The organism is Dellaglioa algida DSM 15638 (assembly GCF_001434695.1).
In the GTDB taxonomy this organism is placed as follows: Bacteria; Bacillota; Bacilli; order Lactobacillales; family Lactobacillaceae; genus Dellaglioa; species Dellaglioa algida.
Map to the genome: position 1 here is coordinate 230,685 of NZ_AZDI01000002.1, position 57,671 is coordinate 288,355.

Consider the following 57,671-nt stretch of genomic DNA (forward strand, 5'->3'; position numbering starts at 1 on the left):
TTGACTGTGTTGCAATTGGTACAGGTGAATCATTGAAGAGTATTGACGTAATGAAGAAAAGATAGTTTTAAAAATCACATAAGCTAGAAAATAAAGAGGTTGGAGGTTATTCATCCAACCTCTTAATTTTTTAGTTAATCATAAGGTAAGTGGAGGATAGCGAACATGCAAAAATTTTTTTCAAATAGAAGACTAATAATCATTTTAATTGCCATTATTGTGAGCTTTAGTTTAATTTCATTTTCAGTTTCCGTTAGAAATAAAAAATCAACACCGCCGCTAATTCAAGAATTTGGCAATGATGTTGTTGGTCTATTTGATAGAGCAGTTAGTTATCCTGCAAATGGCTTAAAAAGTTCAGTTGTTGGCATATCTGATCTTTTAAATACATACCAAGAAAATCAGAAATTAAAAAAACAAGTTGATAAATTAGCACAGGTTCAAGTTGAATCGGATACTGTCAAAAATGAAAATAAACAATTAAAAAAAGAATTGAAGTTAAACAGTACATTGACTGATTATACGTCGATAAATGCTTCAGTCTTAACGCGGCTACCTTCGGGTTGGTTAAACCAACTTGTTATTAGCAAGGGTAGTGCATCAGGTGTTAAAAAGAATGCACCAGTAATGGCTGGCTCTGGATTGATTGGTCGAGTGATTGAGGTTAATAAAACCAATAGTAAGGTTGAATTAATATCAACTACAAATGATTCTGCTAATCGATTTGCCGTGCAGGTAACTAATTCTGATGGTGACATTGTTAACGGATTAATCACTGGTTATGATAAGACAGATAATTTATTAATTATGGGTCAAATTACTTCCAAAAAATCCTTGAAAAAGGGTGATGCAGTTGTGACCTCTGGTCTTGGTGGTACAACACCGAAAGGCTTAAATATTGGAGATGTATCTAAGATTGAAAAGGGTGATTACGGCCTTGCATCTAAAATATATATTAAACCTGCGGCAGATCTGAGCGATTTGACAGTAGTCACAATTGCTCAGACTCTAAATTAGAAGGTGAAAATAAATGAAAAATAAAAATAAGCGGTACCTTTTTCCGGCGGGAATGATTATTTCTTTCTTTTTGGATGGTACAATACAATTTATTTTTACACCACAATTACAATCGCAAACAACCATTATGGTTAGCCATCTGTTATTGCTATGGTTAATAATGGGTATCTTTTATTCAGATAATAAACACCTTGAACTATGGGCATTTGGGATTGGATTAGCCTTTGATAGTTACTACACTGGCATTCTAGGTGTCTATATGATTCTATTACCGCTAATTGTTTACTTGACTAAAATTGCCTATCAATATTTTGAACCGTCATTTTTCGTTTTATTACTTATTTATTTTATTGATTTAACGGTTTTAGAGGTCTCATACTATGCGATTAATGAGATGATAGGATTTGCTAATGAATCTGTAACGACGTTTATTAGTACATCATTTGGACCAACGTTAGCATTTAATTTAGTGTTATTCGTGATTTTGTACTATCCAATATCAAAATTAATGGAATCAGTGAATCGATATAATTAAGACTTAGGGGTGAATGTAAATGCAGAGTGTTATTTTAAAAGGATATAAGGATGGTTACGAAATTATCCTTAAGCAGGACTTTGGTCTCGATAAGATTTTAGTTGAGCTTAGAGAATTATTTGATAATTTGAGTGCTGAAAAGAAAAATGCCGACGATACAGTAATTTCGTTTGACATTAAAACAGAAAATCGATTATTTACGGCAGAAGAAAAGCAAAAAATCGAGAAAATTATTTCTGAGTACCATAATTTTAAAGTGCATAAAATTGAATCGGAAGTAATGACCATAGAAGACGCTAATATTTTAAAAGAAAATGACAATGTGCATCTTTCCTATCGAACAATTAGAAGTGGTCAAATAGTTGATTTAAAAGGTGACGTTTTATTTCTAGGTAAACTACACCAGGGTGGACAGTTACGGGCTACCGGTAATATTTTTGTTATGGGCGAGGTCCAAGGCGTCATCCATGCGGGATTTGAAAACGATACAGACAGTATTATTGTTGGTAATGTATCGGCGGCCTCGCAAGTTCGAATTGGTGAATTAGTTGATATTATTGATGATGAGAAAGTCACGAATAGTCAAGATACTGTTATTTATGTTAATGATTTACATATCATTGATTATGGTAACCGAGACGAATTGAAATCACTTCGACCAAAATTATTTAATCAAGCAGGAGGATATTAGAGATGGGAAAAGCAATCGTTGTAACATCTGGTAAGGGTGGGGTTGGTAAAACAACTTCATCTGCAAATATTGGAACTGCATTAGCACTTCTTGAGAAAAAAGTTGTATTAATGGATTTGGATATTGGTTTACGAAATTTGGACGTTGTTTTAGGTCTTGATAATCGTATTTTATTTGATATCGTGGATGTGGCAGAAGGCCGTGCTCGTTTGCACCAAGCCTTAATTAAAGATAAACGATTTAATGAATACTTGTACTTGTTACCAGCTGCACAGAATACGGATAAATCTGCATTGGTTCCTGAACAAGTTAAGGCTATCGTTGATGAGTTAAAAGAAGAATTTGATTATGTAATTATTGATTGTCCTGCTGGTATTGAACAAGGATTTATGAATGCTATTGCAGGAGCAGATATGGCAATTATTGTAACAACACCTGAAATTTCGGCAGTACGTGATGCAGATCGTGTAGTTGGTTTGTTAGAACAAAATCCACTACTTCAACAACCTAAATTAATCATCAACCGTATTCGTCGTCAAATGATGGAAGATGGCCAATCAATGGACGTTGACGAAATCACACGTCATTTATCGATTGATTTATTAGGTATTATTGTTGATGATGATGCCGTAATTAGTACATCCAATCATGGGGAACCCATCGTTTTGGATTCAAAAAATCCAGCCGGTTTGGGTTACCGCAATATAGCACGTCGATTGCTTGGTGAAACAGTGCCACTTATGACAATTAAACAACCACAAAAAGGGTTCTGGAAAAAAGTAGGATCATGGTTTAAAAAGGACTAATCCTTGACATTGTTAAGACCTATGTGCTAAATTATTATCAATTAAGAAAAACGTTGAACAGAAGATTAAGTCTTGGATAAACTTTTAAAGAGAGTATCGGTTGCTGCAAAGATACAAGTCTCCAAGTCTGAAACACATCTGCGAGTTGGGTTCCTCAACTAGTTTACTAGGGAATCCCGGGATAAGCCCGTTACAGCTGTAGTTTAATAAACTCGTTGAGATTAAATTCGTGAGAATTTAATGAAGCTTGAGGTGGTACCGCAACTTTTTGTTGCCCTCTATAGTCAATTTTTGACTATAGAGTTTTTTTATACCCATTTTTATTTATCTGCATAAGATATTTTTCGTGAGGAAAATATAAATTTGAGGTGGAACCACGGGTATCGTCCTCTTGAGTCAAATTTGGCTTGAGGGGATTTTTTTATTTAATTTAAAAGGAGATCATTTAATGACTTACATATTAGAAATTTTGCCATCGCTACTAGATGGTGCTAAGTTAACGTTAGAAATATTTTTTTGGACGATTATTGGTTCAATTCCACTCGGACTACTAGTTGGCCTAGGATTAATTTCAAAAATAAAACCAATCAAATATTTTTTAAATTTTTATGTTTGGTTAATGCGTGGCACACCATTACTGCTACAATTAATTTTTGTATTTTATGGACTTCCTACATTACAACAGTTCCATATTCATATCGTATTTGGTCGTTATGATGCTGCACTTTTTGCCTTTATTTTAAATTACGGTGCCTATTTTGCTGAAATATTCAGAGGAGGGTTACAATCCATCCCTAAGGGCCAATACGAAAGTGCAAAGGTACTACGTCTGTCATATTGGCAAACAATTCGAACAATTGTTATTCCACAAGTGTTTAAAATTGTGTTGCCATCAATTGGAAACGAAATTATTAATTTAGTTAAGGACTCAAGTTTGGTCTACGTTATTGGTTTGGGTGATTTATTACGCGCTGGAAATGTTGCAACGAGTCGAGATGTGACGCTTGTGCCACTGCTAATGGTTGGCGCAATTTATCTGCTATTGACCGCGATATTTACACTTATTTTAAAGAAAATTGAAAAACATTACAGTTACTACAAATAAGGGGTGATTCTATGCTAGAGTTAAAAAATCTGACAAAGTACTATGGTAAACGATTAATTTTAGATAATATTAATTTAACGGTTAACGACGGGGAAATTGTGAGTATCGTTGGTCCATCAGGTGGTGGAAAAACGACGCTATTACGTTGTATTAGTGGATTAGAATCAATTAGTTCTGGTGAAATTTTAATTGATGCTTCGCCATTTGATCCTTATCGGAATACAACTAATGAGAGTGTTATAGGCGTCGTTTTTCAAGAGTTTCAATTATTTCCACACTTATCGGTATTGGACAATATCACATTAGCGCCAAAAATGGTTTTGAAACATGGTAAGGCTAAAGCAGAAGAAGATGCACAAAAGTTGTTGGATCGGTTATCTTTAGGGAATAAAGGGCATCTTTATCCTTATCAATTATCCGGCGGGCAAAAACAACGAGTTGCTATCGCACGTGCACTGGCAATGAATCCTAAAATATTGTGTTATGATGAACCAACCTCGGCGCTCGATCCAGCTTTACGTCAAGAAGTAGAAGATTTAATATTATCGTTAAAGAGGGATGGTATGACGCAAATAGTAGTTACGCATGATGTTCCATTTGCTGAGAATATTGCGGATAAGATGTTGAAAGTTAAACCACTTGAGGATTAGAGGATAAAAATGACTCAATTAATAAAAAAAATTGTACTTCTAATGTTATTATTAGTGTTTTTTACTGGATTGACTGGATGCAGCAATGATAAAATGAAGGATGCAAACCAATCGATGAATTTAACGGACGATTGGAAGGCGATTCAACAAAAAGGCACAGTTGTTATTGGAATTGATGATAGTTTTGTCCCAATGACGTTTAGACAAAAAGATGGTAAATTAGTAGGATATGACGTCGATTTAGCGAAGAAAGTTTTTGAGAAATATGGAATTAAAGTTGATTTCCAAACCATTGACTGGTCTATGAAAGAAACCGAATTGAAGAATGGGACGATTGATTTAATTTGGAATGGCTACACAAAGACAACCGCACGCGCTAAAACTGTTGCATTTAGTCGAACATATTTAACGAATAAACAAGTAGTCGTTACAAAGAAATCGAGCGAAATTAATTCATTTTCTGAAATGAAAAATAAAATATTAGGTGTTCAGAGCGGATCTGCCGGATTTGATAGTTTGAATTTGTATCCTAATATTTTAAAAAATAAGATTCAAGATGAAGAACCGATACAATATGATTCATTCGATAATGCGTTCATCGATTTAAATGCCGATCGAATTCAAGGTTTGTTAATTGATGATGTTTATGCAAATTATTTCATTGAACATCAGACAAACTCAAATTCATATCGTGTAATTGATGGTAAGTTTAAGACTGAAGATTTCGCCGTGGGTTTAAGAAAATCTGATGTTACAATGAAGTTGAAGATTAATAAAGCAATAACTGAATTACAAAACGAAGGTTATCTTAAAAAGCTGAATCATAATTGGTTCGGTGAGGATACAACTGTTCGGAATAATTAAACCCGGAGGAACCAAATGACATACGTAAACATTGGTGTGCTACTTATTTTTGTATTAAACTTGCTAGCAGCAATTATGACTGTATTTAGAGAAAGACGGGATATTGCTGCAACATGGGCATGGCTTCTCGTTTTGATTGGTGTACCCATATTTGGATTTTTAATTTATCTTTTTTTTGGTAAGAAGATTTCTAGGGAAAAGATTTTTGATATTAAAACGCAAGATCGTATGGGCGTCGATCAATTAGTTAGTCAACAAAAAAAAGAATGGGCCAGAGGCGAGTTAACAACAAGTGGCGAGTTTACCGATGACGTAAATGAAATTATGCACATGTTTTTAGAAATAGAAAAATCGATTTTGACAAAAAAGAACGACGTGCAAATATTTACTGACGGACATGACAAATTTAAGTCCTTATTTGATGATATCCGAAAGGCCAAACATCATATTCATGTTGAATACTATACGTTTGAGGACGGACGAGTAGGCAACGAATTACTAACATTACTCGAAACTAAAGTTAGTGAAGGACTTGAAGTTAGAATTATTTACGATGCCCTAGGATCGAAGGGGACAACTAGAAAATTTTTTAGACGGTTCGAAAAATTGGGTGGTAAGGCGGAAGCGTTCTTTGGATCGCATTTTTCATTCTCAGATCTTCGATTAAACTTTAGAGACCATAGAAAAATCGTCGTTATTGATGGTGAAATTGGGTACATTGGTGGATTTAACGTAGGGGATCAATACTTAGGCGAGAGTGAAAAATTTGGTCACTGGCGAGATACACATATTCGTATCTTTGGAAACTCAGTTGGTTCACTACAAAGTCGATTTATTATGGATTGGAATGCAACTGCAGGAAATAATCAGATTAACTATCAGTCGGATTATTTCCCTCAGACGGAATCTAAGGGTAACGTCAATATGCAAATTGTATCGAGTGGTCCTGATTCGGAAATTGAACAAATAAAAAAGGGTTATATCAAATTAATTAATTCCGCAAAAAAATATATTTATATACAAACGCCATATCTTATTCCCGATGATTCTGTTATGGAAGCCTTAGATATAGCTGTATCGTCAGGTGTACAAGTGAGAATTATGATTCCGTCAATGCCAGATCATGCTTTTGTTTATCGCGCCACGCAATATTATGCGAAAGACTTAACTAATATTGGAGCAGAACTTTACCAATATAATGATGGGTTCTTACACGCTAAAACGGTTGTGATAGACGATATGGTTGCATCCGTTGGATCCGCTAATTTTGATTTTAGAAGCTTTAAGTTAAATTTTGAAGCAAATGCATTTATCTATGACGCGGCAGTTGCGGTATCACTCAAAAATATTTTTGAAACGGATATGAAACAAAGTAATTTATTAACGAAAAAGTATTTCCATGATCAATCTCATTGGTTAAAGTTTAAACAACAATTTTCAAGACTTCTTTCACCTATATTATAGCAATTGAAAACGCTTGACGTTTCTTTGATTGTATGCGATATTAGTCGGTGGAGACCAACACAAAGGGGAGCCGATATCTGGCTGAGAGTGAAGAAATTCAGACCCTTGGAACCTGTTTGTTAATGCAAACGTAGGAATTGTGTGTAGAAGATTAACACCTTCTTTGTGCTTGGTTTACTAAGTCAAAGGAGGTTTTTTTGTTGGAAAGAAAAAAATTATTAATTCTGTTAGAAGGGGTCGTTATGGCCGCTTTAGCAATGGCTCTATCATTTGTACCTAACCCACCGAACGTGGATATTGCATTGGGTATTTTGCCCATTGTCGTGTATAGCTTAAGACGTGGGTTGAAAATGGGGTTAATTATTGGATTGCTTTATGGTATCTTACCGATACTAATTGGACCGGCTTATGTGTTAACGCCGGTCCAAGCTATTCTAGAATATCCCGTTGCTAATGTTGTATTGGGCTTTTCTGGCCTGTTTTCTGGGCATTTTTTGAATCAGTTACGTTCTAAAAATACGAATGGTGCTATCCAATCATTGACGCTGGCGATTTTACTGGCCGTCTTCTTGAAATATCTTGCTCATTTCATGGCTGGTATCATATTTTGGTCGAAGTATGTTCAGTGGGGTCTTTCACCAGTCGTTTATTCCGCCGTCATTAATGGTGGTAGTATGCTTATCAATATGATTATTGCTACACTAATACTGAATATTATGCTTAAAAAAAATCCGGGAATTTTTCTCGCTGAATAAAATATATAAATTAAGACGGCTGATTCTAGCCGTTTTTTTGTATAAAAAAAGAGCCACACCCAGTTAGGATATGACTCTTTAAATTAAGCGATTGACATAACTGCGGTTAAAACAACGCCACCGATTGTTACGAGAATCATTAACCAAACAACAACCATTGTAATCTTTTGGAATGTAGATTTCTGTTTTTTCATATTTTATCCAACCTCTCAAATCTAATAGTGTAACTATAACTTTTTTAATAACGATATGTCAACTTAAAAGTAGTCATTTTTCTTTAAATAATAGGCAGTTAATAAACAGATAATTAAGGTTAATAACTGTAGCCACCAGAATGAAAAGGGCATATTTACCCCGGGAAGTGGAACGTTCATACCGTACATTCCGCCAATAATTGTTGGAATGGTTAAAATGATAGTCATAGATGTTAAAACCTTCATAATAATATTTAGATTATTTGAAATGACCGATGAAACCATTTCCCCATAATTATCTAAAATTTTAGTTTGAATCATTGTCATGGTCTCAGCTTGTTGATTTTCAATTAATACATCTGTTAATAAGTCGTCAATCTTTTTTTGTTTAAAATGCTCATTGGAATCAGCCATGGATTGTAAAACGGGGTTATTTTTTTTAAGTGCAGCATCAAAATAGACTAGACTTTTTTGCATGGACATCATTTGATAGTACTGCTCATTTTTAGTTGCCTTAGCAAGAGATTTTTCTAAATTTTCAGTTTCTTGAATGATTGTATTAAGGGCAAATACAAAATTTTGTGATAAATACCAAAGTAATTTTAATGTAAATTGATCGGGTGTAGTTGTTTTAATTTTATGAACTGGGCTATCTGAGATAAAGTCATTGATAAAGTCAGGAGTACTATTTGACACGGTAATAATCGCATCTCCTGCCAGAATGATTGAGAAGGGGAAAGTTTGGTATTCAAGGTAGCCCAATGAATTTCTAATTCGATGAGGGTATTGCATTAATACTAAATCAGGGACAGCGTTTTGAGATAGGCCTTCCGTTCGTGAGTTTTCTTGATCATCTAATACGGCAGTTATGTAATCCCTGGGGATAGCATATTTACCGACAAGTTCATCAACTTCATCTACAGAGGGTGCCGTGACGTTAATCCAACATAAATCACCATATTCAGTTATTTTTTCAATTTTTCCGGTTTCAGTTGACGCGTAATATTCTATCAAATTTTAAAACTCCTTTATTCATATATCGTGATACCCAGTATACCAAATTTTTTAAGCTTTCGTTAATTCAGACATCTAGTTGTTAAGATTAACTCAAATACGCTATAATGATAAACATAACTGTAAGCAAAATTGAAATTTGTTGTAGAAACATCTATAATATAAGACATTGATTTTATGAAAATGAGGGATGAAAATTATGTGTGGATTTGCAGGCGTATTGAGTAACAGACAAAAAAATACAGACAATGATTACGATAAAATTGTTCATAATATGACGAAGATGCTCGTTCATCGTGGACCTGATGATTCAGGATATTTTAATGATGATGATATCACAATGGGTTTTAGAAGATTAAGTATAATTGATTTGGAAGGTGGGCACCAACCCCTTTCATATGAAAATGGACGTTATTGGTTAACGTTTAATGGTGAAATTTATAATTACATCGAACTACGTGAATCGTTAATTGCTGATGGTTACGAATTTAAAACAGATTCTGATTCAGAAGTAATTCTTGGTATGTATGCTAAATATGGCGCAGAAGCGGTTAAGCAATTCCGAGGTATGTTCGGATTTGTTATTTGGGATACACAAGAAAAGACACTTTTTGCCGCACGTGATCAATTTGGAATCAAGCCTTTCTATTACGCTACAGCTGATGATCAATTCTATTATGGGTCTGAAAGTAAGGCAATCTATAAAGTTTTGAAGAATAAAACGTTTGATAAGGACGCGCTTCAAGATTATATGACATTCCAATTTGTGCCGGAACCAGAGACGTTAACTAAAGAAATTAATATGTTACAACCTGGACATTATTTAACTAAAAAAATGGGTGAAGAACCTGTTATCACACAATATTTTTCTGCTGAATTTCATCCAGTGGTTCGTCCTGAAGAAACGTACATTAAACGCATTAAGGATGTCTTAATTGACTCCGTTGAAAAACATATGCGTGCTGATGTTCCCGTGGGTTCATTCTTGTCAGGTGGGATTGATTCATCTATTATTGTGGCCATTGCCAGAGAATTGAATCCAAAATTGGAAACAATTTCGGTTGGATTTGAACGTGAAGGTTACAGCGAGCTAGACGTCGCTCAAGAAACTGCAGAAAAACTGAATGTTGCTAACTTTAGTTCCGTTATTACGGCTGAGGCATTCATGAAGGCATTCCCACATTTCATCTGGAATATGGACGATCCCTTGGCTGATCCGGCTGCCGTGCCTCAATATTTCCTTGCCAAAGAAGCTAGAACGCGAGTTAAAGTTGCTTTGACAGGAGAAGGCGCTGATGAATTATTTGGCGGGTATACAATTTATCATGAACCTGAATCATTAAAGGGATTCAAATATACGAAACCTATTAATGGCGCATTAAACAAGATTGCCCAGATGATGCCAAAAGGTATGCGTGGTCAAAGTTTCCTTCTTAGAGGAACAACACCAATGGAAGACCGCTATGTTGGTAATGCCTTTATCTTTAACGAAAAAGAGAAGCAAGCGTTCTTTAAAGATTATAATAAGGAACATCCATTCCAAAGTATTACGGGTCAATATTATGATGCATCAAAAGATTACAACAAAATTGATCAAATGCAGTTTATTGATATGCATACATGGCTAAATGGTGATTTATTGCATAATGCCGATCGAACAACAATGGCACATAGTATTGAATTAAGAACACCATTCTTGGATAAAGAAGTTTTTGCGGTTGCTTCTGAAGTACCTGCTAATCTAAGAATTGCGCATGGAACAACTAAATACATCTTACGTAAAGCAGCTGAAGGTATTGTTCCTGATCATGTTTTAAATCGTAAAAAATTAGGTTTTCCTGTGCCAATTCGTTTCTGGTTGAAAGATGAAATGTATGATTGGGCTAAACAAATCATTAATGATTCTCAAACCGAAGAATTCTTTAATAAGCAATATTTCTTAGATTTGTTAGATGAACATCGTGATGGTATTCGTGATAACTCTAGAAAAATATGGACGGTTCTTACATTTATGGTATGGCATCGCATTTATGTTGAAAGTGATATGCTAGTAGATAGTGAGACAGTGACAGCAAGAGCGAAATAATAAATAGTGGGAGTTCAAAATAATGACAATTATGGTCCAGAAATTTGGTGGCACCTCAGTTCAAGACGATGAGTCAAGACGAGCAGCCTTGAAACATGTAAAGTACTCAGTTGATAAGGGGTATCAGGTTGTTGTCGTTGTATCTGCGATTGGCCGACAAGGGGCTCCTTATGCAACTGATTCATTATTAGGACTTGTCGATGGGGAACAGTCATTACTTTCGAATAGGGAGTTGGATATGATTGTTTCAGTTGGCGAAACTATTTCTGCCGCAGTTTTTTCTGAATTGTTGAACAAAGAAGGAATTAATGCTGCCGCTCTAACTGGTCAAGATGCCGGTGTTGAAACGAATGATGAATTTCAAAATGCTAAAGTCGTTAATATTAATACCGACTTAATTTATGAAGCATTCAATACAGCCGACGTTTTAGTGGTAACGGGTTTTCAAGGTGCAACTAGTCAAGGACAAACGACGACTATTGGACGTGGTGGGAGCGATACAACTGCGGCATTACTTGGCGCGGCGCTGGATGCTGAACGTGTTGATATTTTTACCGATGTTTCGGGAATGATGACTGCTGATCCGAGATTAGTAACAAAAGCCAAATTTCTCGAGACAGTTAGCTATGAAGAAGTTGCAAATATGGCCCATGAGGGTGCGAAAGTTATCCATCCGCGTGCCGTAGAGATCGCCCAACAAGCGCATGTACCCGTTCGAATTCGGTCAACTTGGCAAGGACCCGAAGAGCTGGGCACCCTTGTAACGGATCGTAATTTAGGTGTGAAACATTATCGTAGCGTAACCGGTATTGCACACGTGACGGGTCTCACTCAATTCACAATTAAAACGAATAATCATACAGCCAAGGATGTTTTTAATTTGATGGCGGATAGTCAATTGAGCGTTGATTTTATTAATATTTCACCCGGTAAAGTTATTTTTAATTTACTCAGTGATGATGTGGATAAGGCAAAACGACTCTTATCGGAAGCAAAAATTGATGTCTCAATTCTTGCAAATTGTGCTAAAGTTTCAATTGTAGGTGCAGGTATGACAGGTACACCAGGCGTAACATCAAAAATTGTGACGGCATTGGCTGAAAATGATATTAATATTCTACAAACGACTGATAGTTATACAACAATTTGGATTTTAGTTCAGCAAGATGATTTGAAAACCGCCGTTAATGCACTGCATGAGGTCTTTTTAAACAATATCTAAAGGGAGTAGTTTATGAAACTCTTTACATTTTTCGGAACTTGGGTTGGGTCAATAATTTTGGTAGTTGGATTTGTTTTGATTTTAACGTTATTAAAACGAATTTTACGTAAACATTGGCCAAAGTGGCTACAAGTTGTTGATTTTCTACCACCATTACTACTCTTGTTAACGCATATTTTATCATTGCATGGCTTTGGATTAACCGTTGCGCCATTTTTAATATTGGCATGGTGCTTAATTGGAATTGCCAGTGCGCTTATGTACGCTTATCGAGATGGTGAATTAATTTACGCAAAGTTTTTCAAGACAATTTGGAAAATAACTGATATTTATATGATTATTTGGTATTTAATTATTTTAATTTTGTTATTATTTTAATTAAACGCTCATATATTCGAGTAATTACTTACGCAAAAATCACTTGACCCGAAAGGGTTAAGTGATTTTTTGTATTTAACGATATAAAAATATAAGATTGTGAAATTGAGTGGTGGAATGTGGGGCATTGTGGTAAAATTTAAATAGTTACTACGAAAGGGGGCGTACACTAATGTTTATGGGTGAATTTAAACATACTTTAGATACCAAGGGTAGATTGATTATTCCGGCTAAATTTCGTGAAGAATTAGGCGATAAATTTGTTATTACTCGTGGTATGGATGGATGTTTATTCGGCTACACGCAAACAGAGTGGGCGCTTCTAGAAGATAATTTAAAAACGCTTCCATTGACGAAAAAAGATTCTCGTGCTTTTGTCAGATTCTTATATTCAGCAGCTACAGAATGCGAATTTGATAAACAAGGGCGTATTAATATTCCAGCTTCTTTAAGGGAACATGCTGACTTAGAAAAAAAGTGTGTCCTAGTTGGTGTTTCGAATCGTTTTGAGGTCTGGAGTGAGGATCGTTGGAATAGTTTTACGGAAAATGCATCAGAGAATTTTGACGAAATTGCAGAAAATATGGTTGATTTTGGATTTTAAATAAAACGTATGAAGGGAGACAAAACCATGACAACATTTGAGCATGAAACAGTATTATTAAATGAGGCAGTGGACGGGTTAGCAATTAAACCGGATGGTGTATATGTTGACTGTACCTTGGGTGGTGGCGGCCATAGTGCCTTAATCCTGTCTCAATTAAGTGCGGAAGGGCATCTATATGCCTTTGATCAAGATCAAACCGCAATTACGTATAATGAAGAACATTTAAAAGAATACATAGAAAACGGACAAGTTACATTTATTAAACGTAACTTTAAAGATTTAAAAGTTGCCCTACTAGAACTTGGCGTAACAACAGTAGATGGCGTACTTTATGATTTAGGGGTATCATCCCCACAATTTGATGTCGCGGAACGGGGATTTAGTTATCAACATGATGCGCCTTTAGATATGCGAATGGATTTAAGTGCAGAATTAACGGCTAAAGAAATTGTAAATCAATGGACATATCAAGAATTGATTAGAATATTTTTCAGATATGGTGAAGAAAAATTTGCGAAATCTATTGCTCGTCAGATTGAAAATGCTAGAGAAACAGAAGAGATTGTGACGACTAGTCAATTAGTTGAACTCATTAAAATGGGTATCCCGGCACGTGCACGACGTACAGGTGGACATCCCGCAAAGAAAGTATTTCAGGCAATACGTATTGCGGTTAACGATGAGTTAGGTGTTTTGGAAGATTCATTAGAACAAGCGATTGAGTTAATTGATGTTACGGGACAAGTTAGTGTAATTACATTCCAGTCGTTAGAAGATAGATTAGTTAAAACAATGTTTAAAGAACGAACAAGTCTTCCAGAATTGCCACCAGGGTTGCCAGTTATACCAGATGATATCCAGCCAAATTATGCACTAGTCAATAAGAAGCCAATTTTGCCGTCAGAGCAAGAATTGGAGAATAATAGACGCGCGCATTCAGCAAAATTAAGAATTATAAAACGATTGAAAAAATAACGTACAATAATAAAGGGGTTACATACTATGGCACAAAATAGCACAGCAAGACAAATGCCAGCAGTACCAACAAGAGAATACAAAGGAAGTCCAAGACAACAAACAGTACATAAAACACAAGCTGACGCGCAACGGGTTGCATTTTCTAACATGGAAAAATCATTCTTTTGTTTTATTGGTGCTGTTTCTTTAGTGTTAATGATCATGCTGGTCTCATCACAAGTTGAATTATCTAATAGCAGCCAGTTTCTACAAAATATCAATAGTGAAATAACGGCTATTCAAACTAAAAGCTCTGATTTAACGCAAGAAGTGAACGAACTTGCAAGTAATGATCGATTAAACGGTATCGCAAAAAAGAATGGTCTTGACTTGAGCGAGAGTAGAATAAGGAATGTAACGAAATGAATAATCAAAAACAACGAATGATAAATGACATGAAAAAGAAACGTAGAAACAGGCAAAGGTTTGGTGTGCTACTAATCCTGACTGTTTTAGCGATTCTTTTAATGTTTATCATTCGTTTTTCTTATATTGTCATAGGTGGGAAAGTTTCAGATGTTAATTTGAGTAGTCAAACGCAGTCACTGTACGAAAATAGTCGTATTGATAAGGCGAGTCGCGGGACAATTTATGATGACTCAAATCAGCCGATTGCAGAAGATACAACCAATTATTCAGTGTACGCTGTTTTATCAAAAACATATGTCGGCGCTAACCATAAGCCTTTGTATGTAACCGATAAACGTAAGGCAGCTAAGGTTATTGGTGATGCAATTGGCATGAAAGAAAATAAAGTTTATGATACTCTGAATGCAAAAAAAGGTACTTTCCAGGTAGAGTTTGGGAACTCTGGAAAAAACTTGTCATTAGAAACTAAAAATAAAATTAATTCTGCCGGATTAAGTGGTATTTATTTCACAAAAACGCAGGCAAGGTTGTATCCAAACGGTGTCTTTGCATCTCATTTAATTGGTGTGACAAAAACGACAGAAAAAACAGGTGACTCAAAATTATCGGGTGTAATGGGTCTTGAATTAGCATTTAACAAGCAACTGAGTGGGACAGATGGATTAAAAGAGGTTCAAAAGGATAGCTATGGTTATCAATTACCTAACTCGAAAACAAAAACGAAAACTGTAGAAAATGGTAGCAACATTTACACAACGATTGATACGAAATTACAGACGTATCTTGAAACCACTTTGACACAGGTTCAAAAAAAATATAATCCAAAATCCATGAATGTTGTCGTTATGAATGCAAAAAATGGAAAAATCTTAGCGGGTAGTCAACGCCCAACATTTAATGCGGATACTAAAAGTGGTATTTCTAAAATGTGGCGTAATACTTTAATTGAAGACAGTTATGAACCCGGATCTACTATGAAGGTCTTTACGATGGCCGCTGCTATTGAAAATGGTGCGTACAACGAAAATGCAACATATAAATCAGGGGTTTTAAAAGTGGGAACTAAAATGGTACCCGATTGGAATACTTCTGGTTGGGGATTAATTACTTATCGTGAAGGTTTCGCTCGTTCAAGTAACGTTGGTATGGCTAAGTTAGAACAAATAATGGGACCTAACGCATGGCTTGAGTATATTAAAAAATTTGGATTCCTTAAAAGTACAAATTTAGGTTTGGCAAGTGAGGCAAACGGAAGTATTGAATTCCAATACCCAATTGAACAAGCGGATACCGCTTTTGGACAAGGAATTAATGTGACAACTATGCAAATGATGCAAGGTTTTACGGCGTTTGCTAACAATGGTAAAATGATAAAACCAACGCTTGTTGATAAGATTGTAGATCCTAATACGGGTAAAACGACCTACCAAGCAAAAACAACGAGCATGGGACAAGTCATTAAAAAATCGACTTCTCAAGAAGTCCTTAGTATGATGCAAGATGTTATTTATAAAGATTATGGAACTGGGAATGCATTTAAAATTGATGGCTATAAATTAGCTGCTAAAACAGGGACAGCTCAGATTGCTAATTCAGATGGAACGGGTTATCTGACAGGGGATGCGAACTATGTCTTTTCAGTTGTTGGAATGGCCCCAGCGAAAGATCCTAAATATGTCATTTATGTCACCATGAAACAACCACAAAATATGCAAGGTACGACCGGTAACGATATTCTAGCGCAAGTCTTTAATCCTTTGATGAAGAGGACTTTAGAAGAAGATAGCTCAACGGCCCTTTCATCGTCTAAAACTAATGTAATGGTTGCAGACGTTAAAGGTAGCAAAACTTCTTCGGCTAAATCAACATTGAATGAGCAGAATTTAGATGTCGCAGTTATTGGAAATGGAAGAACTATAGCAAACCAGTACCCGGCATCGGGAGCTACTGTATTGTCTGGTCGTAAGGTCCTGTTAGTAACTGATGGCGAAATGGTGATGCCTGATTTAACGGGATGGTCGAAGAGTGATGCCGTTAATGCCGCCGAAATAATGAAATTAAATATAACAACGACGGGTAGTGGCTACGTTTCAGAGCAGAGTATTAAAGCAAATACGGTTGTAAAGAAATCAACAACAGTTAAATTAACGTTAAAATAAAAAGGTGAATGTAGACTATGAGAGCAGACAAATTAATTCAAAGTTTAAAATTTAAAAAAGTATCTATGGCAATTGATTCAGAATTAGATATTAAATTACTGACGCAAGATACAAGAGAAGTTGTTGAAAATAGTATATTTGTTGCTGTTGAGGGTTATACAGTGGACGGCCACGATTTTGTTACTCAAGCAGTTGAAAAAGGGGCAAAAATTATTATAGCCCGCAAACCAATATCCGTATCAGTTCCTGTCGTATATGTGCAGGATACTAATCGTGCAATGGCAATTCTTGCCGATGTCTTTTATGGCGTTCCCAGTCAAAAAATGCGAATGATTGGCGTTACAGGTACTAATGGTAAAACAACTGTGACACATTTAATTGAACAAATTTATCGTGATTTGAATCAAAAAACGGGCTTAATAGGGACGATGTACCGAAAAATAAATGATACGGTTTATCCTTCAAATAATACAACGCCTGACGTTATTACATTACAACGGACTTTAGCACAAATGAAACAAGAAAAAGTTGACACCGTTGCAATGGAAGTTTCTTCACACGCATTAGTTTTAGGGCGTGTTTGGGGGATTGATTTTGATATTGCAGTCTTCACGAACTTAACGCAAGACCATTTAGATTTTCATAAAACAATGGACAATTATGCGCATTCGAAAAGTATGTTATTTGCGCAACTTGGTAATCACTACACGGAGTCTGGTGACGCAAAGGTAGCTGTCTTGAATTTTGATGACCCGGTTGCCAGAACGTTTACGCAATTTACTTCTGCTCAGGTATTATCATATGGTATTGAAAATGACGAAGCCATGATTCAAGCTAAAAATATTGAAATAAAAAGTCATGGAACTGAATTTGATTTAATTATTTTTGGGAAAACAACGCATATAACAATGCAACTCATTGGATTATTCAATGTATACAATATGTTGGCGGCATTTAGTGCTGCGTATGCTGCTGGACTAGATGAAAAGCAGATAATAAAATCACTTGAAAAAGTGACCGGAGTTAAAGGACGCTTCCAATTAGTGCCTTCTAAGACTGGTGTCAGCGTCATTGTTGACTATGCACATACGCCAGATGGATTGCTTAACGTTTTAGAAACGATTCAAGACTTTGCTCAGAAAAATGTGTATTGTATTGTGGGTTGTGGAGGAGATCGTGATAAAAGTAAACGACCTAAAATGGCTAAAATAGCTTCAAATTATAGTGATTATCCAGTATTTACGATGGATAATCCTAGAACTGAAGATCCTAATCAAATTATGGCAGATATGCTAACTGGTATTCCAGAAAACAGAGCAACAGTTATAATGGATAGACATGATGCGATTGCTGAAACAATCGGTAAGGCACAGCCTGGTGATATTGTTTTGATTGCAGGTAAAGGGCACGAAGATTATCAAATCCTTGGTCGAGAAAAAGTTCATTTTGATGATGTAGAAGAAGCAACAGTAGCGTTAAATAAAAAATAAGAATTAAGCGAGGATGAGACAATGACTAAGCCGGAAATGATTATACCGTTGGTGAGCGGATTTGCACTAACATTTATGTTTATGCCACTATTTATTGGTTATTTTAGAATGCGAAAACAAGGTCAAATGATTAGAGAAGAAGGACCAAAATGGCATGAAAAAAAATCAGGCACACCAACAATGGGCGGATTTGTCTTTAACATTGCAATTATTATCACAGCAATTTGGACGTCAATCTGGGCGAAAACTATGACGCCAGCAATGTTGATTCTAATTTTTATCCTGTTCTTATATGCTGTACTAGGTTTTTGGGATGATAGTATCAAATTATTTAAACGACAAAATGAAGGCCTGAAGGCTTGGCAAAAATTGTTAGGACAGATAGTAGGGGGATTAATCCTTACCGGAGTCTATATGCATGAACAATTACCACTTTCCATTAATATTTTAGGGTTCGGTGAAGTCTCAATAGGCATCCTTTATGCGGTCTTTATTATTATTTGGCTCGTTGGGTTCTCTAACGCGGTTAATTTAACTGATGGAATTGATGGTTTAGTTGCTGGACAAGCTATTATTGCTTTTGGCGCATATGCCGTCGTTGCACACGTACAACACCAAGACGACATACTTATTTTCTGTTTATCAGTCATAGGTGCTCTTATCGCGTTTATCTGGTTTAATCATAAACCCGCTAAAGTTTTTATGGGGGATATGGGTTCTTTAGCCTTGGGCGGTGCATTAGCAACCGTCTCAATCTTATTGCACCAAGAGTTATCACTTATTTTTATTGGTATCATATTCGTTTGCGAAACGGCAAGTGTTATTTTGCAAGTCGCTTCGTTTAAATTGACGGGTAAACGTATCTTTAAAATGAGCCCAATTCATCATCATTTTGAAATGAGCGGTTGGAATGAATGGAAAATTGATATTGTCTTTTGGACAATTGGATTAATTTTTGCAATATTGACATTGTTAGTTATTTTATAAAGGGAGATCTTATTGGAATGAAGAATATTACGAATTATCAAAATAAAAAGGTTCTAGTAGTTGGCTTAGCGAAGAGTGGCATGAACGCGGCTAAGCTTTTAAAAGAGTTAGGCGCATCTGTAACAGTAAATGACCGAAAAAACATTGATGATAATCTAGACGCCAAAGAATTATTGGACGAAGGTATTCAAGTGATTACGGGCGGGCACCCACTCTCTTTACTAGATGAAGGTTTTGAGTTAATCGTAAAAAATCCTGGAATTCCATATACGAATCCAATTATCGCAAAGGCAATGGAAAAAGGTCTACCAATTATTACAGAACCAGAATTGGCTTATGAAATATCTGAGGCACCAATGATTGGTGTTACAGGAACTAACGGTAAAACAACGACGACCACTTTAATTTCATTAATGTTAAATCAAGAAAGAAAACAAGGCCAGGCATTTGTGGCTGGTAATATTGGTGTTTCATCTGTTGCCGTTGCTAAAAAAGCAACCCAAAATGATGTCATTGTAACCGAATTATCAAGTTTCCAACTATGTGGTATTGATAAGTTAAAACCCGAAATTGCTGTAATTACTAATATTTATGAAGCGCATACGGATTACCATCAAACACGAGAAAACTACGTAAAAGCAAAAATGCGGATAACAGAAAATCAGGATTCAAATGATTTTTTTGTTATTAATTGGGATTTAGAAGAGCTTCGTGAGTTAGCCAAAACTAGTCATGCAAAGGTAATTCCTTTTTCTAGATTGGCTAAAATACAAACGGGTGCTTACGTCAAGGATGGTAATATTTGTTATCAAGATGAAGTTATAATGAAGACAGATGACGTTAATATTCCTGGCGAACATAATATTGAAAATATACTTGCAGCTATTGTAGTTGTTAAAATTAAGGGCGTAAAAAACTCAGCTATCAAAGATGTATTAACGACGTTTACCGGGGTACGACATCGTACACAATTCGTCAGTACATGGCATCATCGTAAATTCTATAATGATTCAAAAGCAACTAATATTGAAGCAACTGAGATGGCCGTTAAAGGCTTTTCGCAGCCAATTATTTTATTGGCGGGCGGATTAGATCGAGGGTTTACGTTTGAAAAATTAGTGCCTGTACTTAAACAACATGTTAAAGCAATGATTGTTTTTGGAGAAACGGCCGATTTAATGAAAGACGCTGGAGAAGCAGCGGGGATTACAGAAATTAAGCGGGTTACAGATGTTGTCGCTGCAGTTCCGGAAGCCTATAAGTTAAGCACGGATAATGATATTATTTTATTATCTCCGGCAGCGGCAAGTTGGGATCAGTACCCTTCATTTGAAGTCCGTGGGGATCAATATATTGATGCAGTGGAAAAACTAATGCAAGTAGAGGATAACTAAATATGAAAATTATAGTTTCTGGTGGTGGGACTGGTGGGCATATTTATCCCGCCTTAGCCCTTATTGAAGCATTAAAAATAAAAGACCCAACAACAGAATTTTTGTACGTTGGAACTGAAAAAGGACTTGAGAGTCGGATTGTACCTGATAATCACATCCCGTTTAAAACAATTAAAATTCAGGGATTTAAACGATCGTTGTCGATGGAAAATGTTAAAACAATTCAATTATTTTTAAAAAGTGTTAAAGATGCTAAAAAAATGATTAAAGCGTTTAAACCGGATATTGTTATTGGGACCGGGGGATATGTGTCTGGTGCAGTCGTATACGCCGCTGCGCGGTTACATATACCGACAATTGTTCATGAACAAAATAGCGTTGCGGGTATTACAAATAAATTTTTGAGTCATTTTGTTGATAAAGTGGCGATATCATTTGAATCCGTTGCGGACCAATTTCCAAAGAAAAAAGTTGTCTTTACGGGGAACCCAAGGGCACAACAAGTTGTAAATGAAACAAAAATAGACGCGTTATCGGAATATAATTTGTCAGATGACATCCCAACAATGCTCGTTTTTGGTGGCTCAAGGGGCGCTGAAAAAATTAATCAGGCAATGGTTACTGCAATTCCAGAATTGAATAAAAAACCATATCAAATATTATTTGTTACTGGTAATGTTCATTACGATAAAATTATGGCTAATCTAGATGGTGTTCAATTGAATGAAAATATTATTGTTAAACCATATCTGAACAATATGCCTAATTTATTAAGTAATATTTCTGTTATTCTGGGTCGTGCCGGTGCGACAAGTATCGCAGAAATTACGGCGCTTGGATTACCCTCTATCTTAGTGCCTAGCCCATACGTCACAAATAATCATCAAACGAAGAATGCAATGAGTTTAGTGAGTAACAATGCGGCAAAATTAATTACTGAGGACGCATTAACTGGTGAAAAACTGGTTGAAGTTGTTGATGAAATAATGCTTAACGATGACGTTAGAAAGCAGATGGCAGAGAACTCACGTAAGATGGGTGTGCCTGATGCTGCTGATAGATTAATTGTCGTTATGGAAGATTTAATTAAAGAAAAAAAATAAGCCAGGGAGGCCAAATAAGATGTCAAAAAATAAGTTCTTTAAAAAGAAAAAAACCGAATTGACACCTTGGGAGGCCTTACAAGGTAAAAAAGAAAAGAAAAGTAAACGATTTGATTTTTTTGGTAATCCCAAAATGATTAGTGATCGATTACCAAAATTAAAGAAGTATCAACATCATGTTCTTCGACAAAAATTGATTATTATTGTTGGCTCATTCTTGGTGATTGGGCTGGTTGCGTTATATTTTGTCTCACCGTTGAGTAAAGTTCAAACTATCAATGTTTCAGGTGAAAAGACAGTATCAAAGCAACAGGTTGAAAATGCAAGTAACTTGCATACCAATGATCCTTTATCGAGTGCACTTTTTAACAAAAAAAAGACTTTACGTGAGATAAAAAAAGAACTACCTCAAGTTAAATCTTTAACCATTAGTCATGATAAATGGAACGACGTTAAATTATCTATTGTTGAATACGATCTTGCCGGATATGTTTATAAAAACAAAGCATATTATCAATTATTCTTGAACGGTGCGGTGGGGGCAAGTACATTTAAACAACCAGTTGGTAATTATCCAACCTATTCAAAATTTGACCAACCTACTATATTACAGAGTATGGTTGCACAATATCGAAAAATTCCATTAAAAATTAGGAATGGTATCTCAGAAATTGATTATCAACCTTCAAAGGTAAATAATCAGAGAATTTATATTTATATGAATGATAGAAATAAAGTCATTGCGAATATTGATGATTTTGCAGACAAAATGGCCTTTTATCCAAGTATTTCATCAAAAATGAAGGAAAAAGGTGTCGTTGATTTAGAGGTTGGAGCATATTCTTATCCATATAATAAGAAAAGTTAACAAAATTGATATACGCTATGGGATATCCTTTCTAAATAGGGTCTCACTGTGGTAAAATGTGTGTATTATATCTTATAAAAAATAATATTAAAAGCATGCTGTAAGGAGGTTCTTTTTCAGATGGGTAATGCAGGTATATATGTTGGGTTGGATATTGGAACGACGTCAATTAAAGTTATCGTTTCTGAATACGTTAATGGCCAATTGAACGTTATTGGTATTGGTAATGAGCGTTCAGTGGGCTTAAACAGGGGAATTGTAGTTGATATTGACAAGGCAGTCGTTTCGGTGCAAAAAGCGATTAAACAGGCTGAAGAAAAAGCAAATATTCAGATAAATGAAGTACATGTGGGTATTCCCGCTAATTTACTACAGATTATCCCTTGTAATGGCATGATTGCCGTTTCGGATGAATCAAAAGAAATTACAAATGAAGATGTTGTTAACGTTGCAAGTGCGGCGTTAGTTCAAAACTTACCGCCAGAACGAGATATCATAGATATCATCGCTGATGAGTTTGTCGTCGATGGATTTGATGGTATTAAAGATCCAAGAGGTATGATTGGTGTGCGGTTAGAAATGCATGGTTCAGTTTATACGGGGCCTAAGACAATCATTCACAATTTAAAAAAATGTGTTGAAAACGCTGGACTAACTATCAGGGAAACCATTGTGAACCCATTGGCACTTGCGTCAGTTGCAATGTCTGATGGTGAAAGAGATTTTGGAACTGTACTTATTGATCTTGGAGGTGGACAAACAACTGCTTCCGTAATACATGATCACAAATTGAAATTTACATATGTGGACCAAGAAGGTGGCGATTTTGTCACTAAGGATATTTCTGTGGTCCTTAATACATCTGTTGAAAATGCCGAAAAATTAAAACGTAATTATGGATTTGCAAATTCTGACTTAGCTTCGGAGGATGATATTTTCCCCGTTGATGTTGTTGGGCAGAGTGAGCCACTTAATATTTCTGAAAAATACTTATCTGAGATTATTGAAGCAAGAATTTCTCAAATTTTAGATAAGATCAAGAATGCATTGGATGCTACAAAAGCACTAGACTTACCGGGTGGCGTTATACTAACCGGAGGACTTGCCGCATTACCTGGTATTTCAGAACTTGCATCTGAAATTTTGCAAGTTCAAGTTAAAACTTATGTTCCCGATCAGATGGGATTACGTTACCCATCTTTTGCTCAAGCTTTAGGCTTAATTAATTATGCGGTGAGACAAGATGAAGTCACATTACTAGTGAAAAGTGCAATGGGACTAGATGGTGATCAATTAAGTTATAGTGTTGTTGAAATGGATAACGATAAACCTAAGAAGCAGGCCGTAAAAGGTCAGGCTAAAAAAACTAAAAAACCAAAAACATCTAAAGATCCATTAAAATCAGTAAAAAACTTTTTTAATGAATTTTTCGACTAAACAGGAGGAAGTAAGTAATGGAATTTTCTTTGGACTCAAGTGAAGATAAAGGCGCAGTAATTAAAGTAATTGGTGTCGGTGGCGCTGGTGGTAATGCTGTTAACCGCATGATTGACGAAAATGTTTCTGGTGTTGAATTTATTGCATTGAATACGGATGTTCAAGCACTGGAAAGCTCAAAAGCAGAAATTAAAATTCAATTAGGACCTAAATTAACTCGTGGTTTAGGTGCTGGTGCAACACCAGATATTGGAAGCAAAGCTGCGCAAGAAAGCGAAGAAGCAATTATTGAAGCTATTGATGGCGCAGATATGATTTTTGTTACTGCAGGAATGGGTGGAGGTACTGGTACTGGTGCTGCTCCTGTTGTCGCTAAGATAGCTAAAGATCAAGGTATCTTAACAGTCGGAATAGTAACTCGTCCATTTACCTTTGAAGGACCAAAACGTAGTCGCTTTGCTGCTGAAGGAATTGCTAATCTTAGAGATCAAGTCGATACATTAGTCGTTATTGCTAATAATCGTTTACTTGAAATTATTGATAAGAAAACACCAATGCTTGAAGCATTCCAAGAAACGGATAATGTTTTACGTCAAGGTGTTCAAGGTATTTCTGAATTAATTACCTCACCCGGTCTAATTAACCTAGATTTTGCTGATGTTAAAACAGTGATGGCAGATCAAGGTACTGCTTTAATGGGTATCGGTTCAGCTACAGGTGAGAATAGAACTGCTGAAGCAACAAAGAAAGCTATTTCTTCACCATTACTAGAAGTTTCAATTGACGGTGCAAAACAAGTTCTGTTAAACATTACTGGTGGCGCTGATATGAGTCTTTTTGAAGCGCAAGAAGCTTCTGAAATTATTTCACAAGCTGCATCTGATGAAATTAACATTATCTTTGGGACGTCAATTAATGAAGACTTAGGCGATGAAATTGTCGTAACTGTTATTGCAACTGGTATTGACGATGTTAAAGAAGAAAAAAAATCAACAGCTCGTACAAGAACGTTGCCAAGAAATGAAGCACCTAAAGTAACACCAACTGAAAAACAAGAAGACCGTTTTGACGATTGGGATATCATGCACCCAACAAGTCAACCTGAAGAAAAAAAATCAACGGAATTTGATAATGTGGAAAAACCAAGTTTTGACGTATTTAAAAATGACGTTAATAAAGATGAAGAATCAACAAATAACGATGATGGATTAAGCACACCACCGTTCTTTAGAAGAAGACGTAAAGATTAACTAAATTGAATCAGTGGGGAGATTACTATTATGGCTTTTGAAAAAATTGGTCGTTTTTTTGGCTTAGCCGAGGATGACGATTTTGAAAATGATGGCTATCAAGCCGAAGGGGCTATGCAAAACGCGTCGTTGAATCAAAGTAATAAAGTTGTTTCAATTAACGGAAAGTATAGTCAGCCACAAAAAATTAATTTATTCGAACCTAGAATTTATTCTGACGTTAAAGATATTGCGACACATCTACTACAAAATCAGGCGATTGTCGTGAATTTTCAAAAGATGGATGAAGTTCAATCTAAAAGAATCGTTGATTTTTTGTCAGGAACGGTCTTTGCTATTAATGGAACCATTCAAAGAATTGGAGATAATATTTTCCTCTGTACACCAAATTCATTTACGGTTGAAGGTAATATGGCGGATAATATTTTTGAAAAATTCGAATAACAGAAAAATCGAGGTGTATACATGATTGAATTTATTCAATTACTAGCCAGAGTTATTAGCTGGGCTTTTGATGCTTATCAGCTGGCAATCATTATTTACGTATTAATGTCATGGTTCCCGGGTGCGTATAATACACCGGTCGGTCATTTTTTAAGTAGGATTTGTCAGCCGTATCTTGCATTTTTTGATCGTTTTATTCCGGCAATTGGAGGCATTAGTTTTTCACCGATTGTTGCAATAATCGCGTTAAGTTTCATTCAAAACGGAATTATGGGTATTTTAACGACCTTAATTCGTCTTTCTATTGGAGGATAATAATATGAATGATGCAATATATCAACATTTCAGACCTGATGAAAAAGAAATTATTGATACGCTATCAGATTATATTGAACAAGCTAAGTCGGAATACAGGGCCGTTTTAACTCATTTTTTGAATCCTAGGGAAGCTCACATTGCAACTTACCTGTTGGGTCAAAGTGATGAGATTAGCATGAAATTATTTGGTGGTACAAAAGATGCTGAGCGAAGAAGATTACTTTTTTATCCGGCTTATTTTGAAGTTCAGGATAGCGATTTCGATTTACAGCTAATTGAAATTAAATACCCCGTTAAATTTGCCACGTTAAAGCATGGGCAAATTTTAGGAACGCTAGCTAACGCAGGATTAGATAGAGAAGTTCTGGGAGATATTGTAACAGATGGCCAGCAATGGCAAGTTGTTGTTGAAAAAAAGATGGCTGATTACTTAATTAATCAAATTGATCGTATTGGTAAAATTAAGGTTTCTCTTGAAGAAGTTTCTTTTTCTCAGATAGTTTCTGTAACGGATGAATGGCAGTCCCAATCTGAGTTAGTTGCTTCATTACGAATTGATTCAGTTATTTCGGCCGTATATAATATGTCTCGTCAAAATGCTAAAAATCTAGTTAATTCTGAAAAAGTTAGTTTAAATTGGCAAGTAATTAGTAAACCTGATTACGAGTTGGCAGAGTTTGACGTGCTTTCTATTCGAGGCTTTGGTCGGATTAAATTAGATTTAGTGGCAGGTATGACAAGAAAAGATAAATATAAATTAGAGTTGTCTGTTTTAAAAAAATAAATTTTGAAGGACGTGCAAAATGACTTTAAGTCCATTGGATATTCATAATAAAGAGTTTAACGTAAAATTGAGAGGTTATGACCAAGATCAAGTTAATGATTTTCTTGATAAAATTATTAAAGATTACGAATTAACTTTAAAAGAGAATGAAAATTTAACTGATGAAGTTAAAACGAGTAATGAAAAATTGGAATACTTTAACGATTTAAAAGATTCGTTAAACCAATCAATCATTGTAGCCCAAGAAGCTGCTGATCGTGTTAAAGTTAATGCTAAACGTGAATCTGAAATTATTAATAAGGAATCACAAAAGCAGGGTCATGATATTATTGATGAGGCTAACGAAAAGGCTAAACATATTATTGATATGGCATCAGAAAAAGCTAAAAAGTTAGCTGTCGAAACTGACGACTTGAAGAAACAAGCACGTATCTTCCGTCAACGTCTTAAAGTTATGATGGAATCACAATTAGAAGTTGTTAAAAGTTCTGATTGGGATGAAATTTTAAAACAAGGTGAAACTAGCACATATTCTGAAATTCAAGACGTTTTAAAACGTGAAGAAGATAAGGAAAAACGTGAAGCTAAAGAGATGAAGGAAGCAGTTAATAATAATGATGATGGCATCGTCGTTACTGAAATTATTGCTGAATCAGATTCAAATGAAGTTTCTGAACAAAATGATCAAGATACAATGGTTATTTTTCCAGACAATAAATAAAAGTTGAGAACAACAATTATATAACATATTTTTAGCGAATCGATGATAGTGGGAAATCGATAATCACTGTTATGTAATTTATCCTCTCAATAAGTTAATTAAACTGAACTATTAAGTAAGTTTAATCGGAATCATCTCCGTTACCATGATGATTGAGTGATAGATAAAAGTAAAAGACTAGTGTCTGTCTAAATTTGGGTGGTAACGCGAAGACTTCGTCCCTTGTAACGGAGTCTTTTTGTGTATAATAAGATAAAATAACTTTTAAAAGGAGTTTATATTATGAAAATGAAAGAAACCTTAAACTTAGGTAAAACGGAATTTCCAATGCGTGGTAATTTACCCGTTAAGGAAGCCGAACGCCAAGATGGATGGAATCAAGATAGCGTTTATGAATTAAGACAAAAATTGAATGAAAACAAACCAAGCTTTATTTTGCATGATGGACCTCCATATGCCAATGGTAATATCCATATGGGTCATGCTTTAAATAAAATCACAAAAGATATCATTGTCCGTTCAAAATCAATGATGGGATTCAGAGCTCCTTACGTACCGGGCTGGGATACACATGGTCTACCAATTGAACAACAATTGGTTAAACAGGGCGTTGATCGTAAAAAAATGTCAAAAGCAGCTTTCCGTGAACTTTGTGAAAAGTATGCTTTAGAACAAGTTAACTTACAACGAGAAGATTTTAAACGTTTAGGAGTCGCAGCTGAATGGGACAACCCATACATGACACTACAACCTGAATTTGAGGCTGAAGAAGTTAGAATGTTTGGTGAAATGGCCGAAAAAGGGTATATCTATAAAGGTAAAAAACCAATTTACTGGTCACCATCATCTGAATCAGCATTGGCTGAAGCAGAAATCGAATATCAAGATATTAAATCACCTTCAATGTATATCACATTTGATGTTGTAGATGGAAAAGATATTTTAGATACAGATACAAAAATGATTATTTGGACAACAACACCATGGACGATTCCCGCTAATTATGGTGTAGCAGTGCATCCTGATTACAAATACATCCAAATTGATGCTGATGGCACAAAGTATGTAGTCGCAGAAGAACGTTTAAGCGTATTAAAAGAAGAATTTGATTGGGAAAATGTTGAAGTGCTAAAAGAGTTTTCTGGTCGTGATATGGAATATATGACGGTACAACATCCGTTATATGATCGTACATCATTAGTTATCCTTGGATACCATGTCACTTTAGATTCTGGTACAGGACTTGTTCATACAGCTCCAGGACATGGTGAAGATGATTTTATTGCGGGACAAAAATATAAATTACCTGTTGTTTCTGTTTTAGATGAAAAAGGTATCATGAATGAAGATGCTCCTGGTTTTGAAGGTATCTTTTATGATAAAGCAAACCCACTTGTAACTGATCAGTTGAAAGAAAATGGTCATTTACTTAAGTTATCATTCTTTACGCATAGTTATCCACATGATTGGCGTACAAAGAAACCAGTTGTATTCCGTGCAACAGCACAGTGGTTTGCATCAGTAGAGATGTTCCGTGATGATATTTTAAAAGAAATTGATAAAGTTGATTTTAAAAACGAATGGGGTAAAGTTCGCCTTTACAACATGATTAAAGATCGTGGTGATTGGGTAATCTCACGTCAACGCGCATGGGGTGTTCCGTTACCAATCTTCTATGCAGAAGATGGCACACCAATTATTACACCAGAAACAATTGAACATGTTGCGCAATTATTTGAAGAACATGGCTCAAATATCTGGTTTAAACACGATGCTAAAGCATTGCTTCCTGAAGGCTTCACGAGTGAACACAGTCCAAACGGCGGGTTCACAAAAGAAGAAGATATTATGGATGTTTGGTTTGATTCTGGTTCTTCTCACAGAGGCGTACTGGGCAAACGTGATAATTTAACGTATCCTGCAGATCTTTACATGGAAGGTTCAGATCAATATCGAGGATGGTTTAACTCAAGTATTATTACGTCCGTTGCGACTAATGGTATTGCGCCATACAAACAGTTGATGTCACAAGGATTTGTTCTAGATGATAAAGGTCATAAGATGAGTAAGTCACTTGGTAATATTATTTTACCAAGTAAGGTTATTAAACAGTCAGGTGCTGAAATTGTTCGATTATGGACTGCTTCGGCGGATACTTCATCTGATGTTGCTGTTTCAATGGACATCTTAAAACAAGTTTCAGAAACATATCGTAAAATTAGAAATACATTTAAATTTATTTTGGCTAATACAACTGATTTTGAACCAAGTAAAAATGCTGTTGCATTTGACGATTTGGCATCTGCAGATAAATATATGTTAATTAAATTAAATGCCTTTTCAAAAGAAGTATTAAATAACTATGCTGAATATGATTTCTTAGCAATTTACAAGAAAGTGATTACGTTCATTTCAAATGATTTGTCTGCATTCTACTTAGATATCGCAAAAGATATCGTCTACATTGAAGCTGAAGATAGCTTCGAGAGACGTTCAATGCAAACAGTTCTCTATCAGATTGTGACAACAATGGCTAAGTTATTAACGCCTATCTTGCCACATACAACTGAAGAGGTCTGGGACTATTTAAAAGAACCAGAAGAATATATTCAATTAAGTGAAATGCCAGAAGTTGCTCATTTTGACGGTGAAATTAAAATTGTCGAAAATTGGCAAGCATTTATGAAAATGCGTTCACACGTGTTAAAGGTGTTAGAAGATGCCCGCGATGCAAAATTAATTGGAAAGTCATTTGAAGCAAAAGTTAGTTTATATGTGAATGATTCTGACAAAGCTTTATTAGATGCGCTTAACACGGATGTACGTCAACAACTAATTGTTTCTGATTTAGAAATTTTATCAGTTGAAAACGCACCTGAAGATGCAACCAAATTTGATGATTTAGCTGTCAAGGTCGAAGTTGCCAGTGGCGAAGTTTGTCAAAGATGTCGTATGATTAAGACAGATGTGGGTGAAAATCCTGAATTACCAACTCTTTGTCATCGTTGTGCAACAATTGTTGAACGTAACTACCCTAAAGCAGTTACAGAAGGATTCGAAAATTAATCAAATTTCTGAAAAGGAGTAACATTATGTTATTCCTTTTTTTGAGCCAAAATGATTACAAAACTCAGATTATGAGGTAGTATGTGGGTTATACAATTACAGTGGAAGTGGGTGTTTAATGTGCAATTAATTAAGGTGCATGGATCAGAAAATGATTTCTTTCTTTTGGATCAGACAAAATTAGAAGTCGCGTTGTCCGATGAACAATTAAAAGAGTTAGCAATTAAAATGTGTAACCGTATAACTGGTTTACACGGTGGATCAGATGGTATTTTGGTTGTTGATCATTCCGAACATAGTGGTGTTTTGGGCCAGATGAGAGTTATTAATGCTGATGGTACGGAAGCCAGTATGTGCGGAAATGGCTTAAGAACAGTTGGACGTTATTTAGAAAAAGAATATGGACAAACGACATTTAAAGTTGAAACAATGCATGCTGATTTGAAGGTTGAAAAAGCGCCAGACCTTAAATCGAACGTCGCAGCATATAATGTTGAAATTTCGCCCGTTAGTTTTATGTCAGAGACGTTACCGATGTTTCTAGACCGAGAAACTCTGGTTGATGATTATGTTCCTGAATTTTCAAAAACGTTAAAATTTTCAGCAGTTTCGGTTCCTAACCCTCATCTAATAGCTTTTGTTGATCATGAGACGTTGGAAGGGCCAGAGCTTGAAAAAATTGCAACATATTTAAACGGTGAGAATCCTTACTTCCCTGACGGAGTCAACGTTAGTTTTGTTGAAAAATTAGACGGTCATTCGATTTTTGTTAGAACGTATGAACGTGGGGTCGGTTTTACCAATGCATGTGGGACAGCGATGTCTGCATCAAGTTTAATGTTTGTGATGTTAAGTAACAAACAGGTACCTTTTGAAACTGAGATTAACGTTAGAAATCCTGGTGGGATGGTTAAAACGATAGTACATCAAAATGATAATGGCGAATATTGGATGTCATTAATCGGTAATGCGACTAATGTTGCAAATGTAACAGTTGACTTAGCTGATGCCATGAATGGTGATTATTCTCATGCAAAATGGGTCCCAACAAATGAACAAGAAAATTATTTAGAATTTATCTCAAGTATCAGGTAATTTAATTAGGGTAAAAGACATAAATGACTGTCTTTTATCCTTTTTTTAATTTAAAATGAAAGGAAACACTTGAGGAAACAAATGAAAAAATGGATTGTTGGAATTTGTATAGTTTTTGTCATAATTGGGCTTATTATTTTTGGAATTAGCTATTATTTATTTAAATATGCGGAGACACCGACGAATAAAGGATTTATTAAATCCGAAACGGCGAGTGTTGAATTAAAAAGAGAAAATGAATGGTTAAATCGGATTAAAAAATTGAACTGGGAACTTACGTCTGATGATAACTTAAAACTTAAAGCAATCTATGTGCCGGCAGAAAAAAAGACTAATAAAACAATATTTGTTGCCCATGGGTTTATGGGTAAGAAAGAGTCGATGGTTCGATTTATTCATTTTTATCATGATCAGGGTTATAACGTTATTGCCCCGGACGCTAGAGCACATGGGCAAAGCCAAGGAAAGTATATCGGATACGGATGGTTAGAGAGAAATGATAATTTAAAATGGCTTAACAAGGTCATAGATTATCAAGGGACAGATTCAAAAATTACATTATTTGGGATCAGCATGGGCGGTGCTACGGTTATGATGTTAAGCGGTGAAAAACGATTGCCCGTACAAGTTAAAGTAATTATTGAGGATTGCGGTTATACCAGTGTGGCCGATGAGCTAACTTATCAGTTGAAACAAATGTATAAGTTACCTAAAATCCCATTTATACCGGTTGCCAGCGTGATATCTAAGTTTAAGGCGGGTTATTCATTTTATGAAGCGAGTTCAATTAAACAGTTGAGTAAGAATAAATTGCCTGTTTTGTTTATTCATGGTGGCACAGATAAGTTTGTTCCGACTGAAATGATTTATAAAAATTATGCAGCAACAAAAGGCCCTAAAGATATTTTTATAGTGTCGGGTGCAGAGCACGGGAACTCCTTTACTAAAGATAAGTCGGGTTATACAAAAAAAGTAACTCATTTCTTGGAACAATATTTTAATTAAAAAAGTAAAATTGCGAGGTTGATTGGATGAACTTAGAAGAAAAAGTATTATCTGAAGAAATATTTTTTAAAGGTCATGTTATAGAAGTTGCGAAGGAGACTGTTGAATTACCTAATGGTGAACAATCGACTAGAGAAATTGTCCATCATCACGGGGCTGTCGGTATATTTGCAGTGACGGATGAAGATAAGATTATTTTAGTTAATCAATGGCGTGCGCCAATTAGAAAAACGTCGTTAGAAATTCCGGCTGGTAAAATTAATGGCGAGGACCATGATTTAATGGAAACCGCAATGCGCGAACTTAATGAAGAAACGCGATATACACCAAAAAAAATAACGAAAATTTATGGGTTTCATTCTGCGGTTGGTTTCGCCGATGAATATCTAACTCTATATCATGCAACCGGGTTGGTAAATGTCGAGACCGAATTACCTCAAGATGCTGATGAATTTTTAAATTTGATGGAATTGACGTTTGATGAGGTTCAGGATAAGATTAAATCAGGCGAGATTACAGACGTTAAAACTATTTTAGCGGTCGCTTATTGGGAAATTCAACGATTAAAAGGTGAATTACATGGATGATGAAACAAAACTATCAAGAAGTGAGTATCAGAGATTACAAGAACTAGAGAATAATCCTGAATTGCGTCAAGAAGAGCGTCGACGAGTAGAGAAAGAATATCTGGAGGAGCATCCTACCAGAAGTTCCCTCACGGATGAACCAGAGAAAACGGGTAAAAAAAATAAATTAAATCGATTTTTAAATTGGACAATTGGTTTTTTGATTGTCGCAATCATAATCGTTTTTTTAGCTTTATTCCTATTACCCTAATTATTAATATAAAGTGGAGGTCACAACTATGATTTACGGTATTTTGTGTGCGATGGAAGAAGAAATTATTTCGCTTAGAAGTCATTTAGAAGATAGAACAGATAAAGAAATTGGTGGTATTTCATTCTATACTGGTCAAATTAATAAACATAAGGTTGTTCTAGTAAGGTCCGGTATTGGTAAAGTTCAGGCCGGGATGACAACTGGACTTCTGATTGCAGAATTTGGCGTAACAGCCGTTATCAATTCCGGATCTGCTGGCGGTATTGGGCAAGGACTTAAAATTGGTGATGTTGTTTTGGCTACAGAAGTTGCCTATCATGATGTCGATGCAACAGCATTTGGCTATGAAATTGGCCAATTACCACAGCAACCGGCGAAATATTCGGCAGATATAGATTTAAATGCTGCAATTACCAAGGCTGCTCAAGAGAATAACTTAAGTATAAAACCGGGACTTATTGTGACCGGGGACCAATTTATTGCGAGTCAAGAACAAACAGATGCAATTCTCAATCATTTTCCCACGGCACTTTGTAGTGAAATGGAAAGTGCAGCAGTTGGGCAGGCCGCATATCAATTTGGTGTTCCTTTTACAATTGTTAGAGCCATGTCAGATGTAGCGGACGAAGAAGCTGGTCAAACGTTTGATGAGTTTATTATTGAGGCTGGTCAAAAATCGGCAAAAATGATTCTTTCGTTACTAAAATAAAGTTTAAAGGAGACTAGAAAATTTTATGTCAGGAATATATTTAGATAATGCGGCAACAACACCAATGGCAAAAGAAGTCATTGAAGTCATGACAAATGCCATGCAGACTACTTTTGGAAATGCCTCTAGTACTCATCAATTTGGACGCTCAGCACGTATGGTACTTGATGATAGCCGAAAAGTTATTGCCGATAGTATTCATGCTAAGGAGTCAGAAATTATTTTTACAAGTGGTGGTACAGAAAGTGATAATATGGCCATCATGCAGACAGCAATTCAAAGAAAGTCGCTGGGTAAGCATTTAATTACTTCTGCGGTTGAGCATCAAGCGATTTTAAAATCAATGAAATATTTGGAATCAATTGGATTTGAAGTTACTTATTTGCCAGTTAATGAAGATGGCGTCATAGATATAACAGATTTTAAAAATGCACTGAAGGATGATACGATTTTAGTATCGATTATGATGGGTAATAACGAAACAGGAAGTCATATGCCTATCCATGAAATTGGTGATATCTTGAAAGATCATCAAGCTTGGTTTCATACGGATGCCGTTCAAGCATATGGTTTATTGGATATTGATGTTAATGTAGACCATATTGATATGCTATCAACCTCAGCCCATAAATTGAATGGACCTAAGTTTCTAGGCTTTTTATATAAGCGCGACACCATTTTTTCTCCACCATTTATTAAAGGCGGAGAACAGGAAGATAAAAGGCGTGCGGGAACAGAGAATGTGCCAGCAATTGCAGGCTTTGCGAAGGCCGTTTCTTTAGTCTCGGATGACGAAAAGAAAGCGCGTCAATTAAAATATCAAGGATTTAAAAAGCAAATCATTGCGGCATTAGAAGTGAATAAGATTGATTTTGAAATCAATGGAACGCTTTCAGATGATAATTTACAACACGTGTTTAACATTTGGATTAAGGGAGTACAGACGGAAGTTCTACAAACGCGTTTAGATTTGGCTGGTATTGCCGTTTCTGGTGGTTCAGCATGTACTGCCGGCAACTTGGAACCTTCACATGTTCTGATTGCCATGTATGGTGAGAATAGCCCTCGAGTGACCGAATCTATTCGATTAAGTTTCGGTAAGGACAATACGGATGAAGAGATTGCTGTTTTTGTTACGCAATTAGTTCGAATTGTTGGACGGTTAAAAAAATAGGAGGTAGTTAATTATGGCATTTGAAAAAAGTATTCAACTTTTGGGAGATATAGTGACTTATGAATTAAGTGCTGATGTAAAAAAATATACGCTAAGAGATTTAGGCTTTGCGGAAACTAAAGCAGGCAATTTTCAGTTAGAAAGATCGTTGGATCCTAATTCACCTTTTAATCAAGGTATTAAAGTTAAAATTGTTGTTGATAAAACGTTGAGTGGGTTTAAAATGTCAACGACGACTGCAAATGGACTTAAGGCAGTTAATATTTTTAAAGATGAGAATAAAAAAGCCGAAACTGAACAATTTGATTATGTTATTGGTCAGTTAGTTGACAGAGATGTCTTGAAGAAAATATAGTCTCGGAAATATAAATTGTGATGGTGCATGGTAAAATAGTAGGAATAATTTAAAGCATTCTCATGGAGGATTTTAATGAGAAGCTTTTTTATTTGATAAAAATTTTAATTTAACTTGAATTAGAACTATTTATGACACACTAGGATTGTATAAGTTCGTATTATTGGTATAATAGTATTTACTGAAATAGTGCGACCTTCAAATCGTAGATTTTTTCAGAATCTAATTGAAATGATGGTGATAGTATGCCAGATAATAGTAAAACTCGTGTTGTTGTTGGAATGAGTGGAGGTGTCGATTCATCAGTTGTTGCTTATTTATTGAAGCAACAAGGATATGATGTTGTTGGTGTCTTCATGAAAAACTGGGACGATACGGACGAAATGGGTGTTTGTACGGCAACGGAAGATTACAAAGATGTTGCTAAGGTAGCAAACAAAATTGGAATTCCTTATTATTCCGTTAATTTTGAAAAGGAATATTGGGACCGTGTGTTCACGTATTTCTTGGACGAATATAAGAAGGGTAGAACGCCAAACCCTGATGTGATGTGTAACAAAGAAATTAAGTTCAAAGCTTTTTTTGACTACGCTATGGAACTTGACGCTGATTACATTGCCATGGGACATTATGCACAAGTTGAACAAGATACCGACGGTATTATGCATATGTTACGTGGGGATGATAGCAATAAGGACCAAACTTATTTCTTGAGCCAGTTATCACAAGAGCAAATTCAAAAAGTAATGTTTCCAATTGGAAATATTGAAAAACCAGAAGTTAGAAGAATTGCTGAAGAAGCTGGTCTTTCAACTGCAAAGAAGAAAGATTCAACGGGTATTTGTTTCATTGGTGAACGTAACTTTACTAAATTCCTTGGTGAGTACTTACCAGCACAGACGGGTAATATGATGACCGTTGATGGTGTGAAGATGGGCGAGCATTACGGTCTTATGAATTACACAATTGGTCAACGTAAAGGTTTGGGTATTGGTGGTACAGGTGAAGGCAATGATCCTTGGTTTGTTGTTGGTAAGGATCTGTCAACAAACACGTTGATTGTCGGACAGGGTTACCATAACGACTTACTTTATGCGGATTATCTTGAAGCATCAGAGCTAAGCTTTATTGCACCCATTGATCGATTTGGTAATGATTTCCATATCACTGCTAAGTTTAGATATCGTCAAACTGATGTTGGTGTGACGGTTCATTTAAATGATGATCATACAGAGGCCACAGTAACATTCGATGCACCGGTACGTGCGATTACACCGGGACAAGCCGTTGTTTTTTATGATGGTACAGAATGTTTGGGCAGCGGTATCATTGATGCTGCATTTAAAAGCCTAGATAAGGGTTCAAAACAGTTACAATACGTTTAAATTGAATTTATGATATGAAAGGCACAAACAAAACAAATGTTTTGTTTGTGCCTTTTTATTTTTGTGGCATAATATAATAGAGATAAAAAAATGGAGGGTCCTACTGACAGATGACTAATATATATTTTATTCGACATGGTAAAACAGAATGGAATCTTGAAGGACGATATCAAGGTGCGAATGGGGATTCCCCTTTACTTAAACAAAGTTACACAGAGATTCAACAACTTATCAGCTCTCTGAAGGAAAAAAAGTTTGATGCCATTTATTCAAGCCCAATTAAACGCGCAAGAGACACTGCGGATTTAATTAGCGAGGGCCTTAATCAAAAATTAAACGTTATTTTAGATAAAAATTTAGAAGAATTTCATTTGGGAAAAATGGAAGGGATGAAATTTACCGATGTGGCAAGTGAGTTCCCTGATGAACTTGATGCATTCCGTAATCATCCAGATAAATATGAACCTCGTAAAATTGATGGCGAGACATTTCAAGAATTATTAAAACGTATGGTCCCAGCTGTTAAACGAATTGTGGCACAAAATAAATCGGATGCAAATATTATTGTTGTCAGTCACGGTGCAGCACTAGGCGCTTTAATTCAAAATTTATTAGGTGTACCACTGAAGGATCTTCGCAAACAAGGTGGACTATCAAATACGAGTACAACTATTTTAGAAACCAAAAATGGAACTGACTTTAATTTAATCAAATGGAATGATACCGACTATTTAGATAGAGCACGAGATGAAAGTGATGTCGTTTAAGGAGTAATAAAGTGAATAAAAGAGAAGAGCAGGAAGTAGAATCAAGTAAAATCATTCATGAGTTGGTCGAAAAAGTTGAACAACATCCTGACAATCAAGATGTTTATTACCAACTTGGGAGTTATTTAACCGAAGTAAAAGATTACGTTCATGCAGAAGAACTTTACAAAAAGGCAATTTCACATTTCGACGAAAAAAACATAAAAGCGGACTTATTAGTCTATGGACTGGGTAATGTATTTTATGAGGCGGAATTATATGTTGAAGCAATTCAAACATTTCAAAAGGTGACTAATCCAGAAATGAAAGAAAATGCATTTTTGATGCTTGCACAATCATACATGGAGCAAGAATCATACCAGCAGGCACTAGCGTTTGCGATTACAGCACAAGAAATAAATCCTGAAAATATTGATACTAATGAATTGATTGGAGATATTTTTTTAGCATTAGGACAATTTGAAAATGCGGCGAAGTACTATGACTTAGTACTTGAGAGTGATCAGAATCATGCAAAAGCGAATTTTCAACGTGGGTTGGTAAATATGGTTTTAGGACTTGAATTTGATACGTATTTCACGCGGTCTAGGTTAACAAATAAAAAATACTTTGATGCACAAAAAAAGCGATTAAGCGAGATAGAATCATTTATAAAATTACGTGATAATCGGTAGAAGGGATGTGGCATAATGGTTGCTCAGAAGGTAAGTTTATTTGATGATGGTTCTCAAAGTAATGAAACTCAAGCTTATTTAGTTGGGAAAGTTGCAACCATTTTTTTTCAAAGCCAAGATAGTTTTTATAAGGTGATTTTAATTCATAGTGTTGAGAGTAACTTAGAATGGCCTGAGGATGAAGTTGTCGTTACCGGAAATTTTGCCGATATTAAGGAAGAATCAACTTATCGTTTTTATGGACAACAGGTTGAGCATCCTAAGTATGGTAAACAATTTCAAGCCAGTAATTACCAAAATGAAACGCCTACTTCAAAGATGGGTCTCATTACTTATTTGTCGGGTGCCGAATTCAAAGGTATCGGGAAAAAAACGGCAGAGTCAATCGTTGATAAACTTGGAACTAAAACAATTGACAAGATATTAGCGGATGACACCGTACTGGATTCTTTAGAGTTATCGAATAAGCAAAAAATAACGGTATTAGAGACTGTACGTGTAAATAACGGAATGGAACAAATTATTATTGGATTAAACGGATTTGGATTTGGTAGCCAACTTGCGGCAACCATTTATCAAACCTATAAAGAAAAAACACTTGAGATTATCCAGGAAAATCCATATCAGTTAGTCAATGATATTGAAAACATTGGATTTAAAAAGGCCGATCAAATTGCGGAAGAGTTGGGATTCGCGGCCGATTCATCGGGTCGAATTCAGGCTGGTATTTTACAAAGTATTAATGATTTATGTCAACAAGATGGAGATACTTATGCGACAGCAGAGCCTTTGTTAACGGCTTCTTTACAATTGTTGGAAGGCAGTCGACGGGTTCGAATTAATCCTGAAGCGATTTCGAAAGAACTAGTCAATTTGGCCAAGTCAGGATTAATTGTTGGTGATGAACAACGGATTTATTTGAAAAATCTGTATCACGCAGAATATCAAATCGCTGAACATTTAAAAAGACTCCTTTCGTCAAATCAAGAAAAAAAGGGTTCATCAGATAAAGATCTTAATAAGGCAATTCGTAAAATAGAAAAGAAACTAGATATGAACTATGGTGAATCGCAAATAGATGCTATCAAAGAAGCAATGAACTCACAGGTGTTTTTATTAACTGGTGGTCCGGGAACTGGTAAGACAACTGTTATTAATGGCATTGTGGAGTTATTCGCGGAATTAAATGATTTCTCGCTTGATGTTAGCAGCTATGGAGAGGGCCAAATATTTCCGATTCTTCTAGCCGCGCCTACCGGTCGAGCCGCAAAAAGAATGACCGAAACAACCGGATTACCCGCTAGCACAATCCATAGGTTACTGGGATTGACTGGAAGAGAATCAAATAATGAAATTGAAACCAAAGATTTAGAAGGTGGACTACTAATTATCGATGAAATGTCGATGGTTGATACCTATTTATTAAATACATTGATGAATGCAATACCAACTAATATGAAAGTTATTTTGGTTGGTGATAAAGATCAATTACCATCCGTTGGTCCTGGACAAACGTTTTATGATTTATTAAAAAGTGATTATCTTGAACGAAAAGAGTTAACAGATATTTACCGACAGGGAGATGGGTCATCAATAATCTCACTTGCTCATTCAATTAAAAATGGGGAATTACCGGCCGATTTTACGAAAAATCAAAAGGATCGTTCTTTTTTTGCAAGTCGTGAATACCAAGTTGAATCAATCATTAAACAGGTCGTTGAACGTGCTAAGACAAAAGGATTTACGTCTAGTGATATTCAGGTTTTGGCTCCAATGTACCGTGGTGCGGCAGGAATTAACCGATTGAACGAAATGCTACAAGAAATTATGAATCCTCTTGAGAATAGTCGTCAAAAAGAAGTCCTTTTCAGAGACCAGAAATTTAGAATTGGCGATAAAGTATTGCACCTTGTTAATAGTCCTGAAAATAATGTTTTTAATGGGGATATTGGAAAAATTGTTGGTATTACGGTTGCCAAGGATAGTGAAGATAAAGTTGATGAAATTATTATTGCATTTGACCAAACGGAGGTAACTTATAGGCGAAACGAATGGCAAAAAATTACGTTAGCATATTGTACATCAATTCATAAGTCTCAAGGTAGCGAGTTTAAAATGGTTATTTTGCCAATGGTTTCGCAATATAAGCGTATGCTTAAACGTAACTTGCTGTATACGGCAATCACACGTGCTAGCCAATTGTTAATTTTGCTTGGGGAAGAGAAGTCGTTTGAAGAGTGTGTTGAAAATGAATCAGCGAATCGAAAAACAACGTTGTTATTGAGAATAGAACAGATCTTTGACGGTGATATAAAAAAAATAAATGATTCAAGTGGTAGTGGTCAAACAACTAAAGAATTAAAAAAAGAAACTCAGCTAGATCCTAGTCCCATTGAACAATTTATTTTAACGAATGACATGATTGCCAACGGAACGATTGACCCAATGATTGGAATGGCGAATACTCAGCCATAGAAAAAAACTAATTAACTCTGTTCAATGAGTTAATTAGTTTTTTAATTTAGCCAAAATGGGTATGATAATACAGAATATTCAATTTCAAAGAAACGCGTACCTAAATCCTCACCATCCATTTGTCCATATTCTAATGAATCAACAGATAATTTAATCTTATTAGATGTAAAATGGTGAACGCCTTTTTGCGTAATATGTTTACCGGATAACATTAAAATGGCCAGATAAAGCAGTTTTAAGATATTAGATTTTTCAATAATAATTAAATCTAAGTTGCTTTTAGCTGGATCTGCCATTGGTAGAATTGGAATACCGCCACCAAAGTAAGGATGGTTCGATGTTGTCAGCAGAAATGCATCTTGATAAAATTCACGCTGTCCGTTTACCTGAATAGTTACGGGAAATGCGGCTTGTTTTGATAAGGTGCCGAGTAGCGCACTCAAGTAGGTAAGTGAACCTAAATGAAGTTTATTCAATAGTTTTTTTGAACGAGATTGATTGGCAACACTGACGATTTGTGCATCAAACCCAACGCCTACATTATTAATGAAATATTTTTTTTCATTTCGTGAAAGTTCCTGCATTACACCTAAGTTTAACAATTTAGGAGAAGTTGTATTTAATATTTGTTCAAGCGCTACAAGCGGTGCTTTAGGAATACCGGCGCCTCTAGCAAAATCGTTTCCAGATCCTGCAGGAATATAGGCAACAGGGATATCGAATCTATCAGCATTTTTAACACCATTAATACATTCATTTAAAGTACCATCGCCACCGATAACTAAAATAATTTGGTTATCAGCAGTTTTGGAAGGTTGGAAATGTCTGGCATAATTTTCTGTTAAGAGGGAAGCGTGACCCATATATTTTGTTAAATGTGCATCGAAGTGAACTTCTTTTGTGATTAATGATTTTTTTATAGATTGCCAGATTTGTTTAGCATGTCCGCTGCCAGCCGATTCATTGACAACGATATAATAGTGATCCATGAGCTTCCCTCCTTAAATTAACACTAAATAATTATAACTAAAATTAAGTTAGATTTAAAGATAAATTTTAAACACATAAAAATAAGCCAAAATTCTTAATTGAATTTTGGCTTATTTTTATTAAACGATAACTAACATTGGTAAAATCATTGGTTTACGTTCAGTTTGTTCATATAAAAACTTCTGTAAGTCATCAACAATAGCATCATTGATCATGGCTTCTGTAATTTTATCATTTTTTAGTAGACGACTCATAACACGGAATAAACGACGACGGCCCTGGTTAATTAATTCACCTGACTCACGCATGTAAACAAAACCTCGTGATAGCAAATCTGGACCCGCTTGAATTTCATGTTTTTTCATATCGATGGTTGCGACGACGACGACAAGTCCTTCTTCAGAAAGAACTTGTCGATCGTTTAAGACAGCACTACCGATGTCACCAATACCCGATCCATCTACGTAGATATCATCGGCTTCAAAGTGACCAGCGATTCTGGCAGAATCACTCGTTAACGCTAGAACATCACCGTTCTCCATGATAAAGCTGTTTTCTTTTGGAACGCCAATTTGTTCAGCCAGTCCGGTATGAATTTTAAGCATTCTATATTCACCATGGACAGGAACGAAATACTTAGGTTTCATCAAGCTAAGCATTAATTTTTGCTCTTCTTGACCGCCATGACCAGAAGTATGAATATTATTAACTTTACCATGAACAACCGTTGCACCAGCTTCTGAAAGCTCATTGATTACGTGGTTAACACTGATTGTGTTACCAGGAATTGGTGAACTTGAGAATACAACGGTGTCACCGGGTTGTATGGATACCTGACGGTGAGTTCCATTAGCAATACGACTAAGTGCAGCCATCGGTTCTCCCTGCGAGCCAGTACATAAAATTAGGATCTCGTTAGCGGGTAACGAATTGATATCACGTGCGTCAATTAAGGCGTCATCCGGAATGTTTAAGTAACCTAATTCACGACCATTTACAATAGCGGCTTCCATGCTTCGACCAAAGACCGCAATTTTACGCCCCTTGGCAACGGCAGCTTCTGCAGCTTGTTGTACTCGAGAAATATTGGAAGCAAAAGTAGCGAATATAATACGACCTTCACCTTTTTCAAAAATTCGTCGAATTGATTTACCAACAAATCTTTCTGATTTTGTGAAATTAGGAATCTCAGCATTTGTACTATCTGATAGTAAACAGAGCACACCATCTGCACCCAGTTGAGCCATTCTTTGTAAATTAGGTGGCTGATTAGTAACAGGTGTCAGATCAAATTTGTAGTCCCCAGTGACTACAATATTACCAGAAGGTGTTTTGATTGCGACGCCTAAAGTATCTGGAATTGAATGAGTTGTTCGGAAGAAAGAGACGCTTGTTTTTCTAAATTTAAGAATTGTGTCTTCTTCAATTTCGTGCATTTCTGTTGTGGCAAGTAACCCGTGCTCTTCTAATTTTCCTTTGATTAAAGCTGAAGCCAGGGGCCCAGCGTAAATTGGAACATTAATTTGTTTTAATAAGTAGGGGATACCACCAATATGATCTTCATGACCATGGGTGATAACCAATGCTTTAATTTTCTGCTGGTTAGCAACCAGATACTGAAAGTCAGGAATAACATAGTCGATTCCTAATAACTCATCCTCTGGAAACTTAATTCCTGCATCGACGATGATGATTTCATCTTGGAATTGAATACCGTACATATTCTTACCAATTTCACCTAACCCGCCGACTGCAAAAACACCAGTCTCATTATTTTTAACATTTATCTTTTTCATTCAGAAAACTCCGTTATTTCGAAAGCCGGGTTTTCTTTTTCGTATGCTAAAGCTTTTTCTGATAGTGTTTCAATGAATTCAATATTGTGAGTTGTTTGTTGACCAACAATACTTTGAGCTTCAATTTCAGAACTTGCTTCGAGGAAAAGCGACTTTGTTTCTTCTCTTTGTGGATTTCTATCCTGTGTTTCTTGGTAATAGACTTTAAAAATCATTTGTAAAACTCCTTTAAATTAAATTGATATCATTTGGTTAAAATGATTTGGAATGGAAATTAGAAACCGAACTGGGGGTTGTTTGCACAACATATAATTTACATTTTATCATATATTATTATTTAAGTATAGAATAGCACGGGTTGAATGGGCCTATAAGGGATAAAAAATATAAAACATGTTATAATTATGTGGAATCTTGGCATAGGAAAGGGCGTGTTTCATGATGTGGACGATAGTTGTAATGACAATTATAATAGTTCTGATTATTATTATTATTATTTTGAATTATGGTCGATTAAAAAGGAACCGAAAAATTGCCGTTTTTAAAATTGAAAGCAGACGTATTACCGATTCTGCAGTTAAATTTGCTTTGGATCAGCTTCATGGTAATACGTATGGAATTGAATCTAATATTTTAAAAGTGACAGAGATTGTTTCAAAAATTTGGGGTAAAAAAGTTATGGTATTTGAATATCAATTTAAAATGCCAAATCCTTCAAAAGAAAACATCGAAAAAATAAGGAAAAAATTTTCAGGTTCATTTGAAGAATTTGAGATGATGGATCTTATAAAAAAAGACGTCGGGGCTGTGTCGGCGTTTGAAATTACAGATCTGTGGTATCTGGACGGCCTTTTACATTTAGACGTTGCCTATTTAGTTAATGATGAGACCGTTATGTACACTAAAGATTTAAAAAAAGTCTAGTTGATAATAGCGATACTAAAATGCAAATAAAAAAGTTTCATCAATAATTAAATCATTGATGAAACTTTTTAACTAATTATTCAAGCATAATTGCATCGTTTGGAATCGCAAAAGGTTTATCGTTATTAATATGGTCAAAGAATAAGATACCATTTAAATGATCAATTTCGTGTTGAACCACGATTGCTTCGTAATTCTTCAAGCGAATCTTATGCTGAACGCCCTCAATGTCGAAGTAACGTAGTGTAATACGATCAGCTCGTGGAACATATCCAGGGACATCTCTGTCGACGGATAAGCATCCTTCACCTTCCGATAGGGCTGCGACTTGAACTGATTGACTTAAAATAGTTGGGTTGATTAGCACCTGCTTAAGTGAGGGTTCTTCACCTTCTGGTCCAGGAATTAGTACAGCAGTCATTCGTTTTGAAATGGCAAGTTGTGGTGCAGCCAAACCTACTCCAGCACGTAAATGATATTTTTCAGCTATCTCTTCATCTTGGCTGTTTTCTAAAAACTCCATTAGATCGTGCGCTAGTTGTTTATCATCGTTTGAAAGCGGGAAAGTCATCTCGCTTGATCGGGCTCTTAAAATTGGATTGCCTTCACGAATGATGTTTTTCATTGTAATTTTAATCAAAATGCTACCTCCAAATTAATATTCTACCGTATATTGTAGCATAAAATAATGATATCTGTGATGCATTTGGAAATTAGAGATGTGTTTCGCTTCTTTTAGTTTTTTAAAGAATGTTGTAAAATGAAGGAAATATGAATCTTAAAAATAACCTAGCTAAATTATAAAGGAGTTTAAATATTTATGAATAATAAAATTAATTACCCATTAGAATCGCATTGGACAACTGACGAAATTATTTCTGTAAGTGAATTTTATAAATCGATAGAGTTGGCAAATTCTACTGGTATTGATCGTGAAGAGTTATTATATAATTATCGTGAGTTTAAAAAAATTGTCCCTTCTAAAATGGAAGAAAAACAAATCGGTAGAGCCTATGAGGATGAATCAGGATTTAGTATTTATCGTACAATTAAATTTGCGCGTGAAAATACGAGAGATACCATAAAGATAAACCAATAGGAGGTGGATAGTTTGAATATTGATGAAGTTAATTGCCAGGTTAAAGGTTGGTTAAAAGAAGCACGTGAAAATATCATTCATGCGTTTGGTAATCCATTATCCGTAGAAACAAAAAGTAGCCGAGTTGATCTTGTAACAAATATGGACAAACAAACTGAAAAATTTCTAGTCAATAAAATTCGCGAATTTGATCCAAATGCAAAAATCCTTGGTGAAGAAGGCTTTGGGGATAACATCACTAATCTGGATGGAACAGTTTGGATTGTTGACCCCATCGATGGCACAATGAATTTTGTTAAACAGAAGGATCATTTTGCAATTATGATTGGTATTTATGAAAACGGAATTGGAAAACTAGGGTTTATTATGGATGTCATGAATGATGTTTTATACTCCGGTGGCCCAGAAAATGGCGTTTTTGCTAATGAAAACAAACTTGATAAACCTGAAAACACCTCTTTAAAGGACGGGTTATTAGGTTGTAGCTCACCTATGTTAATGATGGACTACAATCACCTTCAGACAATTGTTAAGCATAGTTCTGGTGCTAGAGTGTATGGTAGCGCTGGAATTGAGTTCATACATATACTACGAGGACAAGAGATTGGATACATTTCGCACTTAAAGCCTTGGGATTTTGCTGCTGGCAAAATTTTGGCGGAAACTCTTGGTATCACTGTTAAAACAATTGACGGGTCAGAGCTTGATATGTTACAATCAGCAAATGTATTAATAGCAACGGAAAACGCACAAGAGGACATTTTAAAACTACTCAATAGTTTTTAGTAGAATCGCGTTGTGGCTGTGACTAACAAGTCGCAGTTTTTTTATGCGATTTATTTATGAAAAAGTATGAAAACTTTTAGTAAGTGTGTTAATTGTCTGCTATAATAGTGAACTGTAGTTATTATTCGTAAAAATATTAGGGATCCAACGAAAGGAAGAACAAACTTGAAAACAAGAGATGACATTCGCAACATCGCGATTATCGCCCATGTCGATCATGGTAAGACGACATTAGTTAATGAATTATTAAAACAATCAGATACATTGGACGGCCATTCAGAAATTAGCGACCGTGCTATGGATACCAATGATATTGAAAAAGAACGTGGTATTACAATTTTATCAAAAAATACTGCTGTTAGAGTTGGCGACAAACAAATTAACATTTTAGATACACCTGGACATGCCGATTTCGGTGGTGAAGTAGAACGTATCATGAAAATGGTTGATGGTGTTTTACTTGTTGTTGATGCTTTTGAAGGAACAATGCCACAAACACGTTTTGTTTTGAAAAAAGCCTTAGAACAACAATTAGTACCTATTGTTGTTATCAACAAAATTGACCGTATGGGCGCTCGTCCACAAGAAGTTGTTGATGAAGTACTTGATTTGTTTATCGAATTAGGTGCCGATGAAGCTCAACTTGATTTCCCTGTTATCTATGCTAGTGCATATAACGGTACATCAAGTATGGATCCAGATATTGAAACACAAAAACATTCTATGGACGACGTTTTTGAAACAATTATCAATACGATTCCTGCACCAATTGATAACAGTGACGAACCATTACAATTCCAAGTTTCAATGTTGGATTATAATGAATATGTTGGTCGTGTTGGTATTGGCCGTGTATTCCGTGGGAAAATTGCTGTTGGTGATCAAGTTTCTGTTATTAAACTTGATGGTTCAGTTCAAAATTTCCGTGTTTCAAAACTTTTCGGTTTCTTCGGTTTAGACCGTGTTGAAATCGAAGAAGCTAAAGCTGGTGATTTAATTGCCGTTTCAGGAATGGATGACATCTTCGTTGGGGAAACTGTAACACCAGTTGATCATCAAGAAGCCTTACCATTGATGCGTATTGATCCACCTACACTTCAAATGACATTCAGAACGAATGATTCACCATTTGTTGGACAAGATGGTAAAAATATTACTGCACGTAAAATGGAAGATCGTCTTAAATTACAATTGCATACTGATGTTTCATTAAAAATTGAAGATACTGACTCTCCTGATGCTTGGGTTGTTTCAGGTCGTGGGGAATTACATTTATCAATCTTAATCGAAACTTTACGTCGTGAAGATTATGAAATTCAAGTTTCACGTCCAGAAGTTATTTATCGTGAACTTGACGGTAAAATGCAAGAACCATTTGAAAGTGTCCAAATTGATACACCTGATGAATATTCTGGTGGTGTTATTGATACAATGGCACAACGTAAGGGTGAAATGATTAACATGGAGACTGGTAACAACGGTCAAACTCGTTTAACATTCTCAGCTCCTACACGTGGTTTAATTGGATATGATTCACAATTCCTTTCAATGACTCGTGGATATGGTATCTTAAATCATACATTCTCTGAATACAAACCTGTCATTCGTAATTGGGAACCTGGTCGTCGTAATGGCGCATTAGTTTCTATTAATTCTGGAAGTGCAACAACATATTCAATCATGAGTATCGAAGAACGTGGTACGATTTATGTAACACCAACTACTGATATTTATGAAGGAATGGTTGTCGGTCAAAGTAGCCGTGAACGTGATATTTCTGTAAATATTACTAAAGGTAAAGCAATGAGTAATGTTCGTTCTTCTAATAAAGATCAAACTGCCTCAATTAAAAAACCAACAATTCTTACACTTGAGGAATCATTAGAATTCTTGAATACTGATGAATTATTGGAAATCACACCAAATAACTTACGTTTACGTAAACGTATCTTAGATACAAATATGCGTGAAAAAGCTCAAAAACAACGTAAAACAGATTCAAAAAAAGGTTAATTTAAAGGGAGTTAAAAATGATTAAGTTCATTTTTAACTCCTTTTTTTATTCATGATAAATAGTAATATATGGTATACTGTTAGAAGTCACGGGAGGAGAAAATCGATGATAAACAACATTTCTAAAGAAGATGCAATGGCGATTCTAAAAGAAGATGCGGTTAAAATAAAAAACCTTGTCAATAAGCAACGAGACACATTGTGTTTGTTAAGTTGTCCTGCGTTTGAAGAAGTCGTTGATACTCAGTTGTTCGGTTTTTCTCGTGAAGTAAACTTTGTGGTGAGATGTGCGCTCATTGAGGAGAAGGCTGGCAAGAAGTTAATTGAAGATCTCGAGTCAGACCTTAATGGTCATTTTCACGCTGAATTTTAAAAATCAAGAAATAAGTTGGATTAAAAATGCAAATATTAAAAAGAATGACTCAAAAATTACAGTATCTCGATTACTATATCTTCATCCCATATCTTATCTTATCTGGAATTGGGGTAGTGATGGTATATTCCGCCAGTTCTTATAAGGTTCAAATGGCTGGTGGTGATCCAACAACATACCTAAAAAAACAATTACTTTTTGCAATTCTGGGTCTAATGGTTGTCTTTTTCATATACGCCATTAAAGTTAATTTTTTTAAAAGTTCCAAATTTATAATTACATTTGGTGCGGTGTCAATCTTGTCGCTTGTCTACGTAGTAGCAAGTGGAAAAACGGTTAATGGCGCCGCAGGGTGGATAAACCTTGGTATTTTTAATGTACAACCCGCGGAAATTAGTAAGATTTTTTTGGTTTTGTTTATGGCACAGCAAGTAGCATTTCGTGAAAATAAAGAGTTGAGTTACGATAGCAGGTATAAGCGTCGATTTATTTATGCAGTTGCGGTAGCCTTACCCTTATTTTTAATTTTGATTGAACCGGATGTTGGTGGATTTATTATTAATGCGAGTGCCGTCTTAATTATTATTTTAGCCAGCGGGTATTCTATCGGAATAACCACTTTAATTTCAGTCGGAGGAATGGGCGGATTGATGTTACTTTTGTCAAAGTTAAAATCTGTTTCCCCTGATTCCGGAGGTCCATTGGCATACATGGCAGGACGATTTGTTGGATTTAGTGATCCATTTAAATATCAACAGTCAAGTGGACAACAACTGGTTAATTCGTATTATGCGTTAAGTAATGGTGGTATTTTTGGAGCTGGTTTAGGGAATAGTATCCAAAAGCGTGGTTATTTACCCGAACCATACACTGATTTTATCTTAGCAATTACGGGAGAGGAACTAGGACTTTTGATGGTCTTGTTCATTTTAATCTTGATTTTTGGCATGATTGGACGAATCGTTTTTATCGGATCTAAAAGTAAAGAAACGTTCCACACTCTATGTTGTTATGGTATTGCAACGTTTATGACAGTACAAACTGTTTTTAACGTTGGTGGTATTTCAGGAATCTTACCCATCACGGGTGTAACATTCCCATTTCTTAGCTATGGTGGATCAAGTATGCTTATCTTAAGTTTTTGTGTAGGTTTAGTTTTAAGCATATCGGCTTTGAGAAAAAAAGATTTAGTAAATAGTAAATAAAAGGAGGTCATAACTAGATGCTTGATGAAGAAGATGAAACTAAATTAGTGATGCAGAAAAGGCAAGGCGTTATTGTTTTTTTATATCATATGAAACAAATTAAGCAATTGAAACGATTTGGAATTATTCAGTACATTTCGAAAAAAATGAAATATGTTGTCATTTATATGAATCAAGAAGACCTACCTGAAACGGTAAAAAAAATTCAAAATTTGAAATTTGTTAAGAAGACAGAAGTTTCCCATCGTCCAGACATCGATATGGATTTTGGGTCCCGTATGGGAGAAAAAGCGTTTAAGCTAACAGATGAAGATCAAGAAAAATTTAAAAATAAAAGTGAGTAAAAAATTATGAGAATAATTTCAGGCGAATATGGTGGTAGAAAGTTAAAAGCAGTTCCCGGTATGGCAACAAGACCAACAACGGATAAAGTCAAAGAATCAATGTTTAATATTATTGGTCCTTATTTTGATGGTGGAAAATCTTTAGACTTGTTTGCAGGTAGCGGTGGACTCAGTATTGAGGCTGTATCCCGAGGTATAGGGCACGCAACTCTAATTGACAAGCAATATCAAGCAATTAAAACAATCAACGATAACATTGCCATTACGAAAGAAGAAGATAAATTTACGGTTTATAAACAAGATGCTGATAAGGCTATTGGACTCTTAAAAGGACGGGAATCATTTGATTTGGTTTTTTTAGATCCGCCTTATAAAACACAAGAGATAATAGATACCATTCAGAAACTTGATAACAGTACACTTTTGAATGGTCAGGCTTTAATTATTTGTGAGACAGATCAGCACGCTAAACTACCTGATGATATTCCTGGATTTAGTTTATTTAGAAGACAAAATTATGGTATTACTCAAGTTACGATCTACCAAAAGGAGAACTAAAATGAATGCAGTTTTTCCGGGAAGTTTTGACCCATTAACGAATGGGCATTTAGATATTATTGTTCGTTCAAGCAAAGTTTTTGATAAAGTTGTTGTCGCGGTTATGACAAATACTAGCAAAAAAGCAATGTTTACGGCAAATGAAAAAGTTGATTTAATAAGTGAGGCTATTTTTGAGTTACCAAATGTAGAGGTAGTTGCTGTTGAATCAGATTTAACGATTAATTTAATGCATAAGTTAGATTCAAAAATAATTATTCGTAGTGTAAGAAATAATGCAGATTTTGGATACGAAAAAGATATTGCGTTAATGAACAAGGAACTCGATAACGCAGTTGAGACGGTTTTAATGTTGGCAAATCCCAAGTTCGCTCATGTTTCATCTAGTTTAATGAAAGAAATTTTTAAATTTGATGGTGATATATCAAGTATGGTGCCACTTCATGTAAAACAAGCTATGCTTGAAAAGCGTTATGAAAAATAATTTATTTTGGATTCGTTATAAACGTTCGATTCTCGTGGCTTTTGGCGTATGTGTGTTGACATTTGTCATGTTATTGCCCTTGCCTTATTACATTGAATCACCCGGAACCGCAGAATCTGTTGGTGACCATTTAGTTGTAAATCATAAAAAAGATAACAAAAATGGTGATTTCTTGCTGACAACAGTTTACGTCCAGAAGGCTAGTCCACTAACGCTGTTGTACAGTAAACTATTTGGTAAATACGATGAAATTCTGAACGAGAACGAAGTAACAGGTGGTAGTTCAAATCAAGAATATGATGTTTTACAAAGATATTATATGACTGATTCAATCAATCAAGCTAAATTTGTGGCTTTTAAGGCGGCTCATAAAAAAGTGTCCTTAGAGTTTCAAGGCGTTTATGTCATGTCCGTTTTGGAGAAATCTAAATTTTACCATGTTCTTAAACCAGGTGATGTGATAACTAGCATTGATAATAAAAAATTTGCCAGTGAAAAAGGTTTTATTTCGTATGTTAGTTCCCAAAAAAATGGTCAAAAGGTACGGGTTAAAGTTAAACGTAAAGGTGTTTCAAAAATAGTTGTAGGAAAATTGATGCCTTTAGATAAGACTAAAAAATCGGGATTAGGAATAACTCTAATCAATAAAACCAATGTTGAAACGGAAATACCGGTTAAGGCTAACGTTGCATCATTGGGTGGTCCATCAGGCGGATTAATGTTTACTTTACAAATTTATACCCAGTTGATGGATGTTGATATTAGACATGGACAAAAAATTGCTGGGACTGGAACGATGTCTTCTAACGGTGAAGTAGGGGACATTGGTGGGATAGATAAGAAAATTGTTGCAGCGGATAAAGAAAATGTCTCAATATTTTTTGCGCCTAATAATGAACTTTCAAGTGCTGAGTTAAAAAGTGACCCTAATGCGTTAAACAATTACCAATTAGCGAAAAAAACGGCAAAACAAATTGGATCTAACATGAAAGTTATTCCTGTTAAAAAATTTAGCGATGCACTAAACTATTTAGAAAATATAAAAAACAGTTCTCATTAATAAGTGAGAACTGTTTTTTTGCGTATTTAATAGTGAACGGGAGGTGAATGAAATGGATCGAATTAAAGAGTTTTGAACTGAACATCAGCGAGTAGTCATAGGTTGTGTTATTGCCGCAATTATAGGCACAATATTTTTACTTTTTACGCTACATGAAAATGGTACAAAAAATGAGTTAGCGGTATCTACCATCTCTAGTGTGACATCATCTAGTTCAGAAAAAAGAAGCAGTAATCATGAGGGATCTTCAGATGGCGCAAAAATTGTTGTTGATATTAAAGGAAATGTAAAGAGTCCGGGTATTTATACAATGAGAGTTGGAATGAGGATTAGTCAGGCAATTGATTCGGCGGGTGGATTTCTGTCTAGTGCGGACCAAAAACAGATTAATTTAGCTCAAAAGGTTACGGATGAGATGATTATTTATGTACCAGCAAAAGGAGAAATAAAATCAAGTCCAGCAGTAATGAATGCCGGGCAAAGTTCTTCTGGAGTAAACACGGAGTCTACCTCAAATAGTAATGAAAAATCGAATGGCGGACAAACGGTCAATCTAAATACGGCAACAAAAGAGCAACTGCAAGAATTGACGGGAATTGGGCCTAAAAAAGCAGAACAAATCTTACAATATAGAGAAGAACATCAATCATTTAAAACTACAGATGAAATAAAAGAAGTTGGCGGTATAGGAGACAAGACATTTGAAAGTCTAAAGGACTCGTTATCTGTCTAACTTCTTTTACTAACTTATTTTTGATATACTATAAAAAAATGAAAGAAGGAAATGCATAAATGGCTGATAACAGAATTCCTTGGGACCAATATTTCATGACGCAAGCAGCGTTATTATCACTAAGAAGCACCTGTGAACGATTATCTGTTGGTGCGATACTCGTTAGAGATAAACGCATTATTGCAGGCGGGTATAATGGAGCCGTTTCAGGCGATGTGCACTGCATAGACGAGGGATGTTATCTTGTTGACGGTCACTGCGTTCGAACAATCCATGCGGAAATGAACGCTGTTTTACAATGTGCGAAGTTTGGATCAGTAACTGATAATTCAGAAATTTATGTTACAGATTTTCCTTGTTTACAATGTACGAAGATGCTTCTCCAGTCGGGTGTTAAAAAGATTCATTATTTACGTAATTATCACAACGATGATTATGCTATTTCTTTACTGGAAAGAAATCATGTTAGTTTTGAACAAGTTAAGGTTGATAAAAATTATATTGAAGAAATCGTTCTGAATAAAATCTTTTCCGAATAAAGTCAATTGAAGCAGTTGATCTATTTTTTGTAACGATACTTGTGGGACTAGTTAGTGTGTGGATGGTTACTTTTAATCTAATTTGGATTATTCTTATTGTTATTATTTTTATCCGAATCATCGCATTGAAACGTGCACTTACTATCTATATTTGTTGCGCTTGTATGATTGGTTTTGGAATTTATTTTTATGGGAATACACAAGGAAACCAGAAACAAATACCGATTGAAAAAGAAGTACATGGTGTTGCAATAAAAATTTATCCTGATGATTACTCGACAAATGGAGATTTAGTTAGTTTTGAGGGTCAAATCGTTTCTGATTCACAGAAAATTCGAGGGTTTTATAATTGTAAAACTCAGGCCGAACCTAATCGAATTAAACGTAACCAACAGACACAAATAATTAATGCCGACGTTAAAATACAAATGATAAAACCACCAACAAATGAGAACGAGTTTAATTATCAAAGTTTCATGCATACTAAATCTATTTACAATGGTTTAACCGTTATAAAAGTTAACAGTAAACTAAGTAATCAGGTAACGTTTTCGATTGAAACTGTCCTGAACAAGTTACATGAAATACGTGCTCAACTAAAAAGTTATTTTAGTTCGTTATCAAATCCGCTTGATAAATTTTTAAATGCCTTAATAATTGGTGATAAAACGCAAGATTTTAATCAAGATTTAGAGTCAGTTAGACAATTAGGATTAATTCATCTTTTCTGTTTATCAGGGTTACACGTGTACTATTTTGTGATGCTGATAGGGACACTAGGAAATTGGCTGTTCATCCCAAGAGAAACGATGAATAAAATAGTTCTTTTGTTACTACCGTGTTATTTAGTCATTGCAGGGGAATCAAGTAGCTTACGACGTGCAATTTTTATGTGTATGGTTCAAATCATTTGTGAATTAATGAGTAAGCCCGTTCAAGGAATTATTATCTGGTGCCTCGCCTTATTAATAGGTCTACTAATTGAACCTCAACTACTATTAACCTTTGGGGGACAACTTAGTTACTTGATGTCTTTACTGTTAATTTTTATGGAAAACAAAGGTAATTTTGAATCAGGCGTATGGCTGAATTTGTTTAGTCTACCGTTTGTTTTATTTAACGTGTACCAGTGGAATGTATTAGCAATTGTACTCAGTGTATTTATAATCCCGGTCTTTGAGTTTTTAATTTTACCGATTGTGATTTGTGGCGGGATAATAGGTCATCATTTTCAGAATATAACTGAATTAATAAATAATTTACTAAATTTATTTATTAATCTCTGCGAGAAATTGGCCAATTTACCTTTGAACATAACTTTTGGGAAACCAGGCTTAATTGCATGCGTTTGCTTGCTAATATGCTCTCTTGCTTGTTTCCTTCGTCAGGTAAGTATTAAAAGATGGGTTGTTCTTTTTACGTTATATATGTGTCTATTTTTGTGGATACATTTTCCAATGCGACATGAAGTTGTTTTCTTTGATATTGGGCAGGGAGATTCAACCTTAGTAAGGGAACCGTTTAATCAAAAAATAACGTTAATAGATACCGGGGGTAAAGTTCATTTTAAAATGGATGATTGGCGAACGCGAAAAGAATATCAGACTTCTGGTGAGAAAATCATTGCTAATTATTTATTAAGTCAGGGAATTAGTCATTTAGATTATCTGTATTTAACACATCAAGATGCCGATCACATAGGTAATTTTCCATCAATTTTAAAAAAGATTTCTGTTGATAAGGTAGTTGTCCCGCTGGGGATGGAGCAATTACCGCAATTTGTTAAAAAAATTAAATCTACTCACGCACCAAAAAAACTGATACCAATGACAGATGCTGGTGAAAAACTAGATTCCGGGTTAACTGTATTACATCCGTTTGTTGCTGGTGCTGGTAAAAATGAAGATTCGTTGGTTTTGTTTGGTAAAATTGGGGGATTTAAGTACTTAATTACTGGAGATTTGGATCAAGCAGGTGAGAAGAAAGTGATTCAAAAATATCCCGACTTACAAGTTTCTATCTTAAAAACGGGACATCATGGAAGTAAGACGGCGACTAATCCTTTATTTGTTGAACAATTGAAACCAAAGTTGGCGATTATTTCTGCCGGAAAGAATAACAGGTATGGTCATCCCCACCAAGAGACGCTTGAGACTTTAAAAAAATATCGGGTGCCTTTTGTAAGCACGGCAGAGCGTGGTATGATAAGTATTAGGAAGTTTCAGAATAACAAAGAAAAGATTGAAGTTTTTAACAATGAAAAGAGCTGATAGATATGAATTCACAATCAATAATTAAATCCTTATCCCTTGAAAATGTGCAGCCGGTGAATCTTGTATTAGGTAATGAAACATATTTAATGGAGGACGTGAAGAAGGCGTTCACTAACTTAATACCAGAAGAAGAGAGAACGATGAACCTTGGAAAATATGATATGGAAGAGGTCCCACTGGCTAAAGCGTTAGATGACGCAATGTCTGTTCCTTTTTTTGGTGATAAAAGACTCGTTTTTATTCAGAATCCTTATTTCCTTACATCTGATACTAAAAAAAGAAAAATAGAACATGATATTGAAGGTTTTTTAAATTACCTGGCGCATCCTGAGCCAACTAGTATCGTGGTTATATTTGCGCCATATAAAGAATTGGACGGCCGAAAAAAAGTTAGTAAACAACTAAAAAAATCGAGTCTGATTATTGATAATCAACCATTAAACGAACGTGGTACACGGCAATTTATTGCCCAGGAGATGGAAAATAAATCTTTTGAGATTGATAAAAATGCATTAGATTTATTTTTAGAAAGAACAAATTCGGAATTATCAATCATTATGAATGAGTTGCCAAAGCTATTTTTATATAATTTTGAGACACATCGTATTACACTTTCATCGGTTGAGAATTTAATTTCTAAGACCTTAGAACAAAATATATTTGATTTAGTGGACGTTGTCATTTCAAATAATATTGAAAAGTCAGTAACTTTATATCATGATTTAATTTTACAAAATGAAGAGCCCATCAAAATCAATGCGATACTGCTCGGACAATTCAGATTATTACTTCAGGTGAAGATTTTACAAGATAAAGGTTATTCACAAGGCGATTTGGCAAGCGTTTTAAAAGTACACCCTTATCGAATTAAACTGGCACTTCAGAAAGTAAAAAAATTTAATCGACATGATTTACGGAAAATATACCTAGCACTAATTGATTTAGAAAAAACAATGAAAACAACGCAACAAGACCAAGAAGGGCTTTTTTCTTTATTTATGCTTAAAATTAATCAAGTAAATGTATAAAAAAACACCCAGTAGATTATAATCTACTGGGTGTTTTTGAAAACTTATTTAGCGTAACGAGCAGCCATACGAGACTTATCACGAGCAGCTTTGTTTTCTTTGATCAAACCTTTAGAATGTGCTTTGTCGATTGCAGTAATAGCAGCTTTGTATAAAGCATCTACGTTATCGGCGCCGGCAGTCTTAGCTTGT

61 protein-coding genes, 1 riboswitch and 1 other annotated feature (2 of these 63 cut by a window edge) are annotated in these 57,671 nt (G+C 35.3%); of the genes, 54 read left to right on the top strand and 7 right to left on the bottom strand.

Annotated elements, in window-relative coordinates; translation table 11 throughout:
- From FC66_RS02795 to thiT, 10 genes are all read left to right on the top strand, one after another.
- Positions 1–65, top strand: the 3' portion of a protein-coding gene (locus FC66_RS02795) for a rod shape-determining protein (RefSeq protein ID WP_057973947.1). It extends 940 nt beyond the left edge of the window; 65 of the gene's 1,005 nt are visible here — the last part of the coding sequence; its start codon lies off the left edge, out of view; it ends in the stop codon at positions 63–65.
- A 100-nt stretch (positions 66–165) separates the two neighbouring features.
- Positions 166–1,017: a rod shape-determining protein MreC gene (gene mreC, locus FC66_RS02800; protein WP_057973853.1), complete on the top strand. Its 852-nt coding sequence runs from the start codon at positions 166–168 to the stop codon at positions 1,015–1,017.
- Between the two features lie 13 nt (positions 1,018–1,030).
- Positions 1,031–1,552, top strand: a complete 522-nt coding sequence (gene mreD, locus FC66_RS02805; protein ID WP_057973854.1) for a rod shape-determining protein MreD — start codon at positions 1,031–1,033, stop codon at positions 1,550–1,552.
- A 19-nt stretch (positions 1,553–1,571) separates the two neighbouring features.
- Positions 1,572–2,243 (top strand): septum site-determining protein MinC, encoded by a 672-nt coding sequence (locus tag FC66_RS02810; protein ID WP_057973855.1) that lies wholly within the window; start codon positions 1,572–1,574, stop codon positions 2,241–2,243.
- A 2-nt stretch (positions 2,244–2,245) separates the two neighbouring features.
- Positions 2,246–3,049 (top strand): septum site-determining protein MinD, encoded by an 804-nt coding sequence (gene minD / locus FC66_RS02815; RefSeq protein WP_057973856.1) that lies wholly within the window; start codon positions 2,246–2,248, stop codon positions 3,047–3,049.
- 44 nt (positions 3,050–3,093) lie between these two features.
- Positions 3,094–3,331, top strand: a binding site (T-box leader).
- Between the two features lie 166 nt (positions 3,332–3,497).
- Positions 3,498–4,154 (top strand): amino acid ABC transporter permease, encoded by a 657-nt coding sequence (locus FC66_RS02820; protein ID WP_057973857.1) that lies wholly within the window; start codon positions 3,498–3,500, stop codon positions 4,152–4,154.
- 11 nt (positions 4,155–4,165) lie between these two features.
- On the top strand, positions 4,166–4,804 hold the full coding sequence (locus FC66_RS02825) for an amino acid ABC transporter ATP-binding protein (protein ID WP_057973858.1): 639 nt from the start codon (positions 4,166–4,168) through the stop codon (positions 4,802–4,804).
- Between the two features lie 9 nt (positions 4,805–4,813).
- Positions 4,814–5,668: an amino acid ABC transporter substrate-binding protein gene (locus FC66_RS02830; protein WP_057973859.1), complete on the top strand. Its 855-nt coding sequence runs from the start codon at positions 4,814–4,816 to the stop codon at positions 5,666–5,668.
- A 15-nt stretch (positions 5,669–5,683) separates the two neighbouring features.
- Entirely contained in the window at positions 5,684–7,132 is a 1,449-nt protein-coding gene (cls, locus tag FC66_RS02835; RefSeq protein ID WP_057973860.1) for a cardiolipin synthase, read from the top strand.
- A gap of 53 nt (positions 7,133–7,185) precedes the next feature.
- A riboswitch (TPP riboswitch) is annotated at positions 7,186–7,286 on the top strand.
- A gap of 46 nt (positions 7,287–7,332) precedes the next feature.
- Entirely contained in the window at positions 7,333–7,887 is a 555-nt protein-coding gene (thiT, locus tag FC66_RS02840; protein WP_057973861.1) for an energy-coupled thiamine transporter ThiT, read from the top strand.
- Positions 7,888–7,970: 83 nt separating this feature from the next.
- Here the strand turns inward: thiT and FC66_RS07865 are convergent, their stop codons facing one another.
- Together FC66_RS07865 and FC66_RS02845 are read right to left on the bottom strand one after the other, a co-directional pair.
- The gene (locus tag FC66_RS07865) at positions 7,971–8,081 is read right to left on the bottom strand and encodes a DUF4044 domain-containing protein (RefSeq protein ID WP_083478941.1); all 111 of its coding nucleotides are present in this window, start codon (positions 8,079–8,081) and stop codon (positions 7,971–7,973) included.
- 63 nt (positions 8,082–8,144) lie between these two features.
- Positions 8,145–9,095, bottom strand: coding sequence for a magnesium transporter CorA family protein (locus FC66_RS02845; RefSeq protein ID WP_057973862.1), 951 nt, complete (start codon positions 9,093–9,095; stop codon positions 8,145–8,147).
- Positions 9,096–9,294: 199 nt separating this feature from the next.
- Between FC66_RS02845 and asnB the strand changes: the two genes are divergently transcribed.
- The 30 genes from asnB (at position 9,295) to recD2 (ending at position 41,274) form a co-directional block, all read left to right on the top strand.
- Complete coding sequence (asnB, locus tag FC66_RS02850; protein ID WP_057973863.1) at positions 9,295–11,181, top strand: asparagine synthase (glutamine-hydrolyzing); 1,887 nt, start codon at positions 9,295–9,297, stop codon at positions 11,179–11,181.
- Between the two features lie 22 nt (positions 11,182–11,203).
- Positions 11,204–12,403, top strand: a complete 1,200-nt coding sequence (gene dapG / locus FC66_RS02855; protein ID WP_057973864.1) for an aspartate kinase — start codon at positions 11,204–11,206, stop codon at positions 12,401–12,403.
- Positions 12,404–12,415: 12 nt separating this feature from the next.
- Positions 12,416–12,781: a DUF3397 family protein gene (locus tag FC66_RS02860; protein ID WP_057973865.1), complete on the top strand. Its 366-nt coding sequence runs from the start codon at positions 12,416–12,418 to the stop codon at positions 12,779–12,781.
- Positions 12,782–12,953: 172 nt separating this feature from the next.
- On the top strand, positions 12,954–13,385 hold the full coding sequence (gene mraZ, locus FC66_RS02865) for a division/cell wall cluster transcriptional repressor MraZ (RefSeq protein ID WP_057973866.1): 432 nt from the start codon (positions 12,954–12,956) through the stop codon (positions 13,383–13,385).
- A gap of 27 nt (positions 13,386–13,412) precedes the next feature.
- Entirely contained in the window at positions 13,413–14,363 is a 951-nt protein-coding gene (gene rsmH / locus FC66_RS02870; protein ID WP_057973867.1) for a 16S rRNA (cytosine(1402)-N(4))-methyltransferase RsmH, read from the top strand.
- A gap of 27 nt (positions 14,364–14,390) precedes the next feature.
- Positions 14,391–14,771 carry a cell division protein FtsL gene (ftsL, locus tag FC66_RS02875; protein WP_057973868.1) on the top strand — a complete coding sequence of 127 codons (381 nt, stop codon included), beginning with the start codon at positions 14,391–14,393 and terminating at the stop codon, positions 14,769–14,771.
- A complete protein-coding gene (locus tag FC66_RS02880; protein ID WP_057973869.1) occupies positions 14,768–16,933 on the top strand; it encodes a penicillin-binding transpeptidase domain-containing protein in 2,166 nt (721 codons plus the stop codon). Before ftsL ends, FC66_RS02880 begins: the two co-directional genes overlap by 4 nt.
- A gap of 17 nt (positions 16,934–16,950) precedes the next feature.
- On the top strand, positions 16,951–18,423 hold the full coding sequence (locus tag FC66_RS02885) for a UDP-N-acetylmuramoyl-L-alanyl-D-glutamate--2,6-diaminopimelate ligase (RefSeq protein WP_057973870.1): 1,473 nt from the start codon (positions 16,951–16,953) through the stop codon (positions 18,421–18,423).
- Positions 18,424–18,444: 21 nt separating this feature from the next.
- Positions 18,445–19,410, top strand: a complete 966-nt coding sequence (gene mraY / locus FC66_RS02890) for a phospho-N-acetylmuramoyl-pentapeptide-transferase (RefSeq protein WP_057973871.1) — start codon at positions 18,445–18,447, stop codon at positions 19,408–19,410.
- A gap of 17 nt (positions 19,411–19,427) precedes the next feature.
- On the top strand, positions 19,428–20,804 hold the full coding sequence (murD, locus tag FC66_RS02895) for a UDP-N-acetylmuramoyl-L-alanine--D-glutamate ligase (protein ID WP_057973872.1): 1,377 nt from the start codon (positions 19,428–19,430) through the stop codon (positions 20,802–20,804).
- Positions 20,805–20,806: 2 nt separating this feature from the next.
- A complete protein-coding gene (gene murG / locus FC66_RS02900) occupies positions 20,807–21,907 on the top strand; it encodes an undecaprenyldiphospho-muramoylpentapeptide beta-N-acetylglucosaminyltransferase (RefSeq protein WP_057973873.1) in 1,101 nt (366 codons plus the stop codon).
- Between the two features lie 19 nt (positions 21,908–21,926).
- Entirely contained in the window at positions 21,927–22,775 is an 849-nt protein-coding gene (locus FC66_RS02905) for a cell division protein FtsQ/DivIB (RefSeq protein WP_057973874.1), read from the top strand.
- 120 nt (positions 22,776–22,895) lie between these two features.
- Positions 22,896–24,212 (top strand): cell division protein FtsA, encoded by a 1,317-nt coding sequence (gene ftsA, locus FC66_RS02910; protein WP_057973875.1) that lies wholly within the window; start codon positions 22,896–22,898, stop codon positions 24,210–24,212.
- A 17-nt stretch (positions 24,213–24,229) separates the two neighbouring features.
- Entirely contained in the window at positions 24,230–25,462 is a 1,233-nt protein-coding gene (gene ftsZ, locus FC66_RS02915; RefSeq protein WP_057973876.1) for a cell division protein FtsZ, read from the top strand.
- Positions 25,463–25,492: 30 nt separating this feature from the next.
- On the top strand, positions 25,493–25,906 hold the full coding sequence (locus tag FC66_RS02920) for a cell division protein SepF (RefSeq protein WP_057973877.1): 414 nt from the start codon (positions 25,493–25,495) through the stop codon (positions 25,904–25,906).
- A gap of 21 nt (positions 25,907–25,927) precedes the next feature.
- Complete coding sequence (locus tag FC66_RS02925) at positions 25,928–26,221, top strand: YggT family protein (RefSeq protein ID WP_057973878.1); 294 nt, start codon at positions 25,928–25,930, stop codon at positions 26,219–26,221.
- Positions 26,222–26,225: 4 nt separating this feature from the next.
- Complete coding sequence (locus tag FC66_RS02930) at positions 26,226–27,008, top strand: YlmH family RNA-binding protein (RefSeq protein ID WP_057973879.1); 783 nt, start codon at positions 26,226–26,228, stop codon at positions 27,006–27,008.
- A 19-nt stretch (positions 27,009–27,027) separates the two neighbouring features.
- The gene (locus FC66_RS02935) at positions 27,028–27,729 is read left to right on the top strand and encodes a DivIVA domain-containing protein (protein WP_057973880.1); all 702 of its coding nucleotides are present in this window, start codon (positions 27,028–27,030) and stop codon (positions 27,727–27,729) included.
- Positions 27,730–28,011: 282 nt separating this feature from the next.
- Positions 28,012–30,795: an isoleucine--tRNA ligase gene (gene ileS / locus FC66_RS02940; RefSeq protein ID WP_057973881.1), complete on the top strand. Its 2,784-nt coding sequence runs from the start codon at positions 28,012–28,014 to the stop codon at positions 30,793–30,795.
- 120 nt (positions 30,796–30,915) lie between these two features.
- On the top strand, positions 30,916–31,890 hold the full coding sequence (gene dapF, locus FC66_RS02945; protein ID WP_057973948.1) for a diaminopimelate epimerase: 975 nt from the start codon (positions 30,916–30,918) through the stop codon (positions 31,888–31,890).
- Positions 31,891–31,959: 69 nt separating this feature from the next.
- Entirely contained in the window at positions 31,960–32,895 is a 936-nt protein-coding gene (locus FC66_RS02950; protein ID WP_083478942.1) for an alpha/beta hydrolase, read from the top strand.
- A gap of 26 nt (positions 32,896–32,921) precedes the next feature.
- On the top strand, positions 32,922–33,482 hold the full coding sequence (locus FC66_RS02955; RefSeq protein WP_057973883.1) for an NUDIX domain-containing protein: 561 nt from the start codon (positions 32,922–32,924) through the stop codon (positions 33,480–33,482).
- On the top strand, positions 33,475–33,732 hold the full coding sequence (locus tag FC66_RS02960) for a twin transmembrane helix small protein (protein ID WP_057973884.1): 258 nt from the start codon (positions 33,475–33,477) through the stop codon (positions 33,730–33,732). Before FC66_RS02955 ends, FC66_RS02960 begins: the two co-directional genes overlap by 8 nt.
- 28 nt (positions 33,733–33,760) lie before the next feature.
- On the top strand, positions 33,761–34,444 hold the full coding sequence (locus tag FC66_RS02965; protein ID WP_057973885.1) for a 5'-methylthioadenosine/adenosylhomocysteine nucleosidase: 684 nt from the start codon (positions 33,761–33,763) through the stop codon (positions 34,442–34,444).
- 25 nt (positions 34,445–34,469) lie between these two features.
- The gene (locus FC66_RS02970; RefSeq protein ID WP_057973886.1) at positions 34,470–35,618 is read left to right on the top strand and encodes a cysteine desulfurase family protein; all 1,149 of its coding nucleotides are present in this window, start codon (positions 34,470–34,472) and stop codon (positions 35,616–35,618) included.
- Positions 35,619–35,631: 13 nt separating this feature from the next.
- Positions 35,632–35,973, top strand: a complete 342-nt coding sequence (locus tag FC66_RS02975) for a DUF1831 domain-containing protein (RefSeq protein WP_057973887.1) — start codon at positions 35,632–35,634, stop codon at positions 35,971–35,973.
- Positions 35,974–36,218: 245 nt separating this feature from the next.
- Positions 36,219–37,358, top strand: a complete 1,140-nt coding sequence (gene mnmA, locus FC66_RS02980; RefSeq protein ID WP_057973888.1) for a tRNA 2-thiouridine(34) synthase MnmA — start codon at positions 36,219–36,221, stop codon at positions 37,356–37,358.
- 110 nt (positions 37,359–37,468) lie between these two features.
- Positions 37,469–38,125 carry a histidine phosphatase family protein gene (locus tag FC66_RS02985; RefSeq protein WP_057973889.1) on the top strand — a complete coding sequence of 219 codons (657 nt, stop codon included), beginning with the start codon at positions 37,469–37,471 and terminating at the stop codon, positions 38,123–38,125.
- A gap of 11 nt (positions 38,126–38,136) precedes the next feature.
- Positions 38,137–38,799 carry a tetratricopeptide repeat protein gene (locus tag FC66_RS02990; protein WP_057973890.1) on the top strand — a complete coding sequence of 221 codons (663 nt, stop codon included), beginning with the start codon at positions 38,137–38,139 and terminating at the stop codon, positions 38,797–38,799.
- Positions 38,800–38,814: 15 nt separating this feature from the next.
- Positions 38,815–41,274, top strand: coding sequence for an SF1B family DNA helicase RecD2 (gene recD2, locus FC66_RS02995; protein WP_057973891.1), 2,460 nt, complete (start codon positions 38,815–38,817; stop codon positions 41,272–41,274).
- Between the two features lie 41 nt (positions 41,275–41,315).
- Here recD2 and FC66_RS03000 read toward each other — a convergent pair whose 3' ends face one another.
- The 3 genes from FC66_RS03000 to FC66_RS03010 all read right to left on the bottom strand — a co-directional run bounded on the left by FC66_RS03000 (position 41,316) and on the right by FC66_RS03010 (position 44,275).
- The gene (locus FC66_RS03000) at positions 41,316–42,263 is read right to left on the bottom strand and encodes a diacylglycerol/lipid kinase family protein (protein WP_057973892.1); all 948 of its coding nucleotides are present in this window, start codon (positions 42,261–42,263) and stop codon (positions 41,316–41,318) included.
- A 120-nt stretch (positions 42,264–42,383) separates the two neighbouring features.
- Positions 42,384–44,060, bottom strand: coding sequence for a ribonuclease J1 (gene rnjA, locus FC66_RS03005; RefSeq protein WP_057973893.1), 1,677 nt, complete (start codon positions 44,058–44,060; stop codon positions 42,384–42,386).
- Complete coding sequence (locus FC66_RS03010; protein WP_057973894.1) at positions 44,057–44,275, bottom strand: DNA-directed RNA polymerase subunit epsilon; 219 nt, start codon at positions 44,273–44,275, stop codon at positions 44,057–44,059. Before FC66_RS03010 ends, rnjA begins: the two co-directional genes overlap by 4 nt.
- Positions 44,276–44,519: 244 nt before the next feature.
- On the opposite strand from FC66_RS03010, the gene FC66_RS03015 reads away from it, so the two are divergent.
- Positions 44,520–44,984, top strand: a complete 465-nt coding sequence (locus FC66_RS03015; protein ID WP_157051983.1) for a hypothetical protein — start codon at positions 44,520–44,522, stop codon at positions 44,982–44,984.
- A 76-nt stretch (positions 44,985–45,060) separates the two neighbouring features.
- Here the strand turns inward: FC66_RS03015 and def are convergent, their stop codons facing one another.
- Positions 45,061–45,609, bottom strand: a complete 549-nt coding sequence (gene def / locus FC66_RS03020) for a peptide deformylase (protein ID WP_057973949.1) — start codon at positions 45,607–45,609, stop codon at positions 45,061–45,063.
- A 195-nt stretch (positions 45,610–45,804) separates the two neighbouring features.
- Here def and FC66_RS03025 point away from each other — a divergent pair, with 195 nt between their 5' ends.
- From FC66_RS03025 to holA, 13 genes are all read left to right on the top strand, one after another.
- Entirely contained in the window at positions 45,805–46,083 is a 279-nt protein-coding gene (locus tag FC66_RS03025) for a UPF0223 family protein (protein ID WP_057973896.1), read from the top strand.
- Between the two features lie 3 nt (positions 46,084–46,086).
- Positions 46,087–46,869 (top strand): inositol monophosphatase family protein, encoded by a 783-nt coding sequence (locus FC66_RS03030; protein WP_057973897.1) that lies wholly within the window; start codon positions 46,087–46,089, stop codon positions 46,867–46,869.
- Positions 46,870–47,034: 165 nt separating this feature from the next.
- Positions 47,035–48,882, top strand: a complete 1,848-nt coding sequence (gene typA, locus FC66_RS03035; protein WP_057973898.1) for a translational GTPase TypA — start codon at positions 47,035–47,037, stop codon at positions 48,880–48,882.
- A gap of 106 nt (positions 48,883–48,988) precedes the next feature.
- Positions 48,989–49,255 carry a DUF1507 family protein gene (locus tag FC66_RS03040; RefSeq protein ID WP_057973899.1) on the top strand — a complete coding sequence of 89 codons (267 nt, stop codon included), beginning with the start codon at positions 48,989–48,991 and terminating at the stop codon, positions 49,253–49,255.
- A gap of 26 nt (positions 49,256–49,281) precedes the next feature.
- Positions 49,282–50,460 (top strand): FtsW/RodA/SpoVE family cell cycle protein, encoded by a 1,179-nt coding sequence (locus tag FC66_RS03045; protein WP_083478943.1) that lies wholly within the window; start codon positions 49,282–49,284, stop codon positions 50,458–50,460.
- Positions 50,461–50,477: 17 nt separating this feature from the next.
- Positions 50,478–50,804, top strand: coding sequence for a YlbG family protein (locus FC66_RS03050; protein ID WP_057973901.1), 327 nt, complete (start codon positions 50,478–50,480; stop codon positions 50,802–50,804).
- A 6-nt stretch (positions 50,805–50,810) separates the two neighbouring features.
- Positions 50,811–51,362, top strand: coding sequence for a 16S rRNA (guanine(966)-N(2))-methyltransferase RsmD (rsmD, locus tag FC66_RS03055; protein WP_057973902.1), 552 nt, complete (start codon positions 50,811–50,813; stop codon positions 51,360–51,362).
- A 1-nt stretch (position 51,363) separates the two neighbouring features.
- Entirely contained in the window at positions 51,364–51,846 is a 483-nt protein-coding gene (coaD, locus tag FC66_RS03060; RefSeq protein ID WP_057973903.1) for a pantetheine-phosphate adenylyltransferase, read from the top strand.
- Positions 51,836–52,906, top strand: a complete 1,071-nt coding sequence (locus FC66_RS03065; RefSeq protein ID WP_057973904.1) for a SepM family pheromone-processing serine protease — start codon at positions 51,836–51,838, stop codon at positions 52,904–52,906. The genes coaD and FC66_RS03065 overlap by 11 nt, the downstream gene beginning before the upstream one ends.
- A 199-nt stretch (positions 52,907–53,105) precedes the next feature.
- A complete protein-coding gene (locus FC66_RS03070) occupies positions 53,106–53,639 on the top strand; it encodes a helix-hairpin-helix domain-containing protein (protein WP_057973905.1) in 534 nt (177 codons plus the stop codon).
- Positions 53,640–53,698: 59 nt separating this feature from the next.
- On the top strand, positions 53,699–54,178 hold the full coding sequence (locus FC66_RS03075; RefSeq protein ID WP_057973906.1) for a ComE operon protein 2: 480 nt from the start codon (positions 53,699–53,701) through the stop codon (positions 54,176–54,178).
- Between the two features lie 62 nt (positions 54,179–54,240).
- A complete protein-coding gene (locus tag FC66_RS03080) occupies positions 54,241–56,448 on the top strand; it encodes a DNA internalization-related competence protein ComEC/Rec2 (protein ID WP_235804039.1) in 2,208 nt (735 codons plus the stop codon).
- Between the two features lie 5 nt (positions 56,449–56,453).
- Positions 56,454–57,479 (top strand): DNA polymerase III subunit delta, encoded by a 1,026-nt coding sequence (gene holA, locus FC66_RS03085; RefSeq protein ID WP_057973908.1) that lies wholly within the window; start codon positions 56,454–56,456, stop codon positions 57,477–57,479.
- Positions 57,480–57,523: 44 nt separating this feature from the next.
- Here holA and rpsT read toward each other — a convergent pair whose 3' ends face one another.
- Positions 57,524–57,671, bottom strand: partial view of a 30S ribosomal protein S20 gene (gene rpsT, locus FC66_RS03090; protein WP_057973909.1) — the 3' portion only. 107 nt of this gene lie beyond the right edge of the window; only the last 148 of its 255 coding nucleotides appear in the window; its start codon lies off the right edge, out of view — the gene reads right to left on this strand; it ends in the stop codon at positions 57,524–57,526.

Coding starts and splice junctions, on each gene's coding strand:
- FC66_RS03025 (WP_057973896.1), top strand. CDS start 45,805: ATGAATAATAAAATTAATTACCCATTAGAATCGCATTGGACAACTGAC.
- ftsA (WP_057973875.1), top strand. CDS start 22,896: ATGGGTAATGCAGGTATATATGTTGGGTTGGATATTGGAACGACGTCA.
- ftsL (WP_057973868.1), top strand. CDS start 14,391: ATGGCACAAAATAGCACAGCAAGACAAATGCCAGCAGTACCAACAAGA.
- FC66_RS03050 (WP_057973901.1), top strand. CDS start 50,478: ATGCTTGATGAAGAAGATGAAACTAAATTAGTGATGCAGAAAAGGCAA.
- mreC (WP_057973853.1), top strand. CDS start 166: ATGCAAAAATTTTTTTCAAATAGAAGACTAATAATCATTTTAATTGCC.
- FC66_RS02925 (WP_057973878.1), top strand. CDS start 25,928: ATGATTGAATTTATTCAATTACTAGCCAGAGTTATTAGCTGGGCTTTT.
- FC66_RS03080 (WP_235804039.1), top strand. CDS start 54,241: ATGGTTACTTTTAATCTAATTTGGATTATTCTTATTGTTATTATTTTT.
- murD (WP_057973872.1), top strand. CDS start 19,428: ATGAAGAATATTACGAATTATCAAAATAAAAAGGTTCTAGTAGTTGGC.
- FC66_RS02810 (WP_057973855.1), top strand. CDS start 1,572: ATGCAGAGTGTTATTTTAAAAGGATATAAGGATGGTTACGAAATTATC.
- minD (WP_057973856.1), top strand. CDS start 2,246: ATGGGAAAAGCAATCGTTGTAACATCTGGTAAGGGTGGGGTTGGTAAA.
- FC66_RS02825 (WP_057973858.1), top strand. CDS start 4,166: ATGCTAGAGTTAAAAAATCTGACAAAGTACTATGGTAAACGATTAATT.
- FC66_RS02970 (WP_057973886.1), top strand. CDS start 34,470: ATGTCAGGAATATATTTAGATAATGCGGCAACAACACCAATGGCAAAA.
- FC66_RS03075 (WP_057973906.1), top strand. CDS start 53,699: ATGGCTGATAACAGAATTCCTTGGGACCAATATTTCATGACGCAAGCA.
- FC66_RS02955 (WP_057973883.1), top strand. CDS start 32,922: ATGAACTTAGAAGAAAAAGTATTATCTGAAGAAATATTTTTTAAAGGT.
- FC66_RS02880 (WP_057973869.1), top strand. CDS start 14,768: ATGAATAATCAAAAACAACGAATGATAAATGACATGAAAAAGAAACGT.
- def (WP_057973949.1), bottom strand. CDS start 45,609: ATGAAAAACATCATTCGTGAAGGCAATCCAATTTTAAGAGCCCGATCA.
- mreD (WP_057973854.1), top strand. CDS start 1,031: ATGAAAAATAAAAATAAGCGGTACCTTTTTCCGGCGGGAATGATTATT.
- rsmH (WP_057973867.1), top strand. CDS start 13,413: ATGACAACATTTGAGCATGAAACAGTATTATTAAATGAGGCAGTGGAC.
- FC66_RS03015 (WP_157051983.1), top strand. CDS start 44,520: ATGACAATTATAATAGTTCTGATTATTATTATTATTATTTTGAATTAT.
- rnjA (WP_057973893.1), bottom strand. CDS start 44,060: ATGAAAAAGATAAATGTTAAAAATAATGAGACTGGTGTTTTTGCAGTC.
- murG (WP_057973873.1), top strand. CDS start 20,807: ATGAAAATTATAGTTTCTGGTGGTGGGACTGGTGGGCATATTTATCCC.
- dapG (WP_057973864.1), top strand. CDS start 11,204: ATGACAATTATGGTCCAGAAATTTGGTGGCACCTCAGTTCAAGACGAT.
- FC66_RS02965 (WP_057973885.1), top strand. CDS start 33,761: ATGATTTACGGTATTTTGTGTGCGATGGAAGAAGAAATTATTTCGCTT.
- FC66_RS03000 (WP_057973892.1), bottom strand. CDS start 42,263: ATGGATCACTATTATATCGTTGTCAATGAATCGGCTGGCAGCGGACAT.
- FC66_RS02920 (WP_057973877.1), top strand. CDS start 25,493: ATGGCTTTTGAAAAAATTGGTCGTTTTTTTGGCTTAGCCGAGGATGAC.
- mraZ (WP_057973866.1), top strand. CDS start 12,954: ATGTTTATGGGTGAATTTAAACATACTTTAGATACCAAGGGTAGATTG.
- FC66_RS03040 (WP_057973899.1), top strand. CDS start 48,989: ATGATAAACAACATTTCTAAAGAAGATGCAATGGCGATTCTAAAAGAA.
- FC66_RS02830 (WP_057973859.1), top strand. CDS start 4,814: ATGACTCAATTAATAAAAAAAATTGTACTTCTAATGTTATTATTAGTG.
- rsmD (WP_057973902.1), top strand. CDS start 50,811: ATGAGAATAATTTCAGGCGAATATGGTGGTAGAAAGTTAAAAGCAGTT.
- FC66_RS02975 (WP_057973887.1), top strand. CDS start 35,632: ATGGCATTTGAAAAAAGTATTCAACTTTTGGGAGATATAGTGACTTAT.
- FC66_RS02930 (WP_057973879.1), top strand. CDS start 26,226: ATGAATGATGCAATATATCAACATTTCAGACCTGATGAAAAAGAAATT.
- FC66_RS02935 (WP_057973880.1), top strand. CDS start 27,028: ATGACTTTAAGTCCATTGGATATTCATAATAAAGAGTTTAACGTAAAA.
- recD2 (WP_057973891.1), top strand. CDS start 38,815: ATGGTTGCTCAGAAGGTAAGTTTATTTGATGATGGTTCTCAAAGTAAT.
- FC66_RS02820 (WP_057973857.1), top strand. CDS start 3,498: ATGACTTACATATTAGAAATTTTGCCATCGCTACTAGATGGTGCTAAG.
- ftsZ (WP_057973876.1), top strand. CDS start 24,230: ATGGAATTTTCTTTGGACTCAAGTGAAGATAAAGGCGCAGTAATTAAA.
- asnB (WP_057973863.1), top strand. CDS start 9,295: ATGTGTGGATTTGCAGGCGTATTGAGTAACAGACAAAAAAATACAGAC.
- FC66_RS02960 (WP_057973884.1), top strand. CDS start 33,475: ATGGATGATGAAACAAAACTATCAAGAAGTGAGTATCAGAGATTACAA.
- mnmA (WP_057973888.1), top strand. CDS start 36,219: ATGCCAGATAATAGTAAAACTCGTGTTGTTGTTGGAATGAGTGGAGGT.
- coaD (WP_057973903.1), top strand. CDS start 51,364: ATGAATGCAGTTTTTCCGGGAAGTTTTGACCCATTAACGAATGGGCAT.
- FC66_RS02860 (WP_057973865.1), top strand. CDS start 12,416: ATGAAACTCTTTACATTTTTCGGAACTTGGGTTGGGTCAATAATTTTG.
- FC66_RS03045 (WP_083478943.1), top strand. CDS start 49,282: ATGCAAATATTAAAAAGAATGACTCAAAAATTACAGTATCTCGATTAC.
- mraY (WP_057973871.1), top strand. CDS start 18,445: ATGACTAAGCCGGAAATGATTATACCGTTGGTGAGCGGATTTGCACTA.
- FC66_RS02985 (WP_057973889.1), top strand. CDS start 37,469: ATGACTAATATATATTTTATTCGACATGGTAAAACAGAATGGAATCTT.
- FC66_RS02885 (WP_057973870.1), top strand. CDS start 16,951: ATGAGAGCAGACAAATTAATTCAAAGTTTAAAATTTAAAAAAGTATCT.
- cls (WP_057973860.1), top strand. CDS start 5,684: ATGACATACGTAAACATTGGTGTGCTACTTATTTTTGTATTAAACTTG.
- ileS (WP_057973881.1), top strand. CDS start 28,012: ATGAAAATGAAAGAAACCTTAAACTTAGGTAAAACGGAATTTCCAATG.
- FC66_RS07865 (WP_083478941.1), bottom strand. CDS start 8,081: ATGAAAAAACAGAAATCTACATTCCAAAAGATTACAATGGTTGTTGTT.
- holA (WP_057973908.1), top strand. CDS start 56,454: ATGAATTCACAATCAATAATTAAATCCTTATCCCTTGAAAATGTGCAG.
- FC66_RS02905 (WP_057973874.1), top strand. CDS start 21,927: ATGTCAAAAAATAAGTTCTTTAAAAAGAAAAAAACCGAATTGACACCT.
- FC66_RS03065 (WP_057973904.1), top strand. CDS start 51,836: ATGAAAAATAATTTATTTTGGATTCGTTATAAACGTTCGATTCTCGTG.
- FC66_RS03010 (WP_057973894.1), bottom strand. CDS start 44,275: ATGATTTTTAAAGTCTATTACCAAGAAACACAGGATAGAAATCCACAA.